The sequence below is a fragment of the Pseudomonas sp. E1MeOHC2 genome (assembly GCF_058745025.1).
In genome coordinates this window covers 2,102,977-2,158,615 of the sequence record NZ_CP196675.1, presented here as the reverse complement: position 1 = coordinate 2,158,615, position 55,639 = coordinate 2,102,977, and the positions used below count along the sequence as shown (strand labels likewise).

54 protein-coding genes (2 of these 54 running past the window's edge) are annotated in these 55,639 nt (G+C 63.1%); 41 read left to right on the top strand and 13 right to left on the bottom strand.

The genetic code is table 11. The features are described 5' to 3' along the window. Positions 1-782, top strand: the 3' portion of a protein-coding gene (locus ACSSU5_RS09605) for an ABC transporter permease subunit (protein WP_264311104.1). The gene continues 139 nt to the left of window position 1, outside the view; only the last 782 of its 921 coding nucleotides appear in the window; its start codon lies off the left edge, out of view; the stop codon is at positions 780-782. Further along, complete coding sequence (locus ACSSU5_RS09600; RefSeq protein WP_264311105.1) at positions 779-1,672, top strand: ABC transporter permease subunit; 894 nt, start codon at positions 779-781, stop codon at positions 1,670-1,672. Before ACSSU5_RS09605 ends, ACSSU5_RS09600 begins: the two co-directional genes overlap by 4 nt. Positions 1,673-1,796: 124 nt before the next feature. Here the strand turns inward: ACSSU5_RS09600 and ACSSU5_RS09595 are convergent, their stop codons facing one another. Then, positions 1,797-2,252, bottom strand: a complete 456-nt coding sequence (locus ACSSU5_RS09595; RefSeq protein ID WP_492561073.1) for an REP-associated tyrosine transposase — start codon at positions 2,250-2,252, stop codon at positions 1,797-1,799. Between the two features lie 215 nt (positions 2,253-2,467). Continuing rightward, complete coding sequence (locus ACSSU5_RS09590; RefSeq protein ID WP_492561072.1) at positions 2,468-3,628, bottom strand: AAA family ATPase; 1,161 nt, start codon at positions 3,626-3,628, stop codon at positions 2,468-2,470. Between the two features lie 109 nt (positions 3,629-3,737). Between ACSSU5_RS09590 and ACSSU5_RS09585 the strand changes: the two genes are divergently transcribed. The 18 genes from ACSSU5_RS09585 (at position 3,738) to ACSSU5_RS09500 (ending at position 21,415) form a co-directional block, all read left to right on the top strand. Then, positions 3,738-4,826 carry an efflux RND transporter periplasmic adaptor subunit gene (locus ACSSU5_RS09585; RefSeq protein WP_264311107.1) on the top strand — a complete coding sequence of 363 codons (1,089 nt, stop codon included), beginning with the start codon at positions 3,738-3,740 and terminating at the stop codon, positions 4,824-4,826. Next, positions 4,823-5,890 carry an efflux RND transporter periplasmic adaptor subunit gene (locus tag ACSSU5_RS09580; protein ID WP_492561071.1) on the top strand — a complete coding sequence of 356 codons (1,068 nt, stop codon included), beginning with the start codon at positions 4,823-4,825 and terminating at the stop codon, positions 5,888-5,890. Before ACSSU5_RS09585 ends, ACSSU5_RS09580 begins: the two co-directional genes overlap by 4 nt. Continuing rightward, positions 5,887-8,949 (top strand): efflux RND transporter permease subunit, encoded by a 3,063-nt coding sequence (locus tag ACSSU5_RS09575; protein ID WP_492561070.1) that lies wholly within the window; start codon positions 5,887-5,889, stop codon positions 8,947-8,949. Before ACSSU5_RS09580 ends, ACSSU5_RS09575 begins: the two co-directional genes overlap by 4 nt. Before the next feature lie 194 nt (positions 8,950-9,143). Next, positions 9,144-9,326 (top strand): sulfur starvation response protein OscA, encoded by a 183-nt coding sequence (oscA, locus tag ACSSU5_RS09570; protein WP_264311110.1) that lies wholly within the window; start codon positions 9,144-9,146, stop codon positions 9,324-9,326. Positions 9,327-9,374: 48 nt separating this feature from the next. Then, a complete protein-coding gene (locus tag ACSSU5_RS09565) occupies positions 9,375-10,382 on the top strand; it encodes a sulfate ABC transporter substrate-binding protein (RefSeq protein WP_264311111.1) in 1,008 nt (335 codons plus the stop codon). 186 nt (positions 10,383-10,568) lie between these two features. Next, complete coding sequence (gene cysT / locus ACSSU5_RS09560; protein ID WP_186665492.1) at positions 10,569-11,387, top strand: sulfate ABC transporter permease subunit CysT; 819 nt, start codon at positions 10,569-10,571, stop codon at positions 11,385-11,387. 12 nt (positions 11,388-11,399) lie between these two features. Beyond that, the gene (gene cysW / locus ACSSU5_RS09555) at positions 11,400-12,272 is read left to right on the top strand and encodes a sulfate ABC transporter permease subunit CysW (RefSeq protein WP_264311112.1); all 873 of its coding nucleotides are present in this window, start codon (positions 11,400-11,402) and stop codon (positions 12,270-12,272) included. A gap of 3 nt (positions 12,273-12,275) precedes the next feature. Then, on the top strand, positions 12,276-13,265 hold the full coding sequence (locus ACSSU5_RS09550; protein WP_264311113.1) for a sulfate/molybdate ABC transporter ATP-binding protein: 990 nt from the start codon (positions 12,276-12,278) through the stop codon (positions 13,263-13,265). Between the two features lie 345 nt (positions 13,266-13,610). Then, complete coding sequence (locus ACSSU5_RS09545; RefSeq protein ID WP_264311114.1) at positions 13,611-14,411, top strand: energy transducer TonB; 801 nt, start codon at positions 13,611-13,613, stop codon at positions 14,409-14,411. Positions 14,412-14,451: 40 nt separating this feature from the next. Next, the gene (locus tag ACSSU5_RS09540) at positions 14,452-15,174 is read left to right on the top strand and encodes a MotA/TolQ/ExbB proton channel family protein (protein ID WP_099430730.1); all 723 of its coding nucleotides are present in this window, start codon (positions 14,452-14,454) and stop codon (positions 15,172-15,174) included. Between the two features lies 1 nt (position 15,175). Then, entirely contained in the window at positions 15,176-15,577 is a 402-nt protein-coding gene (locus ACSSU5_RS09535) for an ExbD/TolR family protein (protein ID WP_027592267.1), read from the top strand. Positions 15,578-15,801: 224 nt separating this feature from the next. Then, positions 15,802-16,383, top strand: coding sequence for an alpha/beta hydrolase (locus tag ACSSU5_RS09530; RefSeq protein WP_264311115.1), 582 nt, complete (start codon positions 15,802-15,804; stop codon positions 16,381-16,383). A gap of 64 nt (positions 16,384-16,447) precedes the next feature. Next, on the top strand, positions 16,448-17,278 hold the full coding sequence (locus tag ACSSU5_RS09525) for a sigma 54-interacting transcriptional regulator (protein WP_264311116.1): 831 nt from the start codon (positions 16,448-16,450) through the stop codon (positions 17,276-17,278). Positions 17,279-17,454: 176 nt separating this feature from the next. Continuing rightward, on the top strand, positions 17,455-18,240 hold the full coding sequence (locus ACSSU5_RS09520) for a MetQ/NlpA family ABC transporter substrate-binding protein (RefSeq protein WP_264311117.1): 786 nt from the start codon (positions 17,455-17,457) through the stop codon (positions 18,238-18,240). Positions 18,241-18,470: 230 nt separating this feature from the next. Continuing rightward, positions 18,471-19,136, top strand: a complete 666-nt coding sequence (locus tag ACSSU5_RS09515) for an amino acid ABC transporter permease (RefSeq protein WP_264314001.1) — start codon at positions 18,471-18,473, stop codon at positions 19,134-19,136. After that, entirely contained in the window at positions 19,117-19,776 is a 660-nt protein-coding gene (locus ACSSU5_RS09510) for an amino acid ABC transporter permease (RefSeq protein WP_492561069.1), read from the top strand. The genes ACSSU5_RS09515 and ACSSU5_RS09510 overlap by 20 nt, the downstream gene beginning before the upstream one ends. Then, the gene (locus tag ACSSU5_RS09505) at positions 19,773-20,546 is read left to right on the top strand and encodes an amino acid ABC transporter ATP-binding protein (protein WP_264311119.1); all 774 of its coding nucleotides are present in this window, start codon (positions 19,773-19,775) and stop codon (positions 20,544-20,546) included. Before ACSSU5_RS09510 ends, ACSSU5_RS09505 begins: the two co-directional genes overlap by 4 nt. Beyond that, complete coding sequence (locus tag ACSSU5_RS09500; protein WP_264311120.1) at positions 20,543-21,415, top strand: transporter substrate-binding domain-containing protein; 873 nt, start codon at positions 20,543-20,545, stop codon at positions 21,413-21,415. Before ACSSU5_RS09505 ends, ACSSU5_RS09500 begins: the two co-directional genes overlap by 4 nt. A 102-nt stretch (positions 21,416-21,517) precedes the next feature. Here the strand turns inward: ACSSU5_RS09500 and ACSSU5_RS09495 are convergent, their stop codons facing one another. Beyond that, positions 21,518-23,881 carry a penicillin acylase family protein gene (locus ACSSU5_RS09495; RefSeq protein WP_492561068.1) on the bottom strand — a complete coding sequence of 788 codons (2,364 nt, stop codon included), beginning with the start codon at positions 23,879-23,881 and terminating at the stop codon, positions 21,518-21,520. A gap of 86 nt (positions 23,882-23,967) precedes the next feature. Between ACSSU5_RS09495 and ACSSU5_RS09490 the strand changes: the two genes are divergently transcribed. Beyond that, positions 23,968-24,534, top strand: a complete 567-nt coding sequence (locus ACSSU5_RS09490) for a sugar O-acetyltransferase (RefSeq protein WP_492561067.1) — start codon at positions 23,968-23,970, stop codon at positions 24,532-24,534. Here ACSSU5_RS09490 and ACSSU5_RS09485 read toward each other — a convergent pair. Further along, the gene (locus tag ACSSU5_RS09485; RefSeq protein WP_492561066.1) at positions 24,513-25,082 is read right to left on the bottom strand and encodes a DUF6436 domain-containing protein; all 570 of its coding nucleotides are present in this window, start codon (positions 25,080-25,082) and stop codon (positions 24,513-24,515) included. The genes ACSSU5_RS09490 and ACSSU5_RS09485 overlap by 22 nt on opposite strands. A gap of 235 nt (positions 25,083-25,317) precedes the next feature. Between ACSSU5_RS09485 and bipL the strand changes: the two genes are divergently transcribed. Then, complete coding sequence (bipL, locus tag ACSSU5_RS09480) at positions 25,318-26,244, top strand: phospholipase BipL (RefSeq protein ID WP_264311124.1); 927 nt, start codon at positions 25,318-25,320, stop codon at positions 26,242-26,244. On the opposite strand, the gene ACSSU5_RS09475 is transcribed toward bipL, so the two are convergent. Then, a complete protein-coding gene (locus ACSSU5_RS09475) occupies positions 26,245-26,997 on the bottom strand; it encodes a DUF2059 domain-containing protein (protein WP_492561065.1) in 753 nt (250 codons plus the stop codon). 113 nt (positions 26,998-27,110) lie between these two features. Between ACSSU5_RS09475 and ACSSU5_RS09470 the strand changes: the two genes are divergently transcribed. Together ACSSU5_RS09470 and ACSSU5_RS09465 are read left to right on the top strand one after the other, a co-directional pair. After that, complete coding sequence (locus ACSSU5_RS09470; RefSeq protein WP_264314002.1) at positions 27,111-27,743, top strand: 2OG-Fe(II) oxygenase; 633 nt, start codon at positions 27,111-27,113, stop codon at positions 27,741-27,743. Next, positions 27,730-28,233 carry a 2-thiouracil desulfurase family protein gene (locus tag ACSSU5_RS09465; RefSeq protein ID WP_264311126.1) on the top strand — a complete coding sequence of 168 codons (504 nt, stop codon included), beginning with the start codon at positions 27,730-27,732 and terminating at the stop codon, positions 28,231-28,233. The genes ACSSU5_RS09470 and ACSSU5_RS09465 overlap by 14 nt, the downstream gene beginning before the upstream one ends. A gap of 65 nt (positions 28,234-28,298) precedes the next feature. Here ACSSU5_RS09465 and ACSSU5_RS09460 read toward each other — a convergent pair whose 3' ends face one another. Next, positions 28,299-28,787 (bottom strand): substrate-binding periplasmic protein, encoded by a 489-nt coding sequence (locus ACSSU5_RS09460; RefSeq protein WP_264311127.1) that lies wholly within the window; start codon positions 28,785-28,787, stop codon positions 28,299-28,301. 198 nt (positions 28,788-28,985) lie between these two features. On the opposite strand from ACSSU5_RS09460, the gene ACSSU5_RS09455 reads away from it, so the two are divergent. Next, positions 28,986-29,462, top strand: a complete 477-nt coding sequence (locus ACSSU5_RS09455) for a DUF4399 domain-containing protein (RefSeq protein WP_264311128.1) — start codon at positions 28,986-28,988, stop codon at positions 29,460-29,462. A gap of 53 nt (positions 29,463-29,515) precedes the next feature. Here ACSSU5_RS09455 and serA read toward each other — a convergent pair whose 3' ends face one another. After that, positions 29,516-30,745 carry a phosphoglycerate dehydrogenase gene (gene serA / locus ACSSU5_RS09450; RefSeq protein WP_027592284.1) on the bottom strand — a complete coding sequence of 410 codons (1,230 nt, stop codon included), beginning with the start codon at positions 30,743-30,745 and terminating at the stop codon, positions 29,516-29,518. 171 nt (positions 30,746-30,916) lie between these two features. On the opposite strand from serA, the gene ACSSU5_RS09445 reads away from it, so the two are divergent. From ACSSU5_RS09445 to ACSSU5_RS09430, 4 genes are all read left to right on the top strand, one after another. After that, the gene (locus tag ACSSU5_RS09445) at positions 30,917-32,314 is read left to right on the top strand and encodes an FAD-binding oxidoreductase (protein WP_264311129.1); all 1,398 of its coding nucleotides are present in this window, start codon (positions 30,917-30,919) and stop codon (positions 32,312-32,314) included. A 25-nt stretch (positions 32,315-32,339) separates the two neighbouring features. Further along, positions 32,340-33,005 (top strand): fumarylacetoacetate hydrolase family protein, encoded by a 666-nt coding sequence (locus ACSSU5_RS09440; protein ID WP_492561064.1) that lies wholly within the window; start codon positions 32,340-32,342, stop codon positions 33,003-33,005. A gap of 182 nt (positions 33,006-33,187) precedes the next feature. After that, positions 33,188-34,108 carry an SdiA-regulated domain-containing protein gene (locus tag ACSSU5_RS09435; protein WP_264311131.1) on the top strand — a complete coding sequence of 307 codons (921 nt, stop codon included), beginning with the start codon at positions 33,188-33,190 and terminating at the stop codon, positions 34,106-34,108. Between the two features lie 91 nt (positions 34,109-34,199). Next, on the top strand, positions 34,200-35,102 hold the full coding sequence (locus tag ACSSU5_RS09430) for an SdiA-regulated domain-containing protein (RefSeq protein WP_492561063.1): 903 nt from the start codon (positions 34,200-34,202) through the stop codon (positions 35,100-35,102). A 105-nt stretch (positions 35,103-35,207) separates the two neighbouring features. On the opposite strand, the gene rpiA is transcribed toward ACSSU5_RS09430, so the two are convergent. Next, entirely contained in the window at positions 35,208-35,882 is a 675-nt protein-coding gene (gene rpiA / locus ACSSU5_RS09425; RefSeq protein WP_492561062.1) for a ribose-5-phosphate isomerase RpiA, read from the bottom strand. A gap of 133 nt (positions 35,883-36,015) precedes the next feature. On the opposite strand from rpiA, the gene ilvA reads away from it, so the two are divergent. Both ilvA and ACSSU5_RS09415 read left to right on the top strand, forming a co-directional pair. Continuing rightward, positions 36,016-37,530, top strand: coding sequence for a threonine ammonia-lyase, biosynthetic (ilvA, locus tag ACSSU5_RS09420; RefSeq protein ID WP_264311134.1), 1,515 nt, complete (start codon positions 36,016-36,018; stop codon positions 37,528-37,530). 38 nt (positions 37,531-37,568) lie between these two features. Next, complete coding sequence (locus ACSSU5_RS09415; protein ID WP_264311135.1) at positions 37,569-37,994, top strand: DUF2269 domain-containing protein; 426 nt, start codon at positions 37,569-37,571, stop codon at positions 37,992-37,994. Between the two features lie 129 nt (positions 37,995-38,123). Here ACSSU5_RS09415 and ACSSU5_RS09410 read toward each other — a convergent pair whose 3' ends face one another. Then, positions 38,124-38,780, bottom strand: a complete 657-nt coding sequence (locus tag ACSSU5_RS09410; protein ID WP_264311136.1) for a histidinol-phosphatase — start codon at positions 38,778-38,780, stop codon at positions 38,124-38,126. 141 nt (positions 38,781-38,921) lie between these two features. On the opposite strand from ACSSU5_RS09410, the gene ACSSU5_RS09405 reads away from it, so the two are divergent. Next, positions 38,922-39,401, top strand: a complete 480-nt coding sequence (locus ACSSU5_RS09405; RefSeq protein ID WP_003249017.1) for an RNA pyrophosphohydrolase — start codon at positions 38,922-38,924, stop codon at positions 39,399-39,401. Between the two features lie 22 nt (positions 39,402-39,423). Next, positions 39,424-41,703, top strand: coding sequence for a phosphoenolpyruvate--protein phosphotransferase (ptsP, locus tag ACSSU5_RS09400; protein ID WP_492561061.1), 2,280 nt, complete (start codon positions 39,424-39,426; stop codon positions 41,701-41,703). A gap of 110 nt (positions 41,704-41,813) precedes the next feature. Here the strand turns inward: ptsP and ACSSU5_RS09395 are convergent, their stop codons facing one another. Continuing rightward, positions 41,814-42,560 carry an NRDE family protein gene (locus ACSSU5_RS09395; protein ID WP_492561060.1) on the bottom strand — a complete coding sequence of 249 codons (747 nt, stop codon included), beginning with the start codon at positions 42,558-42,560 and terminating at the stop codon, positions 41,814-41,816. A 130-nt stretch (positions 42,561-42,690) separates the two neighbouring features. On the opposite strand from ACSSU5_RS09395, the gene ACSSU5_RS09390 reads away from it, so the two are divergent. Genes ACSSU5_RS09390 through ACSSU5_RS09380 form a run of 3 tightly spaced genes read left to right on the top strand, consistent with a single transcriptional unit; the run spans position 42,691 to position 45,333 of the window. Next, the gene (locus tag ACSSU5_RS09390; RefSeq protein WP_264311139.1) at positions 42,691-43,473 is read left to right on the top strand and encodes a sulfite exporter TauE/SafE family protein; all 783 of its coding nucleotides are present in this window, start codon (positions 42,691-42,693) and stop codon (positions 43,471-43,473) included. Between the two features lie 29 nt (positions 43,474-43,502). Next, positions 43,503-44,312 carry a prolipoprotein diacylglyceryl transferase gene (gene lgt / locus ACSSU5_RS09385; protein ID WP_264311140.1) on the top strand — a complete coding sequence of 270 codons (810 nt, stop codon included), beginning with the start codon at positions 43,503-43,505 and terminating at the stop codon, positions 44,310-44,312. A gap of 49 nt (positions 44,313-44,361) precedes the next feature. Further along, positions 44,362-45,333: a thymidylate synthase gene (locus ACSSU5_RS09380; RefSeq protein ID WP_264311141.1), complete on the top strand. Its 972-nt coding sequence runs from the start codon at positions 44,362-44,364 to the stop codon at positions 45,331-45,333. A 108-nt stretch (positions 45,334-45,441) separates the two neighbouring features. On the opposite strand, the gene cadR is transcribed toward ACSSU5_RS09380, so the two are convergent. Beyond that, on the bottom strand, positions 45,442-45,885 hold the full coding sequence (cadR, locus tag ACSSU5_RS09375; RefSeq protein ID WP_264311142.1) for a cadmium resistance transcriptional regulator CadR: 444 nt from the start codon (positions 45,883-45,885) through the stop codon (positions 45,442-45,444). An 83-nt stretch (positions 45,886-45,968) separates the two neighbouring features. On the opposite strand from cadR, the gene ACSSU5_RS09370 reads away from it, so the two are divergent. The 5 genes from ACSSU5_RS09370 (at position 45,969) to ACSSU5_RS09350 (ending at position 53,109) form a co-directional block, all read left to right on the top strand. Beyond that, positions 45,969-48,182, top strand: a complete 2,214-nt coding sequence (locus tag ACSSU5_RS09370; protein WP_492561059.1) for a heavy metal translocating P-type ATPase — start codon at positions 45,969-45,971, stop codon at positions 48,180-48,182. 9 nt (positions 48,183-48,191) lie between these two features. Then, positions 48,192-49,061, top strand: a complete 870-nt coding sequence (locus ACSSU5_RS09365) for a LysR family transcriptional regulator (RefSeq protein WP_264311144.1) — start codon at positions 48,192-48,194, stop codon at positions 49,059-49,061. Between the two features lie 219 nt (positions 49,062-49,280). Continuing rightward, complete coding sequence (locus ACSSU5_RS09360) at positions 49,281-50,339, top strand: putative 2-aminoethylphosphonate ABC transporter ATP-binding protein (RefSeq protein WP_492561058.1); 1,059 nt, start codon at positions 49,281-49,283, stop codon at positions 50,337-50,339. Position 50,340: 1 nt separating this feature from the next. Then, the gene (locus tag ACSSU5_RS09355) at positions 50,341-52,065 is read left to right on the top strand and encodes a putative 2-aminoethylphosphonate ABC transporter permease subunit (RefSeq protein WP_492561057.1); all 1,725 of its coding nucleotides are present in this window, start codon (positions 50,341-50,343) and stop codon (positions 52,063-52,065) included. A gap of 18 nt (positions 52,066-52,083) precedes the next feature. Continuing rightward, entirely contained in the window at positions 52,084-53,109 is a 1,026-nt protein-coding gene (locus ACSSU5_RS09350; RefSeq protein ID WP_264311147.1) for a putative 2-aminoethylphosphonate ABC transporter substrate-binding protein, read from the top strand. A 72-nt stretch (positions 53,110-53,181) separates the two neighbouring features. On the opposite strand, the gene ACSSU5_RS09345 is transcribed toward ACSSU5_RS09350, so the two are convergent. Together ACSSU5_RS09345 and ACSSU5_RS09340 are read right to left on the bottom strand one after the other, a co-directional pair. After that, complete coding sequence (locus ACSSU5_RS09345) at positions 53,182-54,546, bottom strand: GTPase/DUF3482 domain-containing protein (protein WP_492561056.1); 1,365 nt, start codon at positions 54,544-54,546, stop codon at positions 53,182-53,184. After that, positions 54,539-55,639 carry the 3' portion of a DUF2868 domain-containing protein gene (locus ACSSU5_RS09340; RefSeq protein ID WP_492561055.1) on the bottom strand. It continues 291 nt past the right edge of the window, so 1,101 of the gene's 1,392 nt are visible here — the last part of the coding sequence; the start codon falls outside the window, past its right edge — the gene reads right to left on this strand; it ends in the stop codon at positions 54,539-54,541. Before ACSSU5_RS09340 ends, ACSSU5_RS09345 begins: the two co-directional genes overlap by 8 nt.

Genomic DNA, 55,639 nt, shown 5'->3' with positions numbered 1-55,639 from the left:
AAGCCGACGTGGCGATCCCGCCGTATACCGAGATCTACAGCTACGTCGAAGACAAGATCCAGCTGGTGCTCAACCTGGCCAACTACGGCCTGTTGACCGAAGACGAGCTGTACATCTCGGCCTACCTGGGTTCGTTGAAGATGGCCTTCTTCAGCACCCTGTTGTGCCTGTTGATCGGCTACCCGATGGCCTATTCCATCGCCAACGCCCGCAAAGAGTCGCAGACCGTTCTGCTGCTGCTGATCATGATGCCGACCTGGACGGCGATCCTGATCCGCGTCTACGCCTGGATGGGCATCCTCAGCAACAACGGGCTGCTTAACAGCTTCCTGATGTGGCTGGGGCTGATCGACCAGCCATTGCAGATCCTCAATACCAACCTGGCGGTGTACATCGGCGTGGTCTATTCGTACCTGCCGTTCATGATCCTGCCGCTCTATGCCAACCTGGTGAAGCACGACCCGAGCCTGTTGGAAGCCGCATCGGACCTGGGTTCGAGCACCTTCAACAGCTTCTGGAAGATCACCGTGCCGCTGTCGAAAAACGGCATAATCGCCGGCTGCATGCTGGTGTTTATCCCGGTGGTGGGTGAGTTCGTGATCCCAGAACTGCTGGGCGGCCCGGAAACGCTAATGATCGGTAAGGTGCTGTGGCAAGAGTTCTTCAACAACCGTGACTGGCCGGTGGCGTCCGCGCTGGCGGTGGTGATGCTGGCGATCCTGATCGTGCCGATCCTGCTGTTCAACCGCAGCCAGGCCAAAGAAATGGAGGGCAGGGCATGAAGCGCTTCAGTTTTTCCAAGCTGATGCTGGTGCTCGGCTTGCTGTTCATCTACCTGCCGATGCTGATCCTGGTGATCTACTCGTTCAACGCCTCCAAGCTGGTGACGGTGTGGGGTGGCTGGTCGGTCAAGTGGTACGTCGGCCTGCTCGATAACACCCAGTTGATGGGGTCGGTGATGCGCTCGCTGGAAATCGCCTGCTACACGGCGGTGGCCGCGGTGGCGCTGGGTACCCTGGCGGCCTTCGTGCTGACCCGGGTCACCCGCTTCAAGGGCCGCACGCTGTTCGGTGGCCTGGTCACCGCCCCGCTGGTGATGCCCGAAGTGATCACCGGTCTGTCGCTGTTGCTGCTGTTCGTGGCCATGGCACAGATGATCGGCTGGCCGCAGGAGCGTGGCATCGTCACCATCTGGATCGCCCACACCACGTTCTGTGCGGCGTACGTGGCGGTGGTGGTGTCGGCGCGCTTGCGTGAGCTGGACCTGTCGATCGAGGAAGCGGCGATGGACCTGGGTGCCAAGCCGTGGAAGGTGTTCTTCCTGATCACCATCCCGATGATCGCGCCATCGCTGGCGGCGGGCGGCATGATGTCGTTTGCCCTGTCGCTGGATGACCTGGTACTGGCCAGCTTCGTGTCCGGGCCAGGCTCGACCACCTTGCCGATGGAAGTGTTCTCGGCGGTGCGCCTGGGTGTGAAGCCTGAGATCAACGCGGTAGCCAGCCTGATCCTACTGTCGGTGTCGTTGGTGACCTTCATGGTCTGGTACTTCAGCCGCCGCGCTGAAGAGCACCGTCGCAAGGCGATCCAGCAGGCCATCGAAGAAGGGGCCGCGGCGAATGTGTCGCAGCCGCAGGTCAAGCGCCCGACGGCAGCTGCTGCGTCGGCCTGACCCAGCCTGGGGCCGCTTCGCGGCCCTTCGCGGGGCAAGCCCGCTCCCACAGGGATATCCACAAGCCTGAGGCCTGTGGTGTACCTGTGGGAGCGGGCTTGCCCGCGAATGTTTCAACGCGAATTCAAAGCCATACAGCATCCCAGTGGGGATACTCCCTGACACTATTGACCAGCCCCGCTCGCAGGGGATTGGCAACAATGTACCGGGCGACATGCACCACACTCTCTTCTCGCCGCAGTGCATGGTCCTGATAGCCCGCCTGCCATATCGGCTTATGCCTTACGCCTGCTCTGCGCAGCGCTATCCCTGTACGGGATTTGAACCTGCGCATCAGCGTACTCAGGGTCACTTCTTTCAACTCGATCAACCAATGAAGGTGGTCTGGCATCACCACCCAGGCTAGAGACCGGCAGTCCTGATCATGATCTGAGAGGCGTAGTTGCCTCACCACCAGGCGTGCAAGATGGAAGTCGCGAAACAGCGGTATGCGCTGGTGCGTAATGGTCGTCAGCAGGTAGGGCCTGCCGGGTTCTGAAAAGCGGCCCCGGCGGAGCAGGTTGGACTGAGCTGGGCACATTGGGATCTTCCTTGATGACTGAATCCCTTTGAAACATAGCGGTTGAAGCGCAATTGCCGGGTGGCTGATGGTTTCTGGATATGGCAGGAGTGGTTCTGTCTCTTTACTGGCCTCTTCGCGGGCAAGCCCGCTCCCACAGGGATATCCTCAAGCTTGAGGTCTGTGGTGTACCTGTGGGAGCGGGCTTGCCCGCGAAGAGGCCAGTAAATCCTCCCTCAATCCGGCCAATGCCAAGCCGGTTCATCCAGCATCCCCTGCCCAACGATCATCGTCTGGCCCAGCACTTTCTCCAGCCGAATCGCATTGCACCCCTCATCCTCTTCCAACGCTGCCACCAACCGTGGCGCATGCGATACCACCCACACCTGGCACTGCTGCGAAGCCCGCCGAATCAGCCGCGCCAGCGCTGGCAGCAAATCTGGATGCAAACTGGTCTCCGGTTCGTTGAGCACCATCATGCTCGGCGGCCTGGGCGTCAGCAGTGCCGCCACCAGCAGCAGGTAGCGCAAGGTGCCATCGGACAGTTCTGCGGCAGTCAACGGCCGCAACAGCCCCGCTTGCTGAAAACGCAGGCTGAACAGGCCACCGGGTGTCGCATCGATGCCCACTTGCGAGCCGGGAAAGGCGTCGCTGATCGCTGCCTGCAGCGCTTCGAAATCGCCGATCTCCTGGATGGTCTGCAACGCCGCCGCCAGGTCACGGCCGTCGTGGTGCAGCACCGGCGTGCGGGTGCCGAGGCGCGAATGGCGTGCCGGCGCTTCGGGGTCGGTACGGAAATGATCATAGAAGCGCCAGCTGCGGATCTGCTCGCGCAGGTGCAGCACTTCAGGTGAGCCTTGCACGCTACCAACCTGGTCAAACAGGCTGTCGAACTCGGTCAAGTGCTGGCTCATGACCTGCCACTGGCGCCCCTCCCGGGCGCGCACCATGGCCGCGCTGCGCTCCACCAGCAGGCTGGCAGGGCGGCATACGGGGCCGGCCCAGATTGCTTCATGCTTGATCTGTGGGTCCAGGGAAAACATCGACCGGCTCGGCTCAGGTAGCCCCAGGCCGATGGCATAACCAAAGTCTTCGTCGGTAAAGCCCATTTTCAGGCGCCTCACCTGCTGGCGCGGCCCGCCTTGCACCGGTACCTCGCCCTTGAGCATGCGCCGGCTGATTTTTTCAGGCCCGGCATGGAACGTCGACTCCAACCCACCCTCGGCGGCCAAGGCATTGACCACCCCACCGCGCGCCGTCTCGGCGAGCAAGCGCAGGGCCTTGTACAGGTTGGACTTGCCGCTGCCATTGGCACCGGTAATCACGTTGAGCCGGCCCAGCGGCATGACCAGCTGGTTGATCGAACGGTAGTTGGCGATGGCCAGGGTCGTGAGCATGGGGCGCTTCCGTGTGCGGGCGAACAGGCAGTATCGCCGTTTGCTAAACCCTGAACTACGCTAACAGTCGCATTCCTCGAACCATTTTGCGCGCAAGCAAGGAGCCCGCATGACGTTGAGGCGTCTTCAGTCGGCCGTTTGCCTAGGGTTGCTGTTTATGTTGTCGGGGTGCGAGAAGGAAGTCTCGAGCCCGGAACTGCCCAGGGTTGGCGTGTTGCAAGTACAACCCACCGATTTCGCGGCCAGGGTCACTCTGACCGGCGACGTGCAGGCGCGGGTGCAAACCGATTTGTCGTTCCGTGTGGGCGGCAAGATCATCTCGCGCAGCGTCGATGTGGGCGATCACGTCAAGGCCAACCAGGTGCTGGCACGGCTGGACCCGAAAGACCTGCAGAACAACGTCGATTCGGCCAAGGCAGAAGTGTTCGCCGCCCAGGCGCGCGTGACGCAGACGGCTGCGGCCTTCGTGCGTCAGCAAAAACTCTTACCCAAGGGCTACACCAGCCAGAGCGAGTACGACTCCGCCGAAGCCGCGCTGCGCAGCAACCAGAGCGCGCTCAAAGCCGCGCAGGCGCAGTTGGCCAACGCCAATGAACAGTTGAGCTACACCGCGCTGGTGTCCGAGGCCGCCGGCGTGATCACCGAGCGCCAGGCCGAAGTCGGGCAAGTGGTGCAGGCGACCATGCCGATCTTCGGCTTGGCCGCCGATGGCGACCGCGATGCGGTGTTCAACGTCTATGAATCGTTGCTGGTGGCGCCGCCAAGCGATGCCGGGGTGATCGTGAAGCTGCTCGATGACCCCAAGGTGCAGGCGCAAGGGTTTGTTCGCGAAGTGACGCCGACTGTTTCGGCCCAAAGTGGCACGGTGCAGGTCAAGGTCGGCCTGCGTGACGTGCCGCCCGGCATGCAGTTGGGCTCGCCAGTAACGGCCACTGCCAATACCCAAGGGCGCTCCAGCATCGAGCTGCCCTGGTCGGCCTTGACCAAGGCCCTGCATGAGCCCGCCGTATGGGTCGTGGGTGAGGGTGACAAGGTCGAACTGCGCAAGGTTGACGTCGCGCGCTACCTCACCGGCAAGGTCGTGGTCGCCAGCGGCATCAAAGGCGGCGAAATCGTCGTCGTCAATGGCGGGCAGTTGCTGCACCCGGGCATGCAGGTGGAAAAAATCGATCAGAAGGCCGGGGGGGATGCGCCATGAAGCGTTTGCTGCTGATGCTCCCGGTCGGGCTGCTGCTCGTTGCCTGCAGCAGTGAAGAGAAGGTCGTAGAGCCTGTACGGCCGGTGCTTTCGATGAAGGTCGAGCCGCAGGTGCAAGCGCAACTCGGGCGCTTTGCAGGCAGCATTCAGGCGCGCTTCGAGAGCACCTTGGGCTTTCGCGTGTCCGGGCGTATCGCGCGGCGCTGGCTCGATGTGGGCGCCCAGGTAAAGCCAGGCGACACGTTGGCCACCCTCGACCCCACCGACCAGCAGAACCAGTTGCGCGCCGCTGAAGGCGATCTGGCCAAGGTTCAGGCGCAATGGATAAACGCCCAGGCCGACGCGCGCCGCCAGCAGCAGCTGTACGACCGCGGTGTCGGCGCCCAGGCCCAGTTGGACATTGCCCAGACCAACCTGAAAACCACCGGTGCGGCGCTGGAGCAGGCACGCTCGGCGCTTAGCCAAGCGCGTGACCAACTCGACTACAGCACCCTGCGCACCGACCACGCGGCAGTGATCACTGCCTGGCAGGCCGAAGCCGGGCAAACGGTAACGGCGGGCCAGGCGGTCGTCACCCTGGCCCGGCCAGACGTTAAGGAAGCTGTTATCGACCTGCCGATCGGCCTGGCCGAGCAACTCGACAAGGGCCTCACCTTCACCGTGGCCTCGCAGCTCGACCCAAGCATCAACACCACGGCCTCGTTGCGCGAGCTGGAGCCGCAAGCTGACGCCACCACGCGCACCCGGCGCGCACGCCTGACCCTGGCCAGCACGCCAGCGGCCTTCCACCTTGGCACCGCGATCAGCGTGAGCCTGAGCTCGGCGGTCACGCCGCGCAGTGAACTGCCACTGAGCGCCTTGCTCGAACGCGACGGCAAGACCCAGGTGTGGGTGATCGACACGCAGCAGAAAACCGTGGCGACCCGGGATGTGGCCTTGATCGACCGCACCAGCGAGCACATCGTCCTCGCCTCCGGGGTACAGCCAGGCGAGCGCGTGGTGACTGCCGGCGTTAACAGCCTCAAGCCTGGCCAGAAGGTCACCTTCGACGAGGATGCGCAATGAAAGGAAGCTTCAACCTGTCCGAATGGGCACTCAAGCATCAATCGTTCGTCTGGTACCTGATGTTCGTCGGCTTGCTGATGGGGATCTTCTCGTACTTCAACCTTGGCCGTGAAGAAGACCCGTCGTTCACCATCAAGACCATGGTCATCCAGACCCGCTGGCCCGGTGCAACCCAGGACGAGACGCTGTACCAGGTCACCGACCGCATCGAGAAGAAGCTCGAAGAGCTGGACTCGCTCGACTACACCAAAAGCTACACCCGCCCTGGCGAGTCCACTGTCTACGTCTATTTGCGCGACACCACCAAGGCCAAGGACATCCCGGACATCTGGTACCAGGTGCGCAAGAAGATCCAGGACATCCGCGGCCAGTTCCCCGAGGGCATCCAAGGCCCGGCGTTCAACGACGAATTCGGTGATGTATTCGGTTCGATCTACGCCTTTACCTCCGATGGCCTGACCTTGCGGCAACTGCGTGACTACGTGGAACAGGCCCGTGCTGAAGTGCGCGAAGTGCCCAACATCGGCAAGATCGAGTTGGTCGGCACCCAAGATGAAGTGCTGTACCTGAACTTCTCCACCCGCAAACTGGCGGCCCTGGGCATTGACCAGCGTCAGGTCATGCAGGCGTTGCAATCGCAGAACGCGGTAACGCCGGCAGGGGTGATCGAAGCGGGGCCTGAGCGTATTTCGGTACGCACCACCGGGCAGTTCGCGTCGGAAAAGGACCTGGAAACCGTCAACCTGAGGATCAACGACCGCTTCTTCCGCCTTGCCGACATTGCCGATATCGAGCGCGGCTACGTCGACCCGCCATCACCGATGTTCCGCTACAACGGCCAGACCGCCATTGGCCTTGCCATCGGTATGAAGGCGGGCGGTAACATCCAGGTGTTCGGCGCTGCGCTGAAGAAGAAAATGGACAGCGTGATCACCGACCTGCCGGTGGGGGTGGGGGTGCACACCGTGTCCGACCAGGCGGTGGTGGTCAAACAAGCCGTGGGCGGCTTTACCAGTGCGCTGTTCGAGGCGGTGGTGATCGTGCTGGCGGTGAGCTTCGTCAGCCTCGGCGTGCGTGCCGGGCTGGTGGTGGCCTGCTCGATCCCGCTGGTACTGGCCATGGTCTTCGTGTTCATGGAGTACAGCGGCATCACCATGCAACGGATCTCGCTGGGCGCCTTGATCATCGCCCTGGGCCTGTTGGTGGACGATGCGATGATCACCGTGGAGGTGATGGTCACGCGCCTGGAAATGGGCGAGAGCAAGGAGCACGCCGCGACCTTCGCCTACACCTCGACGGCGTTCCCGATGCTGACCGGTACCCTGGTGACCGTGGCCGGCTTCGTGCCGATCGGGCTCAACGCCAGCTCGGCAGGCGAGTATACCTACACCCTGTTTGCGGTGATCGCCGTGGCGCTGATCGTGTCGTGGGTGGTGGCGGTGTTCTTCGCCCCGGTGCTGGGCGTGCATATTCTCAGCAGCAAGGTCAAACCGCACGAGGCCGAGCCTGGGCGAATCGGCAAGGCATTCGAGGGCGGCCTGCTGTGGTGCATGCGCAATCGCTGGCTGACCATCATCGGCACGGTGTTGCTGTTCGCGCTGGCGATTTTCTGCGAGCGGTTCGTGCAGAACCAGTTCTTCCCTTCATCCGACCGGCCAGAAATTCTCGTCGACCTCAACCTGCCGCAGAACGCCTCCATCGAGGAGACGCGCAAGGTGGTTGACCGGCTGGAGGCCAGGATCAAGGACGACCCCGACCTGGTGCGCTGGAGTACATACATCGGCCAGGGCGCGATCCGCTTCTACCTGCCCCTCGACCAGCAGTTGCAGAACCCGTACTACGCCCAGCTGGTGATCGTCAGCAAAGGCTTCGAAGAACGTCAGGGCATGATGGATCGCTTGCAGAAACTGCTGCGTGAAGAGTTCGTCGGTATCGGCACCAACGTGCAATCGCTGGAGATGGGCCCGCCCGTGGGGCGGCCGATCCAGTACCGGGTCAGCGGCCAGGACATCGACCAGGTGCGCAAGCACGCCATCGAGCTGGCCACGTTGCTCGACGCCAACGAGCACATCGGCGAGATGATCTACGACTGGAACGAGCCGGGTAAGGTGCTGCGTATCGAGATTGCCCAGGACAAGGCGCGCCAGCTGGGGTTGTCGTCCGAAGATGTGGCCAACGTGATGAACAGCATCGTCACCGGCGTACCCATTACCCAGGTCAACGACAACATCTACCTGGTCAACGTGGTCGCCCGCGCCGAGGACAGCGAGCGGGGTTCGCCCGACACTTTGCAGAACCTGCAGATCGTCAGCCCCAATGGCACCTCGATACCGCTGTTGGCGTTCGCCACGGTGCGTTACGAGCTGGAGCAGCCGCTGGTCTGGCGGCGTGATCGCAAGCCGACCATCACCATCAAGGCGTCGGTCAATGGCGACATCCAGCCCACCGACCTGGTGGCCCAGCTCAAGCCCAAGATCGACGAATTTGCCAGCAAACTGCCGGTCGGTTTCGAGGTGGCGACCGGCGGTACGGTGGAGGAGAGCGCCAAGGCCCAGGGGCCGATCCGCAAGGTTATCCCGCTGATGCTGTTCCTTATGGCGACTTTCCTGATGATCCAGCTGCACAGCGTGCAGAAGCTGTTCCTGGTGGTCAGCGTGGCGCCGTTGGGGTTGATCGGTGTGGTACTGGCACTGGTACCAACGGGCACGCCGATGGGCTTTGTGGCGATTCTCGGGATTCTGGCCCTGGCCGGTATCATCATTCGCAACTCGGTGATTCTGGTGACCCAGATCGACGAGTTCGAAGCCCAGGGGCTGTCGCCGTGGGATGCGGTGGTGGAGGCCACCAACCACCGGCGGCGGCCGATCTTGCTGACGGCGGCAGCAGCCAGCCTGGGCATGATCCCGATTGCCCGAGAGGTGTTCTGGGGGCCGATGGCCTACGCCATGATTGGCGGGATCATCGTGGCCACCTTGCTGACGCTGCTGTTCCTGCCGGCCTTGTATGTGGCCTGGTACAAAATCCGCGAGCCTGAACACAGTAGCAAAACCCAACACTGAACCCTGTGGGAGCGGGCAAGCCCGCTCCCACAGAGGCCTTTTGTCGCCTACAAAATCTCGGCTTGATTTTGGTTATATAAACATTCTTAAACAGTATTTTTAAGAATATCCGCGCCTCACTACTATTGCCCTCAAGCCAGGCGCAAATCCCCTTCAAACCTCTGCCCGGCACCCTCACTCCAAGGAGAACGAGCATGAGTGCATCTCTGCGTAGCATCGACGGTCAGGACGAAGCCACCATTCTGCGTGAGATCCAGAGCGCCCTGCGCGATCTGCGTTTCGGTGCGGTGGAGATTACCGTGCACAACGCTCAGGTCGTACAGATCGAGCGCAAGGAGAAGTTCCGCCTGCAACAGCCCGGCCACAAGCCCGGCTGATCGCGCCACACTTTTAAAACTAGAAAAATGCCAATCGGGAGCTTCACCATGTCCATCCGCCGTTATGCGCTTGCCGCTCTGGCCAGTGCTGTTTTTGCCGGTTCCGCAATCGCCAAGGACTACGAACTGCTGAACGTGTCCTACGACCCGACTCGTGAGTTGTATCAACAGTACAACGCCGAATTCATCAAGCACTGGCAGCAGTCCCACCCGGACGACAAGGTGAAGATCCAGCAATCCCACGGTGGCTCGGGCAAACAGGGCCGCGCGGTGATCGATGGCCTGCGCGCCGACGTGGTGACCCTGGCCCTGGCCGGCGACATCGACGAAATCGCCAAGCTCGGCAAGACCCTGCCGGACAACTGGCAGACCCGCCTGCCGGACGCTAGCACCCCGTACACCTCGACCATCGTGTTCCTGGTGCGCAAGGGCAACCCGAAAGGCATCAAGGACTGGGGCGACCTGATCAAGAAAGACGTCTCGGTCATTACCCCGAACCCGAAAACCTCAGGCGGTGCGCGCTGGAACTTCCTCGCCGCCTGGGCCTACGGCCTGAAGACCGGCGGTAGCGAAGACAAGGCCAAAGCCTACGTGCAGGAGCTGTTCAAGCACGTACCGGTGCTCGATACCGGCGCCCGTGGCTCGACCATCACCTTCGTCAACAACGGCCAGGGCGATGTCCTGCTGGCCTGGGAAAACGAAGCCTTCCTGGCGCTGAAGGAAGACGGTGGCGCAGACAAGTTCGACATCGTCGTGCCGTCGCTGTCGATCCTGGCCGAGCCACCGGTGGCCGTGGTCGACAAGAACGCCGAGAAGAAGGGCAATACCGCGATTGCCACCGAATACCTCAAGTACCTGTACAGCCCGGCTGGCCAGAAAATCGCCGCCGAGAACTTCTACCGGCCACGTGACGAGAAAGTGGCTGCCGAATTTGGCAAGCAATTCCCGAAACTGGACCTGGTAACCATCGACAAGGACTTCGGTGGCTGGAAGACTGCACAACCTAAGTTCTTCAATGATGGTGGTGTGTTCGACCAGATCTATCAGGCACAGTAAGCGGTTATGGAAAAGCGGGGCCGCTGTGCGGCCCATTCGCGGCACAAGGCCGCTCCCACAAGGAACCGGGCTCCCCTGTGGGAGCGGCCTTGTGCCGCGAATGGGCTGCAAAGCAGCCCCAAGATTCAGAAGCCTGCACCGGCCTGGGATTGATCCCGGGCTTCGTGCGTTCAACCAGGGATATTTATGTCACGTCGCATTTCCCCCGTCATACCCGGCTTCGGGCTGACGCTGGGCTACACCTTGGTGTACCTCAGCCTGATTGTGCTGATACCGCTGGCGGCCATGTTCATCCATGCCTCGCAGCTGACCTGGGAGCAGTTCTGGAACATCATCAGTGCGCCGCGGGTGATCGCCGCGCTCAAGCTGAGTTTCGGCACTGCCCTGTTCGCCGCCATCATCAATGGCGTGATCGGCACGCTGTTGGCCTGGGTGCTGGTGCGCTACACCTTCCCCGGCCGCAAGATCATCGACGCGATGATCGACCTGCCATTCGCCTTGCCTACCGCCGTTGCCGGTATCGCCCTGACCGCCCTGTACGCCCCGGCGGGTTGGGTTGGCCAGTTTGCTACCGACCTGGGCTTCAAGATCGCCTACACACCGCTGGGCATCACCTTGGCGCTGACCTTCGTCACGCTGCCGTTCGTGGTGCGCACGGTGCAGCCGGTATTGGCCGATATCCCGCGTGAAGTCGAAGAGGCCGCCGCCTGCCTGGGCGCGAAACCGCTGCAGGTGTTCCGCCACGTGCTGGCGCCCGCGCTGCTGCCCGCCTGGCTGACCGGCTTTGCCCTGGCCTTCGCCCGTGGGGTGGGTGAATATGGTTCGGTGATCTTCATTGCTGGCAACATGCCGATGAAGACCGAAATCCTGCCGCTGCTGATCATGGTCAAGCTCGACCAGTACGACTACACCGGCGCGACCGCCATCGGCGTGCTGATGCTGGTGGTTTCCTTCATCCTGCTGCTGCTGATCAACCTGCTGCAGCGCCGCATCGAAACCCCTTGAAGGAGGCCGGCTATGTCTAGTTCATCCCTGAGCGCTACCGCCGCCGCCAATGCAGCCCGCCGTGGCAGCGCCACGTCGCGGCGCATCCTGATCGGCCTTGGCTGGCTGGTGTTCGCGTTGTTCCTGCTGTTGCCGCTGGTGATCGTGGTATCGCAGGCCCTGAAAAACGGTTTTGGTACCTTCTTCGAGGCGATCTTCGAGCCCGACGCCTTGTCGGCGCTCAAGCTCACCCTGTTTGCCGTGGCCATTTCGGTGCCGCTGAACCTGGTATTTGGCGTCAGCGCGGCGTGGTGCGTGAGCAAGTACACCTTCCGTGGCAAGAGCATCCTGGTCACCCTGATCGACCTGCCGTTTTCGGTCTCGCCGGTGATCGCGGGCCTGGTCTACGTGCTGATGTTCGGCGCGCAAGGCCTGTTCGGCCCCTGGCTGCAGGACCATGACATCCAGATTGTGTTCGCGCTGCCCGGCATTGTCCTGGCGACCATCTTCGTCACCGTGCCGTTCGTGGCCCGTGAACTGATCCCGCTGATGCAGGAGCAGGGCACCCAGGAAGAAGAGGCCGCGCGCCTGCTGGGCGCCAATGGCTGGCAGATGTTTTGGCATGTGACCCTGCCCAACATCAAATGGGGCCTGATCTACGGCGTGGTGCTGTGTACGGCGCGGGCGATGGGTGAGTTCGGCGCGGTGTCGGTGGTGTCCGGGCATATTCGCGGCGTCACCAACACCTTGCCGCTGCACGTGGAGATCCTCTACAACGAGTACAACCACGTCGCGGCCTTCAGCGTGGCCAGCCTGTTGCTGATCCTGGCGCTCTTCATCCTGCTGCTCAAGCAGTGGAGCGAGAACCGTATTAACCGCCTGCGCCAAAGCGCTGCGGAGGAATAATTCATGTCGATCGAAGTTCGTAACGTCAGCAAGCGCTTCAACAGCTTCCAGGCCCTGGACAACATCAACCTGGATATCCACAGCGGTGAGCTGGTGGCGTTGCTCGGCCCATCCGGCTGCGGCAAGACCACCCTGCTGCGCATCATTGCCGGCCTGGAAACGCCGGATGACGGCACTATCGTGTTCCATGGCGAGGACGTGTCCGGCCACGACGTGCGTGATCGCAATGTCGGCTTCGTGTTCCAGCACTACGCGCTGTTCCGCCACATGAGCGTGTTCGACAACGTCGCCTTCGGCCTGCGCATGAAGCCCAAGGGCGAGCGCCCGAGCGAGAGCAAGATTGCCGAAAAAGTGCATGAGTTGCTGAACATGGTGCAGCTCGACTGGCTCTCCGACCGCTACCCCGAACAGCTCTCCGGTGGCCAGCGCCAGCGTATCGCCCTGGCTCGCGCCCTGGCGGTGGAGCCCAAGGTGCTGCTGCTCGACGAGCCGTTCGGTGCCCTGGATGCCAAGGTGCGTAAAGAGCTGCGTCGCTGGCTGGCGCGCCTGCACGAAGATATCAACCTGACCTCGGTGTTTGTGACCCATGACCAGGAAGAGGCCATGGAAGTCGCGGACCGTATCGTGGTGATGAACAAAGGCGTGATCGAGCAGATCGGCTCGCCGGGTGAGGTGTACGAGCAGCCGGCCAACGATTTTGTCTACCACTTCCTGGGCGACTCCAACCGCCTGGCTTTGAGCGAAGGGCACCACGTGCTGTTCCGCCCGCACGAAGTGTCGCTGTCGCGCCATGAGACCGAGGGCCACCATGCCGCCGAGGTGCGCGACATTCGCCCGCTGGGCGCGACGACCCGTGTGACCTTGAAGGTAGAAGGGCAGAGCGAGCTGATCGAGGCGGAGGTGGTCAAGGACCATGACAGCCTGACTGGCCTGGCGCGGGGCGAGACATTGTTCTTCCGGCCGAAGGTTTGGCAGAAGGTGGCGGATATCTAATCTGCCTTTGAAGATGAAGAGCCCGGGCCCTGTCCCGGGTTTTTTATTGCCTGGTGGATTGCCGGGGCTGCACCGAGATTCCCTGTAGGAGCAGCCTTGTGCTGCGCATCGAGGGCGCAGCCCTCGCAGCAATCTCATGCCTTGCGCGAATATTTTGCATGCCCATAAAGCATCGCTAATCGCCGTCCCGCCCACAGCCCGCGAAATCCGTGGCTTTCACACGACCGCTCGAAAACAATATTCAATTAAGTTCTAACCATAATTTTAAACATTACTTTAAGAGATAAGCCTCTGGCCCCGATGATTCAGCCACACACCTGAATCGAGACCCCAGGAGTTTGATCAATGGGTAATGTCCAGACGGCCGTCAGAGCTTACGACCAGCCATGGCGCCCGGCCCCCGGCGACCTGGTCGAGCTTGGACGCACGCTTCGTCTTCCGCTTGGCCAGCAGCGCCTGCAACGCACGCCTGCCAGCGGCCTGAAGCGCCGCGACAAGCTGGCGTTGGCGTTGCTGGTACTGGCGCTGCACGGCGCCGCCGCCTACTGGGTCAGCCAGGCGCCGACGCCCGAGCTGCCCGTGGTGCCGCCGCAAGTGCCACCCATGACCATCGAGTTCGCTGCCCCTGCGCCGCCCGTGGTCGAGCCGCCACCGCCCGCACCCGCGCCGCCGGTGGTCGAGCCACCGCCGCCGCCACCGGTCGTCGACGAACTGGCCGCCAAGCCCAAGCCCAAGCCAAAACCGGTCCCTAAACCTGTGGTCAAGCAGCCGCCCAAACCGCAGCCAAAACCGGTCGAGGCGCCACCACCGGCCCCGGTGGCAGCCCCGGCGCCACCAGCCCCTGCGCCACCCGCGCCGGCACCGGTGACGCCAGCTTCAGCCAACGCCGCGTATCTCAAGAACCCGGCGCCGGAGTATCCGCAGATGGCTCAGCGGCGCGGCTGGGAAGGCACTGTGCTGCTGCGCGTCGAGGTACTGCCCAGTGGTAAGCCGGGCCAGATCCAGATCCAGAAAAGCAGCGGCCGCGATGCCCTGGACGCCGCCGCGCTGGCCGCGGTCAAGCGCTGGAGCTTCGTCCCTGCCAAGCAAGGCGACGTGGCCCAGACCGGCTGGGTCAGCGTGCCGATCGACTTCAAGCTTCGCTAACGCATTTCACAGAATCAGCAGAACATAGGAAGACATCATCATGAGCCTGTTGGCATCCCCCCTCGAATCCGTTGAAAGCGCAGTCATCTGGCTGCTGGTCGGTTTCTCCGTTGTCACCTGGGGCCTGGCCCTGGTCAAGGTCGTGCAGTTCGTGCGGCTGAAGAACCAGGACAAGCGCTTCCACCAGCAGTTCTGGGCAGCCTCCAGCCTGGACTCGGCTGCCGAGATCAGCCATGAACTGCCTGGCCCAGCGGCCCGCGTCGCGCAGTCCGGCTATGCCGCCATTGCCGTCGGCGATACCACCCAGGCCAACGACCTGAGCCACGCCATCAATCACCAGGACCGCCTCGAACGTGCCCTGCGCCAGCAGATCGTGCGCGAGCGACGTTCGCTGGAAACCGGCCTGGCCGTGGTTGCCAGTATCGGCAGCACCTCGCCCTTCATCGGTTTGTTCGGCACCGTGTGGGGCATTATGGAAGCGCTCAAGGGCATCAGTGCGGCAGGGTCCGCCAGCCTCGAAACCGTGGCCGGGCCTATCGGCGCGGCGCTGGTGGCCACGGGTGTGGGTATTGCTGTCGCAGTGCCTGCGGTGCTGGTCTACAACTACTTCCTGCGTCGCCTCAAGCTGACCGCAGCTGACCTGGACGACTTCGCCCATGACTTCTACAGCCTGGCGCAGAAGAGTGCCTTCCGGGTACTGGTGCACCCCGCTGTGCACAAAGCCCAGGCCGGTTTCACCCAGCCAGTGAAGGAGGCGTCCTGATATGGCCTTTTCGACCCAGGACAGCGACGAAGTCCTCAGTGAAATCAACGTCACGCCGTTGGTGGACGTCATGCTGGTGCTGCTGGTGGTGTTCATCGTCACCGCGCCACTGCTGACCAATGCCATCCCCATCAACCTGCCCAAGACCGAGGCAGTGGCACCGGTGGAGCAGAAAGACCCGCTGGTGGTGAGCATCGACGGTGCCGGCAAGTTGTTCATCAACAAGGACGAGATCCAGCCGGACCTGCTGGAGACCAACCTCAAGGCGGCCAAGGCCAAGGACGCGGAAGTCCGTGTGCAGCTGCAGGCCGATGATGGCGTGAACTACGGCGAAGTGGCGCGGGCCATGGCGGCCATCGAACGCGCGGGTATCAGCAAGCTGGCGGTGATTACCGCGCGCTGACTCGGCAAGAGCTTTTCAAACCTCTTCAGGCAAGTGACTCTCTTTGAGAGCTTATGGGCCACATCTCTTGGCAGGGGTTGGCCCTTTTTTTTGCCTGCACGATGCCTACCGTCGGCAAGCGGTGAACGCTTTTGGTTATTAATAAATAGCTTCTTATTCCTTTACGAATATAACTCCCTCCTTATACTGGTCTCCAAGCACGCAAACTTACTGGAGGCGTCCCCATGCGCAATGAGTCGATTCGTTACCTGATTGTGCCGGGCTGGCAAGGATCGCCAGACAACCATTGGCAGAGTCACTGGCAGCGTACCTTGCCCAACAGCGCCCGGGTCGAGCAGCACGACTGGCTGACCCCGCAACGGCGCGATTGGGTGCAGGCCCTGGAGCAGGCGATTGCCGCCGAACCCTCGCCGGTGATTCTCATCGCTCACAGCCTGGGCTGCGTCACCGTCGCCCACTGGGCCGCCGAGGCCAGCCCGGCGATGCTGCGCCAGGTGCGTGGCGCGTTGCTGGTGGCGCCTGCGGATGTCGAGCGGCCAACCTGCGCGCCGGCGCTTCGCAACTTTGCGCCGATCCCGATGCAGGCGCTGCCGTTCCCAAGCCAGGTGGTCAGCTCTGACAACGACCCGGCTGTGAGCGTGCCGCGCGCATTGCACCTGGCCCAGGCCTGGGGTGCTGAAGCGGGCTTGCTGACCAACGCCGGGCACATCAACGTCAAGTCCGGGCACGAGCGCTGGGAGCAAGGCTTCGCCTATCTGTATCGCTTGCAGAGCCGGGTCGAACAGCGCGCACTGCGCCGCGCCTGATCGCCCCCTACTGATTCCGTTAGCCTGACGCCCGGCCTCCGAAGGCCTGGGGCGGGAGTTTGTCATGACTTTTCAAAACCCGTTTGGCCAGCCGCTGCTGACCTTTCCCGAGCTGGACAAGAGCCCGCTGAGCATTCGTGCCAAGGCCCTGGTGTTCATCGACCCGCGTTCGCAGCAGCTACGTGCAGACCTCGAACGCCTGGCGCCGCAGCCACTGCCGGTGCTGATCCGTGGCGAGACCGGCACCGGCAAGGAGTTGCTGGCGCGCCAGATTCACCGCGCCAGTGATCGCAGTGGGCTGTTTGTGTCGGTCAACTGCGCGGCCATCAGCCCTACCTACGCCGATGCCGAGTTGTTCGGCTACAGCGCTGGTACCCACGGCGGTACCGCCAGCAGCCGCGCCGGCTGGTTCGGTTCGGCCAACGGCGGCACGCTGTACCTGGACGAGATTGCCGACTTGCCGCTGGAGATCCAGGGCAAGCTGCTGGCCGCACTGGAAAACCGCGAAGTGACGCGCGTTGGCGCGCAGCAGCCTCAGCCTGTGGATGTGCGCCTGGTGGCTGCGACCAGCATCGATCTGGCGCGGGTGGTGAAGGCTGGCAGGTTCAATGAGCGCTTGTACCAGTACTTGCGCGAGGGCGCGCTGGAACTGCCCCCGTTGCGCGAGCGTCGGGGCGATATCCTGCCGTTGGCCGAGTACTTTGTGGGTATCTACACCGCCCGCCTGCAGCGCTCGGTGCCGCTGATCAGCGACGCGGCCCAGCAGGTGCTGGAAGCCCATGCCTGGCCCGGCAACACCCGCGAGCTGGAGAACGTCATCCACTTCGCCCTGCTGGTGAATGACAGCGAGGAGATCCAGCCGGAGGACCTCGATCTGGGCAACCCTACGCGCTAGACAGCACTCATAAGCAAAGGCGGTAATGGCAGTTTGTTTTTGGAATAAGCAGCGAATTAAAAGATATTGTTGCGGCATAAGAAATCTCGGTATTGTCCGTCTCACGCCCACCCGACATGGGGCAGGGCACCCGACTTCGCCATCGCCGATGGCCCAGATTCAGAATAAGGACCACCATGAAGAAGACCCTGCTGACCACCGCCCTGGCCGCTGCCCTGTCGCTCGCTGGCCTGGCCAATGCCGCTGAAAAACTGGTGGTTGCCGCCACGCCGGTTCCCCATGCCGAGATCCTTGAGCTGATCAAGCCGACCCTGGCCAAGGAAGGCGTGGACCTGCAGATCAAGGTCTTCACCGACTACGTGCAGCCGAACGTGCAGGTCGACCAGAAGCGCCTGGACGCCAACTACTTCCAGACCCTGCCGTACCTGCAGAACTTCAATGAAGGCAAAGGCACCCACCTGGAAACCGTGGTTGGCGTACACGTCGAACCGTTCGGTGGCTACTCGAAGAAGGTCAAGAGCCTGAGCGAGCTTAAAGAAGGCGCCACCGTTGCCATCCCTAACGAAGGCAGCAACAGCGGCCGCGCCTTGCTGCTGCTGCAGAAGGCTGGCCTGATCACCCTGAAAGACCCGAAAAACGCCCTGGCCACACCGAAAGACATCGCCGAGAACCCGAAAAAACTGAAGTTCCGCGAGCTTGAATCGGCCATGCTGCCGCGTGTGCTGGACCAGGTTGACCTGGACATGATCAACACCAACTACGCCCTGGAAGCTGGCCTGAACCCAGCCAAGGACGCGCTGGTGATCGAAGGCGCCGACTCGCCGTACGTGAACTTCCTGGTTGCCCGCCCGGACAACAAGGACAGCGATGCCATCCAGAAGCTGGCCAAGGCCCTGACCAGCCCGGAAGTGAAAGCATTTATCGCCAAGAAATACAGCGGTGCTGTGCTGCCGGCCTTCTGATCCGGTCGCAGCCCCGAGCCTGAAAACGCCGACGCCATTGCGTCGGCGTTTTTGTTTGTGCCCGTGATGCGATCCCCTGTAGGCGCGGCCTTGCGTCGCGAAAGGGGTGCGCCTACAAGGGCGGTGTTAGTCCGTAATATTGATATTCCATAAAGATATTTATTGAAAGTTTTTTATATCATTACAGTCTAGACATCGTGCTCCTCGCACACCGCATGACTGTTCTACCCATGACCTTCGACATCCCCTTCATCCTCAGCACCCTGCCGGCGTTTTTCAAGGCCGTGGGCGTGACCTTGCAGGTAGGCCTGATCGCCATCGCCACCTCGCTGCTGGTCGCCCTGCTCAACGCCACCATCCTGGTGCTGCGCACCCCTTACCTGTCGCGCCTGGTCAAAGGCTACGTCGAGCTGGCGCGTAATACCCCGCTGTTGATCCAGCTGTTCTTCGTGTACTTCGCCTTGCCCAGCCTGGGCCTGAAGATTTCCGGTTTCACTGCAGCCATCATCACCATGACGTTCATGGGGGGGGCTTACCTGACCGAGGTGTTGCGTGCTGGTGTCGAGGCAGTGCCGCGCGCTCAGCTGGAGTCCGGGCGCTCCATTGGCCTGTCCGAGGGCCAGTTGCTGCGCCATGTGATCCTGCCCCAGGCCAGCATCCTCAGCCTGCCCGCGTTGTTCGCCAACTTCATTTTCCTGCTCAAGGAAACCACCGTCGTTTCGGCTGTGGCCGTACCTGAGATCCTCTACACCACCAAGAATTACATCGCGCTGTATTACAAAACCTACGAAATGCTCGCCGTGCTGACCCTGCTCTGCGTGCTGTTGTTCCTGCCGTTGTCGTTGCTGCTGCGGTACCTGGAAAGGAGGCTGCAGCATGGCCAATTCGGCTCCTGAACTGTTGCTGGTGTCGCTGCCGCAACTGGCCGGCGGCGCGGCGCAGACCTTGGCAATCTCGGCGTTGGGCATTCTCTTTGCGACCTTGGGCGGTGTGCTGTATGGCGTGCTGGCTACCCTCGGCAACCGGGGCGTGAACATCGTGCTGCAGATCTACCAGGAGCTGTTCCGCGCCATCCCCGTGTTGGTCTGGCTGTACCTGGTGTTCTTTGGCCTGCCGATCTTCTTCGCCCTGAGCATTCCCAGTTTCTGGTGCGCGGTGCTGGTGCTTGGCTTGTGGGGCGCCAGCGAAGTTGGTGAAGTGGTACGCGGCGCGCTGCGTTCGCTGCCGCGTGGCCAGCGTGAAGCCGGGTTGTCGATTGGCCTGTCCGGTTGGCAGCTGTATGGCTACGTGCTGCTGCCCCAGGCACTCAAGCGCATGACCCCGCCGACCATCAACATCTACACGCGGATCATCAAGACCAGCTCGTTGGCCGTGCTCATCGGCGTGGTCGAGGTGATCAAAGCCGGCCAGCAGATCATCGAGCGCACCTACGAATCGGTGCTGATCTACGGCGCGCTGTTCTTGTTCTTCTTCATCATCTGTTATCCGCTGTCCGCCGCTTCGCGCGTGCTGGAACGCCGTTGGGCACACTCATGAGCGCATTGATCGAATTCCAGGGTTTCAACAAGTTCTTTGGTGAGCACCAGGTGCTCAAGGACGTCGACCTCAAGGTGCAAGCCGGCGAGGTGGTGGTGGTGCTGGGGCCGAGCGGTTGCGGCAAGAGTACTTTGCTGCGCTGCTTGAATGGCCTTGAAGAAGCCCACGGTGGCCATCTGCGCCTGGGCGGCCAGGAGCTGCTCGACCCCCGCACCGACTGGCGCCAGGTGCGCCAGCGGGTGGGCATGGTGTTTCAGAGTTATCACCTGTTCGGCCACATGAGCGTGATCGACAACCTGCTGCTCGGCCCGCTCAAGGTGCAAAAGCGCGAGCGTGCCGAAGCCCAGGCCCAGGCCGAAGCGCTGCTGGCGCGGGTGGGCCTGCTGGACAAGCGCGATGCCTACCCCCGGCAGTTGTCCGGCGGCCAGCAGCAACGCATCGCGATCGTCCGGTCGCTGTGCATGAACCCCGAAGTGATGCTGTTCGATGAAGTCACGGCGGCCCTCGACCCAGAAATGGTCAAGGAGGTGCTGCAGGTGATCCAGGGCCTGGCCCGCGACGGCATGACCCTGCTCATCGTCACCCACGAAATGGCCTTCGCCCGCGCGGTGGCCGACCGCATCGTGTTCATGGAGGCCGGCAGGGTCCTTGAACAGAGCGCCCCCGAGAGCTTCTTCACCCGACCGCAGACCGCACGCGCGCAGCAGTTCCTGGAGAAATTCTCCTTTGTAGAAAGCCTGCCGAAGACACTGCACAAGGAACTGTCATGAAAACTGCCAACCTCACCAAACTGCTGGCGCCGCTGTTCGGCCTGGCCTTGCTGGCCGGCTGCAACAAGGCCGAAGAACCCCCAAAACCCGCGGCGGCCTCGCCGGCAACCAGCTACCTGGAAACCATCAAGGCCCGCGACAAACTGATCGTCGGTGTGTTCACCGACAAACCGCCGTTCGGTTTCGTCGATGAAAAGGGGCGCTACGTTGGCTTCGATACCGACATCGGTCGTCGCCTGGCCAAGGACCTGCTGGGCGATGAAAACAAAGTCGAGTTCGTCGCCGTGGAGCCGGCCAGCCGTATTCCGTTCCTGCAGAGTGACAAGGTCGACCTTATCCTGGCCAACATGACCGTCACCCCGGAGCGCAAGGAAGCGGTGGACTTCACCAACCCCAACCTGCGCGTGGCCGTGCAGGCCATCGTCGCCGACGGCAGCGCGGTACAGACGCTCGACGACCTGGCCGACAAGACCATCATCGTTACCACCGGCACCACGGCCGATATCTGGCTGACCAAAAACCACCCGGACTGGAAGCTGCTCAAGTTCGAGAAAAACAGCGAGTCGCTGCAAGCCCTGGCCACTGGCCGTGGCGATGCCTATGCCCAGGACAACCTGATTCTGTTCAGCTGGGCCAAGCAGAACCCAGGCTACCGCGTGTTGCCTGAGCTGCTGGGCGACGAGGCACCGATTGCGCCAGCGGTGAAGAAGGGCAACACCGAGTTGCGCGACTGGGTGAATGCCGAGCTGGCCAAGCTGGGTGAAGAGAAGTTCCTGCTCAAGCTGTATGACCAGTATGTACGCAAGGAACTGAGCGACGACACCAAGCCTGAGAGCGTGATTGTCGAAGGCGGCAAGTGGCAGGGTTGATCGTGTAACGGGGGCCGCTTTGCGGCCCATTCGCGGGGCAAGCCCGCTCCCACAGGCGTGTCGCCAACTGTGGGATCATCCCTGTGGGAGGGGGCTTGCCCCTTACTCAGCCGGCACCAAGCGCAAGGTACTCTGCGCCGGAATCACCCCCAGCTGCGCCCGTTGGTACTGCCCCTCGATATACCCCGCAGCTTGATCCGAATAGTGCTTATCAAACGGCACCCCACTTTGCCCGACCGGATTGCTGGTCAAGGCCTGCCCGGCATCGGCAAAGTCGATCAGCCTGCGCGTCGAGGGCCCATACGTGACCGGCCACGGCGCCGGCCCGATCTTCGCCGACAGATTGTTGGGCACCTCATGCGTGCCCGGTGCGGCGAACGGGCCGACGTTGAACAGCAGGTTCAGCGGCTTTTTCACCCCGAGCGGGTGATTGTGGGTCAGGGTATGGGCCTTGCCCCATTGCCAGCTCGCCGGGTCGCTGCCCAGAGTGTCTCGCAGGTGCTTCACGCTTTTTTGCCAGGCGATGCGCACGACCGCGGTACGGTCGGTGCGTTCGTTCGCCCCACGGGTGCCCCACCACGGTGACTCGGCATCGGCAGCCAGGCGGGGTAGGGCGGCGTCGATGGCGCGGGTGCTGATCAGCACCGGGAACCAGGTGTCGCCCAATTCGTCATGCAGGGCCGCGAACGCCAGTTCATACAGAAACTGGTTGAACAGCGTGGCGCTAATCGAGTCCAGCGGGTAGTCGCCGCCCCAGGCTGCCAGTTGCTCGACCAGCTCTTTCTCCTCGTCACCCTCGGCCACCGAGCGCAGAGTCGCCAGCAGCGGTGCAAGGGTGCGCGGGCCATGGTCAGTGGCGGTGTCCAACTGCAAGGCCTGGCTGTTCTCGGTATCCCACTTCACGTCAGGGCTGGCCAGGTGGCGGTCGAGCTGACGGCCACGGTCCGGCAGGTTGTAGTAGCCCGGCACAGGCACGGCCGAAGGTGGCTGATAGTTGGCCGAAACGATGTAACCGCGTGCCGGGTTTTCTTGCTGCGGGTTGGCACTGAAGGGGTAGAAGCCGAGTTTGTCTGCCTGCGGGCTGGCGCCATCGAGGATGAACGTCGGGTTGACGCCCGCCGGGCGGATCGGCAGCTGTGCGGCGGCCCACCAGCCGATGTCGCCACGGGCGTTGGCCCAGACGAAGTTCAACCCAGGCGCCTGGACCTTGGCGGCAGCCTCGCGCATCTTGCCCAGGGTGTCGGCGCGGTTGAGCTGGTAGAAACCGTCGAGGATCGGGTTTTCGGTTTCCAGAAACGCCCACCACATGGCCACCGGCGTGGTCCCTGCGGTAGCACCCAATACCTCGTTGACGATCGGGCCGTGGGGCGAGCGGCGCAGGCTGACGGTGACGGGCGCCTCGCCTTTGACGGCGATGGTCTGCTCGGTCTGTTCCAAGGTTTGCCAGGTGCCATTGATCATCACCTGGTCGGTGTTTTCGGGGTTGCTCCGTTCGGCGATCAGGTCGACGTCATCGTTCTGGAACATCGTCAGGCTCCAGCCGAAGTCGCGGTTGTGCCCGAGCAGCGCGAAGGGGTTCAGCGCCTGAAAGTAGCCATACAGGTTGAACCCGGGCGCCGACAGCTCGGCCTCGTACCACACCGCCGGTACCGCAAAACTGATGTGCGGGTCACCGGCCAGCAGGGGCTTGCCGCTGCGGGTGCGGCTGCCGGCGACGGCCCAGGCATTGCTGCCTTCGAACTGCGGGATGCCCGCATCGCCCAAGGCGTCGTGGCTAAGCCGGGCAAGTGCCTCCAGGCTGCGCCAGTCGGCGGTTGCCAAGGGGATTGCCACGGCGCCGTTGGGTTGCCAATCGAGGTCGAAGATTTTCAGGTACTGCGGGCCGAGCTGGTCGCGGATGTAGGTGAGCGCGGGCTCGGTGCGAAACGCGGCGGCGAAGCTGTAGGCCAGATAGCCGGCGATGCTCAGGGTGTCCTCGGCGGTGAACGGGCGGGGGGCGATGCCCAGCAGGTCGAACTCGATCGGTTTTGGGTGGCTGGCCTGCCAGCTGTTGATGCCCTCCAGGTAGGCTTGCAGGGCCTGCCAGGCGGGTGATTGGCGGTCCAGCCGCTGCACCATCAGCGCCGCTTGATCGCGGATACGCAGGCTGCGGAAGAGGGTGTCGGTAGGCAAGAGTTTTTCGCCCAGCACCTCGGCCAGCTCACCGCGCGCCAGGCGGCGCATGATCTCCATCTGGAACAACCGGTCCTGGGCGTGCACGTAACCCAGGGCGCGGTACAGGTCCTGTTCGTTCTGTGCCTGCAGGTGCGGTACGCCGCGGCCGTCATAGCGCACGCTGACCGGCGCCTGCAGGCCGGCGATCGCCACGTCGCCCTCGCGTTGTGGCAGCTTGCCGTGCACGTACCAGTAACCGGCGCCAGCGGCCACGGCGGTTACCACGGCCAACAGGGTCAGGCTGCGCTTCATCGAGACTCCTTGTGCATTCGAGCGAAAACTGTGGTCCGATCATCGACGGATTCGCGAACAGAGCATAGCCCTCGAAAGGAGTTTCCATGTCCCTCAGCGAAAAACAGAAAATGCTCACAGGCCAGCTCTATCACGCCGGCTGCCCCGAGCTGCAAGCCGAGCAGGTTGCCAACAAGCACTGGATGCAACGCTACAACAGCAGTTTCGAGCTGCTCAACGACGCACGTCACGGCTTGCTGGCCGAGCACTTTGGCCAGGTTGGCGAAGGTGCGGTGATCCGCCCTCCGTTCTATTGCGACTATGGCTACAACATCAGCGTTGGCCGCAACACGTTCATGAACTTCAACTGTGTGATCCTCGATGTGCTGCCGGTGCACATCGGCGACGATTGCCAGATCGGCCCGGCGGTGCAGATCTACACCGCCGACCATCCACTGGACCCTGAGGTGCGCCGCACGGGGTTGGAGAGTGGCCGACCCGTGACCATCGGCAACAACGTGTGGATTGGTGGCGGGGCGATCATCCTGCCGGGCGTGACCCTTGGCGACAACGCTGTGGTCGGCGCGGGCAGCGTGGTCACCCGCGATGTGCCGGCGGGCGCGGTGGTGGTGGGTAACCCGGCGCGGGTGCGTCAGCCATCCCAGGGGCAGTAGCAACCCACCGCCAAGGTGTTGGAGGCGGTCACCTGACGGTTGTCGAGCAACGCCTTGAGGATCGGTTCGATGAAGCTGTTGCTTGCGTTGCACACCGCCCCTTCGCTGTAGGGCCCAAAGTACGCGAGGTTGCCGTGTCGGTCCCAGATGGCCACGGCTGGGGAGGCGGGCAGGTGTTCGCTACCGGGCAGGCTGGCAAGCGGCTTGAGAGCGGTGAGGTTTGCGGGCAACTGGCCGTGGCTGCCGGGTTTTTGCAGCACATGGAAGCTGACGCCGTCGCCTGCGAAGTGGCTGACCAGGTCCGCCAGGTGCTGCTGATTGCCGACATTGCACGGGCAGGCCGGGTCCCAGAAGTGCACCACACGGATCGGGCCGGGGCCGGCCAGCTCGAAGGGCAGGCGCAGTTGGCTGCCGTCGAACAGGGTGGCCTGGTTGTCGAACGGGCGCAGGTAGCGGGACTGGAAGGTGGTGTAGGCCTGCCAGAGAATGGCAACGCCAACCAGTAGGACGATTGCCGTGCACGATGATTTGATGATTCGGCTATTCATGAGGAGTCATTGGCCCTTTGTGGGGGCGGCCTTGTGTCGCGAAAGGACCGCGCAGCGGTCCCGGCAATTTCTGCGATAGCGCTGAAACCGGGGGCCGCTTTGCGGCCCTTTCGCGACACAAGGCCGCTCCCACAATCTGATAGGTGCTGGTTGTTCGGGGGTGAGCAAGCTTGCCACGACGCCAGCTAGAGCTGAATATCACAGATCAATACTCGCTTCGCTCTGGATGTACCCGATGCCCGCCGCTTTGCTCCCCGACCTTCTGCGTGCCAGTCTCGCGCCCTTGACCGATCGCCAGCCGTTGTCGGTGCAGGGGCGGGACTACCAGCATTTCTATGGCCTGGATCTGCCCGTGCACAGTTGGCTGGGTGGCTTCCAGGCGGCGGGGTTCGAATTGGTCGGGCAAGTCTGGCTACCGCCACAACCCGTGGCCACCGTGTTCCTGCTGCATGGCTATTACGACCACATGGGGCTTTACCGGCATGTGATCGAGTGGGCACTGGGCCAGGGCTATGCTGTGATCAGCTGTGACCTGCCAGGGCATGGCCTGTCCAGTGGTGAGCGGGCCAGCATCAGCGACTTTTCGCTGTATCAACAGGTGCTCGATGCACTCTTCGAGCAAGCGCGCAGGCTGGACCTGCCGCGGCCTTGGCACTTGTGCGGGCAGAGCACGGGGGGCGCCATCGTGGTCGACCACCTGTTGCACCGGGGCGAGCAAAGCCCGGCCGACGGGCAGGTGATTCTGCTCGCACCTCTGGTACGGCCCTGCTCCTGGCGTTGGTCGAAGCTCAGCTATTGTGTGCTGCGCCACTTCGTCAACGGCATCGAACGGCGTTTTAGCGAGAACACCAACGACCCGGCCTTCCTGACGTTTCTGCAAGCCGACCCCCTGCAACCGCGCCGCTTACCAACCGCCTGGGTCGGCGCGCTGATCGCCTGGGTCAAGCGCATAGAAGGGGCGCCACGCAGCACGCGGCGGCCCTTGATCGTGCAAGGTGAGGCGGACGGTACGGTGGACTGGCCCTACAACCTCGAAGTGCTCAAGGCCAAGTTTGCCGAACCGCAGATACTGATGCTGCCCGAGGCGCGGCACCACTTGGCCAATGAGCTGCCAGGCATCCGCCAGCGTTACTTTGCCTTCATCGACCAGCGCCTGGGCTGATCACTTGAGGTCGGCAGCGCTCTGGCCGACCGCAAGCCCGGCACGCACCGCAGCCAGTGCTGCCTGGTAATACGCCTTGCCTTCAGGTGATTCGGCGAAGGTGGCGAATTCTTCCAGCTCGGCGTCGGACAAGTCGCGGTAGACGTACAGCAGGGTGTTGTTGAGGTCCTCGCCGATCTGGTTCATCAGGCGCTGGCGCTGGCCATCGAGCAGGCCTTGGGCCTGGCCGCCACCGAACAGGCCGGGGATCATCGAGCTGAGGCTGTCTGCGGCGACGCCGGCAATTGCCAGGCTGACTTCGGCACCGGCCTCACGGGCGGGCAACGCCTGAGCCAGGTGGCCGATGACCAGCAGGCGGTCGTCGCTGGCCTGGATCTTCGGCAGGCCTTTGGCATGCTTGGCCAGTTGCTCCTTGCGCGTGGCCTGCAGTTCGGCCGCCACTACCTTGCGGCCCAGCGGCGACTTGAAGAAGGCCAGCGCTGGCGCCGGGTTGTTCAGGGTTGCGCGCAGTTGCGCCTGGGCACGACGGTCCACGGCCTGGGCCTGGAAGCGCTGATTGCTGTTATTGACCAGCGCTTGGTAGACGGCAGGCGGCAGACTGTTGCGATAGCGTTCCTGGGCGGCGCTCAGGGCATCGTTGAAGTGGGCGCGCTGGTCAGGCCAGCCGGCGGCCTTGTAAAGTTGATCCAGGTTGTCTGCCCAGACAGGCATGGTGCAGATCATCAGCAGAATCAGGGAAAACAGACGGCGCATTCAGGACTCCTGTCGGCAGGCGGCTATTGTCCGTGGCATGGCGTCGGTTTGTCGAGATATCCGCGCACTTCTCGGCCAAGTGGCGCTGTGCGAGTGCAGGGCTAATGGATATGATGCGCGCCATGCATACCTCCCCTGAACACCCGATGCTTGCGGCCGTCGTCGACGATCTGGCCACCCATGGCTGGTCCCAGCAGGCACTCTTTTTGCCGGCCGATCTGGTGCGCGCGCTAGCAGCCGAGTGCCGGCGCCGTGACGCCGAAGGCGAGCTCAACCCTGCAGGGGTTGGGCGCGGGGCTTCACAGGAGATCCGCGAGGCCATCCGCGGCGACCAGATTCAGTGGATCGACCCCGGCCAGGCCGCTGCCTGCGATCAGTACCTGGAAGCCATGGACCAGCTGCGCCTGGCCATCAACCAAGGGCTGTTCCTGGGCCTTGAAGATTTCGAATGCCATTTCGCGTTGTACCCGCCAGGGGCGTTCTATCGTCGCCACCTGGACCGCTTTCGCGACGATGACCGGCGCATGGTCTCGGCAGTGCTTTATCTGAACGAAGGCTGGCAGCCGCAGGATGGCGGCCAGTTGCGCATGTTCCTGGCCAACGACATCGAGCACGACGTGCAGCCTGTGGCCGGATGCCTGGTGGTGTTCCTGTCGGGTGATGTGCCCCATGAAGTGTTGCCGGCCGGGCGTGAGCGCCTGTCGTTGACTGGCTGGTTCCGGCGGCGTGGCAATGACCTGTTCTGAGTTGCCCAAGGTACTGGTCAGCGCGTGCCTGCTGGGGCAGCCGGTGCGCTATGACGGCCGGGCCAGTGGCCATCCGGACCTGTTGCAACGCTGGCAGGGCGAAGGGCGGGTAGTGCCTTTGTGCCCGGAAGTGGCTGGCGGCTTGCCCACACCGCGACCGCCTGCGGAGATCCCCGGCGGGCAGGGCGGGGAGGTGCTCGATGGCCAGGCACAAGTGCTGACGATGACGGGTGAGGACGTTAGCGACGCGTTTCTAGCCGGCGCTCAGCTGGCGTTGGTGCTGGTGCGCCGGCATGGGATTCGCGTCGCGGTACTCAAGTCCGGCAGCCCTTCGTGTGGTAATCGCCTGACTTACGATGGCACCTTCAGTGGGGTGAAGGTGCCAGGGGAGGGCGTGACCACCGCCTTGCTGCGGCGCGAGGGGGTGTTGGTGTTCAGCGAGCTTGAGCTGGATGAGGCGGAACAAGCGTTGGCTGGGCTTTCAGCTTAGTTCTGCCCTGGCCTCTTCGCGGTCCGACTTGCCCCGCGAAGAGGCCAGTACAGGCAATAAATCACCTACTGCCCTGCAGCAGTCTCCTGCACACCCTTGAACCACTTCTGCTCAAGCTCAGCCGTGCGCCCGCTGTCCTTAAGCCGCTGCAGGGCGTTGTTCACCGCGCTCTCGAACGCCGGGTTACCCTTCTGGAACGGGATCACCAGTTTCTTCTCGCCGAACGGTTGGCTGACATCGAAGGGGGTATCAGCCGTGGGCGCGCTGTCCGCCGGGGTCAGGGTGATGTCGTAGGTACCGCTTTGCACCCCAGGCAGTGCCTCAGCGGCAGGGGTCTCGATGAACGTGACACGCAGGTCCAGTTGCTTGGCCAGTTCCTGCCCGAACTCGATCTCGAAACCGGTCAGGTGGTCGTTTTCCTTGAAGGCATATGGCGAGTTGTCGGCCTGCACGGCAATGCGCAGTTCGCCCCGGTCGGCTATTTCGTCTATCAGCTCGGCTTGAGCTAACGGCGTGATCAGTACTGCCAGCAGTACGCCTATGGTCGAACGCATTAAGTGCCCCTTTTTCTTTGGCAAATGAATATCTTTCGCCACGGCTTTCTTCCTCGCCGTGGTCGAGCGCAGCCTATGACCTTGAAGCCTTGGCGAGGTTTAACCCTAACTGAAATATTTCTCTTTGTGGGCTATGGTGAACTACCGCCGCCATTCGTTTGCAGGTGGTGGTCTTTAAGTGAATCACAGGAGAAGTGAATGAATAGCCTATTTTCGCGTGCTGCCGTTGCCGGTCTGCTGATGGGGGCCTCGGTGTTCGCCAGTGCCGCGGATGCCCTGAAGAGCCAGGAGCCGCCCAAGGATGCCAAGGTCTTCATCGTTTCCCCCGCCGACGGCGCAACGGTCGACAAGACCTTTACCGTCAAGTTCGGCATCGAGGGTATGGGGCTCAAGCCTGCGGGTGACCAGACCCCGCACACCGGGCATCACCACCTGCTGGTGGACGTCGACAAAGAGCCGGTAGCCGACATGCCCCTGCCAACCAGCCTGATGCCCGAGAACAACGCACCGCTGCCGGCCGGCCCGCAAGTGTTGCATTTCGGCAAGGCGCAGACCGAGGCGACCATTACCCTGACGCCGGGCAAGCACACCTTGCAGTTGGTATTGGGCGACCAGTATCACGTGCCGTTCAAGCCGAGTGTCGAGTCGAAGAAGATCACCGTCGAGGTGAAGTAAGCAATGAAAAAGGGAGGCCACCTGGGCCTCCCTTTTTTATGCCGCAGTGAAACTTAGAACAGTACGCGGGAGCGGATAGTGCCCTTCACGTGCTGCAGTTTCTCTTGCGCCAGGTCCGAGTATTCGGCGTCGACGTCGATCACCACGTAACCCACTTTCTCGTTGGTCTGCAGGAACTGACCGGAGATGTTGATGCCGTTCTCGGCGAAGACTTTGTTGATCTCGCTGAGCACGCCCGGGATGTTTTCGTGGATGTGCAGCAGGCGGTGTTTGCCTGGGTGCGCCGGCAGGGCAACTTCCGGGAAGTTGACCGAGGAAACCGAAGTACCGTTGTCGCTGTACTTGACCAGCTTCTCGGCAACTTCCAGGCCGATGTTGGCCTGGGCCTCGGCGGTGGAACCACCGATGTGCGGGGTCAGGATCACGTTGTCCAGGCCGCGCAGCGGGCTTTCGAACTCTTCGTCGTTGGAGCGCGGCTCGACCGGGAACACGTCGATGGCGGCGCCGATCAGGTGCTTGTCCTTGATCGCGGCGGCCAGGTGATCCAGCTCGACCACAGTGCCGCGAGCGGCGTTGATCAGGATCGAACCCTTCTTCATCGCGCGGATTTCCTTCTCGCCGATCATCCACTGGGTGGATGGCAGCTCAGGCACATGCAGCGAGACGATGTCGGCCAGGCCCAGCAACTCATGCAGGCTGGCGACCTGTACAGCGTTGCCCAGCGGCAGCTTGGTCAGCGGGTCGAAGAAGTAGACCTGCATGCCCAAGTTCTCGGCCAGCACCGACAGTTGGGTGCCGATCGAGCCGTAGCCGACGATACCCAGCTTCTTGCCACGGATCTCGAAGGAGTTGGCCGCGCTCTTGATCCAGCCACCACGGTGGCACGAAGCGTTCTTCTCAGGGATGCCGCGCAGCAGCAGGATGGCTTCGGCCAGCACCAGCTCGGCCACCGAACGGGTGTTGGAGTACGGGGCGTTGAACACGGCGATACCGCGCTCGCGGGCCGCTTCCAGGTCGACCTGGTTGGTACCGATGCAGAAGCAGCCAACCGCGACCAGCTTCTTCGCACAGTCGAAGATCTCTTCGGTCAGTTGCGTGCGCGAACGAATGCCGATGAAGTGGGCATCGGCGATCTTTTCCTTCAGCTCGGCTTCCGGCAACGAACCAGTGAGGTATTCGATGTTGGTGTAGCCGGCAGCCTTGAGGGTATCGACCGCGTTCTGGTGCACACCTTCAAGAAGAAGGAACCGGATCTTGCTCTTGTCGAGAGAAGTCTTGCTCATCTGCGTAAACCTGTATCCCGGAGAAAAAATGGCGAGGGGTGATGCTAGGCGCGGCGTCGGCCTTAGCATGAACAGCGGGAGGGCTATGCTAGCATACGCGACACAATCTGAGCTTATCCCGACAGGTGAAGAGTGCTCAGGGTGACTATGAATAAGTCGAGAGTTCCAGCGATGACCCACCCCGCTGTTATTGAAGAACTGATGACCCTTGTCGACCCTGGCAAGGTCCTGACTGACCCGGCTTCCCTCGAAGCCTATGGCAAGGACTGGACCAAGCATTACCCGCCCGCGCCCACGGCCATCGTCTTCCCCAAGACGGTCGAGCAGGTGCAGGCGATTGTCCGCTGGGCCAATGGCCACAGAGTGGCACTGGTGCCTTCTGGCGGGCGCACTGGGCTTTCGGCCGGTGCCGTGGCAGCCAATGGCGAAGTTGTGGTCGCGTTCGACTACATGAACCAGATTCTCGATTTCAATGCGTTCGACCGCACCGTGGTCTGCCAGCCGGGGGTGATTACCCGGCAGTTGCAGGCCTATGCCGAGGAACAGGGCCTGTATTACCCGGTGGACTTCGCCTCAAGTGGTTCCAGCCAGATCGGCGGTAATATCGGTACCAATGCCGGTGGCATCAAGGTCATTCGCTACGGCATGACCCGCAATTGGGTTGCCGGGCTGAAAGTGGTCACCGGCAAGGGCGAACTGCTCGAACTGAACAAGGACCTGATCAAGAACGCCACCGGCTACGATCTGCGCCAGCTGTTCATCGGTGCCGAGGGCACGCTGGGCTTTGTGGTCGAGGCGACCATGCGCCTGGACCGCGCCCCGCGCAACCTCACCGCCATGGTACTGGGCACGCCGGACTTCGACTCGATCATGCCGGTGTTGCATGCCTTCCAGGGCAAGCTCGACCTGACAGCCTTCGAGTTCTTCTCCGACAAGGGCCTGGCCAAGATCATGGGCCGTGGCGATGTGCCGGCGCCTTTCGAGACCGATTGCCCGTTCTATGCGCTGCTGGAGTTCGAGGCCAGCACCGAGGAGGTCGCCAACGAAGCCTTGGCCACCTTCGAGCACTGCGTCGAGCAAGGCTGGGTGCTGGATGGGGTGATGAGCCAGAGCGAAACCCAGTTGAAGAACCTGTGGAAGCTGCGTGAGTACCTGTCCGAAACCATCTCGCACTGGACACCGTACAAGAACGATATTTCTGTCACCGTTTCCAAGGTGCCAGCGTTTTTGCGCGATATCGATGCCATTGTCGGCGAGCATTACCCGGACTACGAAGTGGTCTGGTACGGCCACATCGGTGACGGCAACCTGCACCTGAACATCCTCAAGCCCGACACCATGAGCAAGGACGACTTCTTTGCCTCGTGCGCCAAGGTCAACAAGTGGGTGTTCGAGATCGTCCAGCGCTACAACGGCTCGATCTCGGCCGAGCACGGGGTGGGTATGACCAAGCGCGACTACCTGGGCTACAGCCGTTCGCCCGAAGAAATCGCCTGCATGAAGGCAATAAAGGCCGTCTTCGACCCTAACGGCATCATGAATCCGGGTAAGATCTTCGCACCTGAATAAAAAGCAGTATCCAGAGGAGTCGGCCATGAGTTACCAGCACCAGTACGTAGACGGCACGCGCATCCATTTCCCGCTGGGCAAGGTGGTGTGCATCGGCCGTAACTATGCCGAGCATGCCAAGGAACTGGACAACCCGATCCCCAGCGAGCCGTTGCTGTTCATCAAGCCAGGTAGCTGCGTGGTGCCGCTGGAAGGTGGGTTCAAGATCCCGACCGACCGTGGCGTTGTGCATTACGAGGCCGAGATCGCCGTGCTGCTGGGCAAGCCGTTGTCCACCAAGCCAACCGAAGAAGAGGTGCTCGACGCCATCTCCGGTTACGCCCCGGCGCTGGACCTGACCCTGCGCGACGTGCAGGCCAGGCTCAAGGAAAAGGGCCTGCCGTGGGAACTGAGCAAGTGTTTTGACGGTGCCTGTGTGCTGCCGCCGTTCGTCTCGGCGGCCAGCTTCGAGGACGTGACCGACATCCCGATACGCCTGACCCTCAATGGCGACGTGGTGCAGGACGGCAACAGCGCGTTGATGCTCAACCCGATCGTGCCGATGATCCAGTACATGGCCGCGCATTTCTCGTTGCAGGCGGGGGATGTGATTCTGACCGGTACGCCGGCGGGCGTAGGGCCGTTCAATCTTGGTGATGAACTGGTGCTGGAGCTGCCGGGTGTGAGCCGCTTCGAAAGCCGGGTGCTCTGAACCGGAACCGCGTTGCCTTCTTCGCGGGCAAGCCCGCTCCCACAGGTGCCGCGCGCGGCCTGAACATTGTGAAATGTCTGTGGGAGCGGGCTTGCCCGCGAAGAGGCCGGCACTGTTTACCGATTTTTCACACGCTATCTGGATAATGCGCGGACCTACGCCCATTTTCCCAGGATCCACGTATGCCATCTCGCTCCAGCGCCCCGGCAATCCCCAAGCGTCGCTTTTACCTGCGCTGGCCTTTCGGCCTGGCGGTTGCAGCGGTGATCGGCTATGGCGTATCTGTGGCCATGCACTGGGATGACCGCGGGGCACTGTGGGTCAAGGAAAGCTTCGAAAGCACGGCCGAGCAGAGCGAAAGCGTCTGGTTGCCGGCCTATCAGGTCGATATCGACGCCAAACCCCTGCCGGGCATGGACGATGACGAAGCCTCCGACGTGGCCTTCAACCCGAAAACCCGCACCCTCTTCGCCGTAATGGGCAAAAACCCGTTCCTGGTCGAGCTCAGCCTGGACGGCAATGTGCTGCGCCAGATCCCGCTAGAGGGCTGGAACAACCCCGAAGGGGTGGCGGTGATGGAAGACGGGCACCTGGCGATCGTTGACGAACGGCTGCACGACCTGACGGTGGTCAAGGTGGATGCGCACACCACCTCGCTCAAGCACGACGACTTCCCGAGCTACGACCTGGGCAAGTCGGCGAAGAGTAACAAGGGCTTTGAGGCCGTGGCCTGGGACCCCCTGCGTCAGCGCCTGGTGATCGGCGAAGAGCGCCCGCCCACGCTTTACACCTGGGGCACCGATGGCCGTAGCCCACTCAAGGGCGACAAGCAGCTGCTACCCAATGATGAACTCGACCTGCGCAACCTGTCGGCCCTTGGCGTAGACCCGCGCACTGGGCACCTGCTGGTGCTGTCGGCGGACTCCAACATGCTGCTGGAGCTCGATGAGCAGGGCCAGCAGGTCAGCTTCATGACCTTGCTGGGCGGTTTCAACGGCCTTGAGCACACCATCCCGCGTGCCGAAGGCGTGGCCATGGATGACCAGGGCAACCTGTACATGGTCAGCGAGCCGGCCCTGTTCTATCGTTTCAAGAAGAACTGACACCAACATCCGATTTTTCGGATGCTGGCATTAAGCTTTGATTCAGTTGTTCATGGTTAGATTCGTCACCCTTACGTCGAGTCTGCCTCAAATGCGTCGTTACCTTCGCCTGTCACTGATCCCGCTCTTCATTGGCCTGCTCTTGCTTGGTTTGGCCGGGCAAGAGTTTCGCCTGTTCGAGCGCGGCTGGTTCAACCTCAAGACCTGGTGGCAGCCAGCCGAACAGGGTATCGGCCTGGACCGTTATCGGGTGGTGGTCGAGGCGCAGCCGGTCGAGGGGCTGGATGATGACATTTCGGCGCTGACCTACGACCCCGACCGCAAGACCCTGTTCACCGTTACCAATGCACGTTCGGAGCTGATCGAGCTGTCGCTGGAAGGCCGCATCCTGCGCCGAATTCCGCTGACCGGTTTTGGCGACCCAGAGGCGGTGGAGTACGTCGGGCCCAACAGCTACGTGATCACCGACGAGCGTCAGCAGCGGTTGATACGCGTGCGCCTTGACGACGACACGATGTTCCTCGATGCCGGCGATGCCGAGCAGTTGACCCTGAGCATCGGCCTGAACGGCAACAAGGGCTTCGAGGGGTTGGCTTACGATTCGGCCGGCAAGCGCCTGTTCGTGGCCAAGGAGCGTGACCCGATGCTGATTTACGAGGTGCATGGTTTTCCCCATGACAACCCCGAGCAGCCTTACGCCGTGAATGTGGTGCAGGACCGCAAGCGTGACTCGCGCTTGTTCGTACGGGATCTGTCGAGCTTGCAGTTCGATGAGCGCAGCGGGCATCTGCTGGCGCTTTCGGACGAATCGCGGCTGGTGCTGGAGCTGGATGAGAAGGGCAGGCCGTTGAGCACGCTGTCGCTGCGCAAGGGGTATCAGGGGCTCAAGCAGACGGTGCCGCAGGCGGAAGGGATTGCGATGGATGAGGCGGGGACCATTTACCTGGTCAGTGAGCCGAACCTGTTTTATGTGTTCAAGCAGCCGGTAGATTGACTGGGTGTGAGGGCCTCTTCGCGGGGCAAGCCCGCACCCACAGGGCGCCCACTGAATTTGAAACAGGTGGGCATCTGTGGGCGCGGGCTTGCCCCGCGAATAGCATCACTCGGCCTTGAGGGTTTTCACACCTTCCGAGGTACCGAGCAGCAGCAGGTCTGCCGGGCGTGCCGCGAACAGGCCGTTGGTCACTACGCCGACGATCGCATTGATCTGCGCTTCCAGCTCGACCGGGTTGGTGATCTGCAGGTTATACACATCCAGGATCACGTTGCCGTTGTCGGTCAGCACGCCTTCGCGGTACACCGGGTCACCCCCCAGCTTGACCAGCTGGCGCGCCACGTGGCTGCGGGCCATTGGGATCACCTCGACCGGCAGCGGGAAGGCGCCCAGCACCGGTACCAGCTTGCTGGCATCGGCGATGCAGATGAAGGTCTTGGCCACGGCCGCGACGATTTTTTCGCGGGTCAGGGCCGCGCCACCGCCCTTGATCAGGTTCAGGTGCGCGTCGCTCTCGTCGGCACCGTCCACATAGAACTCCAGCTCGCTCACGCTGTTCAGCTCGTAAACCGGGATGCCGTGACCCTTCAGACGCTGGGCGGTGGCCTCGGAGCTGGCGACCGCGCCATCAAAGGCGGTCTTGTGTTGAGCCAGGGCGTCGATGAAGAAGTTGGCGGTCGAACCGGTACCGACGCCGACAACGCTCTTTTCATCCAGCTTGGGCAGAATGAAGTCGACAGCGGCCTGGGCGACGGCCTGTTTGAGTTGGTCCTGGGTCATGCGGGCTCCGAGAGGGGCGGGGAGGTTTTCAAAGGGGCTTAGTATAACGGCTTGCGCGGCTTTGCTGTGGTCGCCCGACGTAGCGCTGGGGTAGACTCGCAGCCCTTGTCCCGCGGCCAGTGATGCTTTCCCGATGCTCGAACAGTACGTCAAGAAGATCCTCACCTCGCGCGTCTACGACGTCGCCGTCGAAACGCCGTTGCAGAGCGCTGGGCAACTGAGCAAGCGCCTGGGCAACCACGTCCTGCTCAAGCGCGAAGACCTGCAGCCGGTGTTCTCGTTCAAGATTCGCGGGGCCTACAACAAGCTGGCACAGCTGAGCCCTGAAGAGCTGGCCCGTGGCGTGGTCACCGCCTCGGCCGGCAACCACGCCCAGGGCCTGGCCCTGGCGGCGCGTGAGCTGGGGATCAAGGCGACCATCGTGATGCCCAAGACCACCCCGGAGATCAAAATCGAAGGCGTGCGTTCGCGGGGCGGCAAGGTAGTGTTGCATGGCGACTCCTTCCCCGAGGCGCTGGCCTATTCGCTCAAACTGGTCGATGAGAAGGGTTACGTCTACGTCCACCCCTACGACGACCCGCACACCATCGCCGGGCAAGGCACGGTGGCCATGGAAATTTTGCGTCAGCGCCCTGGCCAGCTGGACGCGATCTTCGTGCCGGTCGGCGGCGGTGGCCTGATCGCCGGTATCGCCGCCTACGTGAAATACCTGCGCCCGGAAATCAAGGTGATCGGCGTCGAGCCGGACGACTCCAACTGCTTGCAGGCTGCCATGGCCGCAGGCGAGCGCGTGGTGCTGCCGCAGGTCGGTTTGTTTGCCGACGGCGTGGCGGTGGCGCAGATCGGCCAGCACACCTTCGATATCTGCCGCCTGCACGTGGACGAGGTGATCACTGTCAGCACTGACGAGATCTGTGCAGCTATCAAGGATATCTACGACGATACCCGCTCGATCACCGAGCCTGCTGGTGCGCTGGGTGTTGCCGGCATCAAGAAGTACGTCGAGTTGTATGGCGTCACCGGGCAAACCCTGGTTGCCATCGATTCGGGTGCCAACGTCAACTTCGACCGCCTGCGCCACGTGGCCGAGCGCGCCGAACTGGGCGAGAAGCGCGAAGCGATCATCGCTGTCACCATCCCCGAGCGCCCAGGCAGCTTCAAGGCCTTCTGCGAAGCCATCGGCAAACGCCAGATCACCGAATTCAACTACCGCAAGCACACCTCAGACGAGGCGCATATCTTCGTGGGCGTGCAGACCCACCCAGATAACGACCCGCGCGCGGCACTGGTACAGCAGTTGAGCGAGCAGGGCTTCCCGGTCACCGACCTGACCGATAACGAACTGGCCAAGCTGCACATCCGCCACATGGTGGGTGGCCACTCTGCCGGGGCCAGTGATGAGATCGTGCTGCGCTTCGAGTTCCCCGAGCGGCCGGGTGCATTGTTCAACTTCCTCAACAAACTGGGCGGGCGCTGGAATATCTCGATGTTCCACTATCGCAACCATGGCGCTGCCGACGGACGCGTGGTAGCGGGCTTGCAGGTACCGGAAGACGAACGCCACCTGGTGCCGGCGGCACTGGCCAAGATCGGCTATCCGTATTGGGACGAGACCGACAACCCGGCTTACCGGCTGTTTTTGGGTTGAGCGACTAAGCTTGGCTCATCACGCAAGGATATGAAGACATGGAACACCTGACGACGCTCAAAGCCTTGCACATCACCGCCACTGCGCTGCTGCTTCTGGGGGCGCTGGGCTTGGTGATCTGGACAGTTCGCGCCCGCCGGCTGGGCGATGCCGAGGCCTACGGCAAACTGCTGCGCCGGCCGCTGGTGTTCGTCTGGCTGGTCATGGGCGTGTGCCTGGTGAGCATGCCGGTCACCGGCTGGTGGCTGGTGCACCTGGTCGGCTGGCCGCTGGGGCAGACCTGGGTGCTGGCGTCCAGCGTCATCTATACGCTGGGTGCGTTTGCCGTGTGGTGGCTGCTGGTGCGGTTGAATCGGCTGCGCAAGGCTGAGGTGGTGGGGTTGCGGTTTACTTTGGCCTTGGCGGTGTTCAGCGGGGTTTGCTTCCTGTCCATTGCCGGCCTGATGGGTGCCAAGCCAGTCTGACGGCCTTGTGCTGTCCATGCCGGCCTCTTCGCGGGGCAAGCCCGCTCCCACAGGACCACCACAAGCCTGAGGGATGTGATGATTCTGTGAGAACGGGCTTGCCCCGCGAAGAGGCCGGAATAGGAATACTCAATCCCTCAGCGAAATCACCGGCCACCCACGCTGCTCGGCTTCCGCCCGCAGGTTGGGGTCCGGGTCCACCGCCACCGCATGCGTCACCTGCTGCAGCAAGGGCAGGTCATTCATCGAATCGCTGTAGAAATAGCTGTCCTCAAGGTCATGGCCGTTTTCCAGCATCCAGCGCTGCAACCTCGTCACCTTCCCTTCACGGAAACACGGTATATCGGTACTACGCCCGGTATAGCGGCCATCGTCGGTTTCGCATTCGGTAGCCAGCAACACCCGCACGCCCAGGCGGCGGGCGATGGGCGCGGTTACGAACCGGTTGGTGGCGGTGATGATCACCAGTTTGTCGCCCGCCTCGCGGTGCTGCTGCAGCAACGCCAGGGCCTTGGGCAGGATGATCGGCTCGATGCAGTCACGCATGAAATCGCGGTGCCATTCGTCGAGCTGGGCCGCAGGCGTTGCCGCCAGAACCTCCATGGAAAAGGCCAGGTAGGCCTGCAAGTCCAGGGTGCCGTTCAGGTAATCCTGGTAGAAGGCATCGTTGCGTTGTTTGTAGGCGACCGGGTCGAGAATGCCGCGCTCGCACAGATAGTCACCCCAGGCATGGTCGCTGTCGCCACCGAGGAGGGTATTGTCCAGGTCGAATAAAGCCAGGCGCATCGCGTTCACTCGCATCAGCCACAAGGTAGGCCCGCAGAATACGGAGTTTTCACCTCGCTGCACATAAGCTTGGCGGGCGCGTTGCTGCGCTCGCAGGCTTTGTGGAACAATGCGGTGACATGCGTTTGCGAGGTTGCTGCCGTGATCGACCCGGATGGTTTTCGCCCCAATGTCGGGATCATTCTTACGAATGATGCCGGGCAGGTGCTATGGGCTCGACGGATCAACCAGGATGCCTGGCAATTTCCCCAGGGTGGCATCAACCCTGACGAGACGCCGGAAGATGCCCTGTACCGCGAGCTGAACGAAGAAGTTGGCCTTGAACGCGATGATGTGGAAATTCTTGCCTGCACCCGCGGCTGGTTGCGTTATCGTTTACCCCAGCGTCTGGTGCGTACGCACAGCCAGCCGCTGTGCATCGGCCAGAAACAGAAGTGGTTTTTGCTGCGTCTGGTAAGCAATGAACAAAGGGTGCGGATGGACCTGACGGGCAAGCCGGAATTCGACGGCTGGCGCTGGGTCAGCTATTGGTACCCGCTGGGCCAGGTTGTGACATTCAAGCGCGAGGTCTACCGACGCGCCCTGAAAGAGCTAGCACCGCGTCTACTGACGCGCGACTGACGACGGAGTTCGACCCCGAGCCATGCTCAATACGCTGCGCAAGATCGTCCAGGAAGTGAACTCCGCCAAAGATCTCAAGACGGCGTTGGGGATCATTGTCTTGCGCGTCAAGGAGGCCATGGGTAGCCAGGTCTGCTCGGTCTACCTGCTCGACCCGGAAACCAACCGCTTTGTGCTGATGGCTTCCGAAGGCCTGAACAAGCGTTCGATCGGCAAGGTCAGCATGGCCCCCAACGAGGGCCTGGTCGGCCTGGTCGGTACCCGGGAAGAGCCGCTGAACCTGGAAAACGCCGCCGATCACCCGCGTTATCGCTACTTTGCCGAAACCGGTGAAGAAAAATTCGCCTCCTTCCTGGGTGCGCCGATCATTCACCACCGTCGGGTGGTCGGGGTACTGGTCATCCAGCAGAAGGAGCGCCGCCAGTTCGACGAAGGTGAAGAAGCCTTCCTGGTCACCATGAGTGCCCAGCTCGCCGGGGTTATCGCCCACGCCGAGGCCACTGGCTCCATCCGTGGCCTTGGTCGCCAGGGCAAGGGTATCCAGGAGGCACGCTTTGTCGGTGTGCCGGGCTCGCCAGGCGCCGCCGTGGGGCGTGCGGTGGTGATGCTGCCACCGGCAGACCTCGAAGTGGTGCCGGACAAGGCCGTCGAAGACATCGACGCTGAACTCAACCTGTTCCAAAACGCCCTTGAAGGCGTGCGCGACGACATGCGCAAGCTGTCGGCCAAGCTGGCCACCCAGCTGCGTCCCGAAGAGCGCGCGTTGTTCGACGTGTACCTGATGATGCTCGAAGACGCCGCCCTGGGTGGCGAGGTGACCGAGGTCATCAAGACCGGCCAGTGGGCCCAGGGCGCTTTGCGCCAAGTGGTCGGCGAACACGTCAACCGCTTCGAACTGATGGACGATGACTACCTGCGTGAGCGTGCCTCGGACGTCAAGGACCTTGGCCGCCGGCTGCTGGCTTACCTGCAGGAGGCCCGTTCGCAATCGCTGGTGTACGCCGACAATACCATCCTGGTCAGCGAAGAACTGACACCGGCGATGCTCGGCGAGGTGCCTGAGGGCAAGCTGGTCGGCCTGGTGTCGGTACTCGGCTCGGGCAACTCCCACGTCGCCATCCTGGCCCGTGCCATGGGTATTCCGACGGTGATGGGCCTGGTCGATCTGCCGTATTCCAAGGTCGATGGTATCGAGTTGATCGTCGACGGCTACAAGGGCGAGGTATTCACCAACCCCAGCGACGTGCTGCGCAAGCAGTACAGCGAAGTGGTCGAGGAGGAGCGTCAGCTGGCGCAGGGCCTGGATGCGCTACGTGAGCTGCCTTGCATCACCCCTGATGGCCACCGCATGCCGCTGTGGGTCAACACCGGCCTGCTGGCCGACGTCGCCCGTGCTCAGCAGCGCGGCGCCGAAGGGGTAGGGCTGTACCGCACCGAAGTGCCGTTCATGATCAACCAGCGCTTCCCCAGCGAGAAAGAGCAGCTAGCGATCTACCGCGAGCAGTTGGCGGCCTTCCATCCGCTGCCGGTGACCATGCGTACCCTGGATATTGGCGGGGACAAGGCGCTGTCGTACTTCCCGATCAAGGAAGAAAACCCGTTTTTGGGTTGGCGCGGCATCCGCGTCACCCTCGACCACCCGGAAATCTTCCTGGTCCAGACCCGCGCCATGCTCAAGGCCAGTGAAGGCCTGAACAACCTGCGCATCCTGCTGCCGATGATTTCTGGCATTCATGAGCTGGAAGAGGCGCTGCACCTGATCCACCGCGCCTGGGGCGAGGTACGTGACGAAGGCACCGATGTGCCGATGCCACCGGTTGGCGTGATGGTCGAGATCCCGGCAGCGGTGTACCAGACCAAGGAGCTGGCGCGGCAGGTGGACTTCCTGTCGGTCGGTTCCAACGACCTGACCCAGTACCTGCTGGCGGTCGACCGCAACAACCCACGGGTCGCTGACCTGTATGACTATCTGCACCCTGCGGTGCTGCAGGCACTGAACACCGTGGTGCGCGATGCCCATGGCGAAGGCAAGCCGGTGAGCATCTGCGGCGAAATGGCCGGTGACCCAGCGGCGGCGGTGCTGTTGATGGCCATGGGCTTCGATAGCCTGTCGATGAACGCCACCAACCTGCCCAAGGTGAAGTGGATGCTGCGCCAGATCAACATGAGCAAGGCCAAGGAGCTGCTCACCGAGGCCATGGGCCATGACAACCCGCAGGTTATCCACAGCTCGCTGCAGTTGGCGCTGAAGAACCTTGGGTTGGCGCGGATGATCGGGCCAGGGGCGAACAAGAGCCTCTGAGACCCGTACCGGCCTCTTCGCGGGGCAAGCCCGCTCCCACAGAAAGGGCGCAGCTCAGAACCCTGTGGGAGTGGGCTTGCCACGAGGCCGGTACAGCAAACGCTGTTGTATCAGGCTTCCAGCTCAACTTCCCCCAAATGCCCACCAAACGGCCCGAAACTACGCTCAATCAGCCGCCTTCTACCCTTATCATCCACAATCAGCACCGTGCTTGCCCGCGTCCCATAGTTCTGGCTGGCAATAAACACACTCGACAGCAGCTTCTCGGTCGCCAACCCCACTCCCGTTTCCGGCAATTCGCTCTCGGGGGCCGGATCACCATCGGCCAGCAACGCCAGCAAACGCTGTGGGTCTGCTGACTCAAGCAACCCCTCCAGCCCGCTGCGCGCCTTCACCAGCTTCGGCCACGGCGTATTCAACCCGGCATTGGACAGCCCATAGACCCCAGGCCCCAGTAAGCGCGGCGTGGCGTCTCGGGCGTGCAAAAACCCTAACTGCGCCCCATCGCCCACCAGCAGGTTGAACCCCGAATACTGGCGACTGCGGCTGGCCACCTGGTCCAGATAAGCTTCCACATCAAGCTCACCCTGCAGAAACGCCGCCACCAACTCCCCTCGGGAACGTGCGCCCAGGGCCTGCCCTGGGTCGCGGATGTTGGTCAGCGCCGCGAAGCGCCCCTGCGGCCCCACGCCCAGCCAGGTGCCGCCAGCCTCCAGGTCACGCCCGGCATACACCCCAGGCGCATCCTCCCAGGCCGCCAGGGCCTGCGTGGGCCGGGCATAGAACTCGTCGCGGTTGGCCGCCACGATCAGCGGCAGGGCATGCCCCGGCCGCCAGGCGAATACGATCAGGCACATCGGTTGGGCCTCTGTGTTTTTTGCCACTCTACCCACTGCAGCGGTACTGATCCATCCTGTCACGAAGTTCACTAGAGCCTCGGGGCCGGCTTCCGTTACCATGCCGGATTGATTTGCTCAGGGGCAACGAATGGAGTTCGTACTCTATCTGCTGTTAGGCGCATGCGCTGGCGTGCTGGCCGGGCTGTTCGGCGTGGGCGGTGGCATCATCATCGTGCCGGTGCTGGTGTTCAGCTTCACCTTGCAGGGCTTCGATCCTTCGGTATTGACCCACCTGGCGGTCGGCACTTCGCTGGCAACCATCATTTTCACCTCGATCAACGCGGTGCTCGAACACCATCGCCGGGGTGCGGTGCAGTGGCCGATCTTCGCCTGGATGACCCTGGGCATCCTGATCGGCGCCGGTATCGGCGCCAAGACCGCGTCCTTGATCCAGGGCCCGCTGCTGCAGAAGATCATCGGTGTGTTCGCCCTGATCATCGCCGCGCAAATGGCCCTGGACCTCAAGCCCAAGGCCAGCCGCGGCATCCCCGGCAAACCCGCGCTGACCGCAGCGGGCGGGGTGATCGGCTGGGCCTCGGCGATCTTCGGTATCGGTGGTGGCTCGTTGACCGTGCCATTCCTGACCTGGCGCAGCCTGCCCATGCAGCAGGCAGTGGCAACGTCCTCGGCCTGTGGCCTGCCGATTGCGGTGGCCAGTGCCCTGAGCTTTATGTGGCTGGGCTGGCACGAAGAACACCTGCCGGCCCACAGCCTGGGCTACGTGTACCTGCCCGCGCTGGTCGGCATTGCCCTGACCAGCATGTTTTTCGCCCGCTTCGGCGCGCGCCTGGCGCACAAGCTGTCGCCACGCCTGCTCAAGCGTCTGTTCGCCGCGCTGCTGTTCTGCGTCGGCCTCAGCTTTTTGATTTAGCTCGCTGATTTGAAACTAGAGGAATATCCATGCTGCCTTACCCGCAGATAGACCCCGTGGCCGTGGCCCTCGGGCCGCTGAAAATCCACTGGTACGGCCTGATGTACCTGGTCGGTATCGGCGGCGCCTGGCTGCTCGCCTCGCGTCGGCTGAACCGCTTCGACCCCACCTGGTCCCGTGAGAAGCTGTCCGACCTGGTGTTCTGGTTGTCGATGGGGGTGATCGTCGGTGGTCGCCTGGGCTACGTGCTGTTCTATGACTTGCACGCCTACCTGGCCAACCCGACGCTGATCTTCGAGGTGTGGAAGGGGGGCATGTCGTTCCATGGCGGCTTCATTGGTGTGATGTTGGCAGCGCTGTGGTTCGGCAAGCGCAACAACAAATCGTTCTTCGAGCTGATGGACTTTGTCGCACCGATGGTGCCGATTGGCCTGGGCGCTGGGCGTATCGGCAACTTCATCAATGCCGAGCTCTGGGGCAAGGCGACCGACGTGCCGTGGGCGATGGTGTTCCCGCCATTCAGCGACCCCGCCCAGCTGCCGCGCCATCCTTCGCAGCTGTATCAGTTCGCCCTGGAAGGCGTGGCACTGTTCCTGATCCTCTGGCTGTATTCGCGCAAGCCGCGGCCGACCATGGCGGTATCGGGCATGTTCGCGCTGTTCTACGGGATCTTCCGCTTCATCGTCGAATTCGTCCGGGTGCCGGATGCCCAGCTGGGCTACATTGCCTGGGGCTGGCTGACCATGGGTCAGATACTCTGCATCCCGATGATTCTGGCCGGCCTCGGATTGATCTGGTGGGCTTATAATCGCAAACCCACGGCGAAACCCGCCATCTGATTTCCAACGGCAGGGGTGATCCCCCTGCCGTTCTTGCTACAGGTAAGCCATGAAACAGTATCTGGACCTGGTCCGTGACGTCATCGAAAACGGCACCCTTCAGGAGAACCGCACCGGCATCCGCACCATCAGCCTGCCGGGCGCCATGCTGCGTTTCGACCTGCAGAAGGGCTTCCCGGCCATCACCACGCGCAAGCTGGCGTTCAAGTCGGCCATCGGCGAGATGGTCGGTTTTTTGCGTGGCGTGAAGAACGCCGGTGAATTCCGTGAGCTGGGCTGCAAGGTCTGGGACCAGAACGCCAACGAAAATGCCCAGTGGCTGGCCAACCCGTTTCGCCAGGGGCATGACGACCTGGGCGAGATCTACGGTGTTCAGTGGCGCCAATGGCCGGGCTACAAGCGTGTGCCGCTGAGCAACCCGGCGGCCATCGAGATGGCTGAAAAACAGGGCTTCCGCAAAATTGCCCAGGACGAGGAAGACGGCCAGGCCTTTGTCATCCTGTACAAGGCCATCGACCAGGTGCGCCAGTGCCTGGACACCATCGCCAACGACCCGGGCAGCCGCCGCATCCTGTTCCACGGCTGGAACTGCGCCCAGCTGGATGAAATGGCCCTGCCGCCTTGCCACCTGCTGTACCAGTTCCACCCGAATGCCGAGACCCGGGAAATTTCCCTGACCCTCTACATTCGCTCCAACGACCTGGGCTTGGGCACGCCGTTCAACCTCACCGAAGGCGCGGCCTTGTTGTCGCTGTTCGGCCGGCTGACCGGTTATACCCCGCGCTGGTTCACCTACTTCATCGGCGATGCCCATGTGTACGAAAACCACTTGGACATGCTCAACGAGCAGCTCAAGCGCGAGCCGCTGGAAGCGCCGAAGTTGGTGATCAGTGATCGCGTGCCGGCGTTTGCCGAAACCGGCAAGTATGAGCCGGAGTGGCTGGAGAAGATCGAGCCGAGTGATTTCAGCCTGGAAGGGTATGAGCATCACGCGCCAATGACGGCGCCGATGGCGGTGTGACCCTAAATCGCTGGGGCTGCTTTGCAGCCCTTTCGCGACGCAAGGCCGCTCCCACAGGTGCCGCGCAAACCCTCGAGACTGCGCCGTAACTGACTGCCCCCGGCAATCTCAATGCCCGTGGCTTCGGCCTACATGCGAATGCTCACCTTCCGGTACCGATACCGCCCCGTTCACCTCCAGTTGCTGCAAGATCGCGCATTCTGCGCCTTGCGCGCTGCACCGCTGGCGCAGCTCCACCAGTTGCTCCTGCAGTGCCACCAAGCCATCGATACGCGCCTGCACATGGGCGATATGCTCATCAATCAACGCATTGACGCTGCCGCACGAGCCTTCTGGGCTGTCGCGCAGGCGCAACAGGCTGCGGATTTCGTCCAGGGTCATGTCCAGGGTCCGGCAATTGCGGATGAAGGTCAGCCGCTCGACGTGGGCCTGGGTGTAGAGCCGGTAATTGCCGTCGGTGCGCGCTGGCTCCGGCAACAACTGTTCACGCTCGTAATAGCGGATGGTCTCTACGGCGCAATCGGTGGCTTTTGCCAGTTCTCCAATCTTCATCGCGAAATCTCCAGCAGATGGCTTGACCCTATAGTGGCTACAGGGTGTTCACTTGGCAACAGGCTCACTTTAAGGATGACCCAATGAACCAGCCTGTCAGGCCCCACCACAAGCACGACCACCACGCCCACAGCTGCTGCGCCAGCGCTGGCGCCCCGGCGTTGGTGCAGTTGAGCGAAAAAGCCAGCGGCGACGCGCAGCTTAGCCGCTTCCGCATCGAGGCCATGGACTGCCCCACCGAGCAAACGCTTATCCAGGACAAGCTGGGCAAGCTGGCGGGTATCGAGCAGTTGGAGTTCAACCTGATCAACCGTGTGCTTGGCGTGCGGCACACGCTGGGCGGTACTGCCGAGATCGAGCGGGCCATCGACAGCCTGGGCATGAAGGCCGAGCCTCTCACCGAAGGGGACGCCGCCACCGCGACTGCACCCTCGCCAAGCAAAACCCGCTGGTGGCCGCTGGCGTTGTCCGGTGTCGCGGCTATCGCCGCAGAAATCGTGCATTTCACCGGGTTTGCACCTGAATGGCTGGTGGCCGCCCTGGCCTTGGCGGCGATCCTGGGTTGCGGCCTGGGCACTTACAAGAAGGGCTGGATCGCCCTGAAAAACCGCAACCTCAACATCAACGCGTTGATGAGCATTGCCGTGACCGGTGCTGTGCTGATCGGCCAGTGGCCGGAGGCGGCCATGGTGATGGTGCTGTTCACGGTCGCCGAGCTGATCGAGGCACGCTCCCTGGACCGGGCACGCAATGCCATCAGCGGCCTGATGCAGCTCACCCCCGACATGGCGACCGTGCGGCAAGCCGATGGCCAGTGGCGTGAGGTGGACGTGCGCGAGGTGGCTATCGGCGCTTTGGTGCGGGTACGGCCAGGCGAGCGCATCGGCTTGGATGGCGAAGTGACCAGTGGCCAATCCAGCGTCGATCAGGCGCCCATCACCGGTGAAAGCCTGCCGGTGGAAAAAGCCGTGGGCGACAAACTGTTCGCTGGCACCATCAACCAGGCGGGTGCGCTGGAGTTCCGTGTCACTGCTGGTGCCGGGCAATCGACCTTGGCGCGCATCATCAAGGCCGTCGAGGAGGCCCAGGGCGCCCGGGCGCCGACCCAGCGCTTCGTCGACCGCTTCTCGCGCATCTACACCCCCGTGGTGTTCGCCGTGGCCCTGGCGGTGGCGGTGATCCCGCCGCTGTTCCTGGCAGGCGCCTGGTTCGACTGGATTTACCGTGCGTTGGTGCTGCTGGTGGTGGCGTGCCCGTGCGCCTTGGTCATTTCTACCCCGGTGACCATCGTCAGTGGCCTGGCTGCGGCAGCGCGCAAGGGCATCTTGATCAAGGGCGGCGTTTATCTGGAAGGCGGGCGCAAGCTGGACTTCCTGGCCCTCGACAAGACCGGCACCATTACCCACGGCAAGCCGGTGCAGACCGACGCCAAGGTGCTGGACCCGCTGTTCGAAGGCCGCGCGCAAGCTTTGGCTGCCAGCCTGGGCGAGCGCTCGGACCACCCGGTGTCACATGCCATCGCCCAATTCGGCAAGGCACAAGGCCTGGCCCTGAAAGAGGTCGACGACTTCGCAGCCCTGGCCGGTCGCGGTGTGCGTGGGGTGATCGAGGGTGAGCTTTACCACCTGGGTAACCACCGCCTGGTGGAGGAACTGGGCCTGTGCTCGCCGGCGCTGGAGGCGCAGCTGGATACGCTGGAGCGTCAGGGCAAGACCGTGGTGTTGCTGCTCGACCGCAGTGGCCCCCTGGCGTTGTTCGCAGTGGCCGACACGGTCAAGCAGAGCAGCCGCCAGGCGATTGCCGAGCTGCATGAGCTCGGTATCAAGACGGTCATGCTCACCGGCGACAATCCCCATACCGCCGAAGCCATCGCCGCCCAGGTCGGCATCGACCGCGCCGAAGGCAACCTGCTGCCGGCCGACAAGCTCAAGACCATCGAAGACCTGTATGCCCAAGGCCATCGGGTGGGGATGGTCGGCGACGGTATCAACGATGCGCCGGCCCTTGCCCGTGCCGAAATCGGCTTTGCCATGGCGGCGGCGGGCACCGACACTGCCATCGAGACGGCCGATGTGGCGTTGATGGACGACGACTTGCGCAAAATCCCGGCCTTCGTCAGGCTGTCGCGCCAAAGTGCGGCGATTCTCAGGCAGAACATCGTTCTGGCCCTGGGCATCAAGGCGATATTCCTGGCGATCACCTTTGCCGGCATGGCGACCATGTGGATGGCGGTGTTCGCCGACATGGGCGTGAGCCTGCTGGTGGTGTTCAACGGCTTGCGCCTGTTGCGCAAATAGAGGACGTGCATGCTGAGTTCGGAGCTCAAAGCCTTCTACATGGTGGCCCGCCTAGGCAGCATCACCCTGGCGGCGAAGAAGCTCGGGCTCAGCCAGCCCACCGTGACCACGCAGATCCGCAACCTGGAAAGCCAGTATGCGGTGGAGCTGTTCTACCGTGGCGGCCGGCGCCTGGTGTTGAGCGAGGAGGGTGTGCGCCTGCTGCCGATGGTCAAGGCATTGCTGCAGCAGGAGGCCGACATTGAGTTCGAACTGCGCAACAGTGGCCAGGCCCAGGGCAGCCTGCGCATCGCGGCCACTGCGCCTTACTACATTCTCGATCTGGTGAAGATCTTCCGTGAGCGCCTGCCCCAAGTAGACGTGGCGGTGGAGATCGGCAACTCGCAGCAAGTGCTGGAAATGCTCGAAGATTACCGGGTCGATATCGCCGCCTCGTCGCAACTGCTGGAGGATGCTCGCCTGGTGCGCCGGGTTTTGGGCACCGACCCGTTGGTGGTGGCGGTACACCGTAACCATCCGTTGGCGCATCGCCAGGTGGTGTCCATCGACGTGGTGAGCGGGCATTGCCTGTTGATGCGCGAGCCGGGCTCGACCACGCGCAAGCTGACCGAACAGATGATGCAGGAGGCCGGTGTGAAAGCCGGGACGTTGCTGGAAATCGGTAGCCGCGAATCGATCCGTGAGGCCGTGCTGCGCAACATCGGCATCAGTGTGATTGCCCGGCATGAGGTGCCGCACAACCCCGAATTACGGGTGCTGGCGTTGGAGGATGCACCGGTGATGCATGAGTACCTGTATTGCCTGAAGGAGCGGCGCCAGGCGCGTTTGCCTGCGGCGTTCCTAGGGGTTGCGCAGGAAGTGGCCGGTTCACAGTTCTAGGTCTGTGGTGGCTTCTTCGCGGGGCAAGCCCGCTCCCACAGGTATCCCGCTGCCTTCAGGCACTGTGCGGTCGCTGTGGGAGCGGGCTTGCCCGCGAAGAGGCCCGCACAGGCCAGTACAAAATCTGCCTATACCACTATCGCCAGCTTTTGCCTGAACGCCACAGAACCGTCGCACAGCCTTCCTAGCATGGCCCCATCTCTTTGATGAGGCCTTGCCATGAACAACGCCACGCCTGGCGCACAGATGAAAGTGCGCAACATTCACAAGCGCTTCGGCGCCTTCACCGCGCTCAACGATGTCTCCCTGGACATCGCCGCCGGCGAGCTGGTGTGCCTGCTCGGCCCATCCGGTTGCGGCAAGACCACGCTATTGCGCTGCATCGCCGGCCTCGAACGCCAGGACCGCGGTGAGCTGTACATCGGCGAGCGCGACATCTCCGAGTTGCCACCCCAGGCCCGCGACTACGGCATTCTGTTCCAGTCTTACGCGCTGTTCCCCAACCTTACCGTCGAAGCCAACATTGCCTATGGCCTGATGGGCAGTGGCCGTGAGCAGGCGCGGCAGCGGGTGGTTGAAATGCTCCAGCTGGTCGGCCTGTCTGGTAGCGAAAAGAAGTACCCAGGGCAGCTTTCTGGCGGCCAGCAGCAGCGTGTGGCTCTGGCCCGTGCCCTGGCGCCGGCGCCTTCGCTGCTGTTGCTCGACGAGCCGATGTCGGCACTGGACGCGCGGGTTCGCGAGCACCTGTGCACCGAACTGCGCCAACTGCAACGCCAACTGGGTATCACCACCTTGATGGTCACCCACAACCAGGACGAGGCCATGCTGATGGCCGACCGCATCGCCGTGATGAACAACGGCCAGGTCGAGCAGTACGCCACGCCGCAGGCCATCTACGACCAGCCGGCCACGCCTTTCGTTGCCGAGTTCGTTGGCCAGGGTAACTGGCTGCCGTTCCAGCGCAGCGGTGACAGCCAGGCCCAGGTCGGTGGCATGCGCATGCGCCTGTCGCCGGGGTCGGCGCGGGCCAGCAGCGGCCGCCTGTTCTGCCGCCCTGAGGCGATCACGGTCAACCCGCCAGTGCACGAAGAAAACCTGTTTCCGGCCATGGTCCGCGAGATCACCTTCCTCGGTAATCGCTGCCGCATGAGCTTTGAACTCAAAGCCCTGCCAGGCCATGCATTGCTGGCCGAACTGGCCCCCGAGGCCATGCCGCGCCTGGGCTCGCAGGACATCTGGGTGGCGCTGCCACCGCAGAGCCTGCAGGTGTTCGCCTGAGATGGCCGCGCCAATGTCTCTGCCGCTGAACCCGGCCAATGCCACGTCTCGCCAGGGTGTTGCCCTGGGGGACCGGCTGTTTGTCGTCGGCGGCAAGTGGTTGCTGTTGATGCTGCTGGTGCTGGCTGTGCTGATGCCGCTGCTGGCGATTTTCTGGCGCGGCTTCAGCGCAGAGGCCGGCCAGGGTGGCGGCCTGGTGGCCGCCCGTGAGCTGTTCGCCAGCGAGAGCTTCCACTGGCTGCTCGGTAACAGCCTGTCGGTGGCGTTCACCGTCGCGGCCATCGTCATCCCACTGGCTTACCTGTTCGCCTATGCCTTGCAACGCACCCTGATCCCGGCCAAGGGCCTGTGGCGGGGTGTCTCGTTGCTGCCGTTGCTGGCGCCCTCGATGCTGCCGGCTATTGCGCTGGTCTACCTGTTCGGCAATCAGGGCCTGCTGCGCGGGCTGCTGAGCGACAACATCTATGGCTTTTGGGGCATCGTGCTGGGCGAGGCCATCTACACCTTCCCGCATGCATTGATGATTCTGCTGTCGGCCCTGTCGCTGGCCGATGCACGCCTGTTCGACGCCGCCGCCAGCATGGGCGCCGGGCCTTGGCGTGCGTTCTCCAGCATTACCTGGCCAGCCACGCGCCAGGCCGTGTTCGCCGCCTTCTGCCTGGTGTTCACCCTGACTATCACCGACTTCGGTGTCCCGGTCGTGGTCGGGGGTGATTATCAGGTGCTGGCCCTGGAGGCTTACAAGGCTGTCGTTGGCCAACAGCAATTCGGCCGTGGTGCACTGATTGGCATGGTCTTGCTGCTGCCGGCACTGCTGAGTTTCGCCGTCGATGCTTGGTTGCGCCGCCGCCAGGGCGAGGCCATGAGCGGGCGTGCGCAGGTGTTCGAGCCCAAACCCTCGCGCCGCCGTGATGCCTGCTTCCTGGCCATCGTGCTGGTGGTCTGCGCGGTGCTGCTGTTGGTGATCGGCATGGCCGTGTATTCATCGCTGGTCACGTTCTGGCCCTACAACCTGTCGCTGTCGCTCAAGCACTACATGTTCGAGGACACCGCCGGTGGTGGCTGGCTGGCCTACCGCAACAGCGTGACCATGGCGATCGGCACCGCGCTGATCGGCAGCATGGTGATTTTCTGCGGTGCCTACCTGATGGAGAAGACCCAGGGTCAACGCCTGCTCAACCAGTCGCTGCGCCTGCTCAGCTTCATCCCCATGGCGGTGCCGGGCCTGGTCCTGGGCCTGGGCTACGTGTTCTTCTTCAACCTCAGCGGCAACCCGCTGCATGTGCTGTACGGCAGCATGGGCTTGCTGGTCATTTGTACCATCGCCCATTACCTGACCACCGCGCAGATGACCGCGACCACCGCCCTGCGCCAGCTCGACGGTGAGTTCGAGGCTGCCGCCTTGTCGCTCAAGGCGCCCTTGTACCGGCACTTCCTGCGGGTGACCTTGCCGATTTGCCTGCCGGCGCTGCTGGACATCATCCGCTACCTGTTCGTCTCGGCGATGACCACCGTGTCGGCGGCAATCTTCCTGTACAGCCCCGACACCATCCTCGCTGCCGTTGCCGTGCTGAACATGGACGACGCGGGCAACGTCGGCGGTGCCGCCGCCATGTCCACCCTGATTTTGCTGACCAGCGCCAGCGCCTCACTGCTGCTGGCCGCAGCCTCACGCGGCCTGTTGCGCCGCTCCCAAGCCTGGCGCCAACGCGCCGCGACTGCCTGACCTGTAAGGAACCCCACCATGTTCAAGCACCTTGCACTTGCCGCTGCCGTTTCTGCCGTGTTCAGCCTGCAGGCTTCGGCCGCCGGGACCCAGCTGACGGTCTACACCGCGCTGGAAGCCGAGCAGCTCAAGACCTACAAGCAGGCCTTCGAAAAGGCCAACCCGGACATCGAGATCAAGTGGGTACGCGACTCCACGGGCATCATCACCGCCAAGCTGCTGGCCGAGAAAGAGCGCCCGCAGGCCGATGCGGTATGGGGGTTGGCAGCGTCCAGCCTGGCCATTCTCGACCAGAACGGCATGCTTGAAGCGTATGCGCCCAAGGACCTGGGCAAGATTTCGGCGAACTACCGCGACGCGGCCAACCCACCGGCGTGGGTGGGCATGGATGTCTGGGCCGCGACCATTTGCTTCAACACCATCGAGGCCGAGAAGCAGGGCCTGAGCAAGCCGGTAAGCTGGCAGGATTTGGCCAAGCCCGAGTACAAGGGCAAGATCGTCATGCCCAACCCGGCCTCGTCCGGCACGGGTTTCCTGGATGTCAGCGCCTGGCTGCAGACCTTTGGCGAGCCTCAGGGCTGGGCCTACATGGACGCCCTGCACCAGAACATCGGCCAGTACGTTCATTCCGGCTCCAAGCCGTGCAAGCTGGCGGCGGCGGGTGAGTTCCCGATCGGCATCTCGTTCGAGTACCCCGCCGTGCAGCTCAAGCGCCAGGGGGCACCGCTGGACATCGTGCTGCCTAAAGAGGGGTTGGGTTGGGAAATCGAGGCAACGGCGGTGATCAAGGGCACGCCAAAGGCCGATGCGGCCAAGCGCCTGGCAGATTTTTCGGCCAGCCCTGCGGCGATGGAGCTGTACAAGGAGAACTTCGCGGTGCTTGCCGCGCCGGGTATCGCCAAGCCGCAGACCGAATTGCCGGCTGATTATGAGCAGCGGTTGATCAAGAACGACTTTGCCTGGGCTTCGAAGCACCGTGATGAGATTTTGGCCGAGTGGCGCAAGCGGTATGACGGCAAGTCGGAGAAGGTGGCGCAGCAGTAACCTGTAGGCGCGGCCCTTTCCGACCGGTCCGGCGCCCCGGCAAGGCCGCGCCTACAAACACGCAACAGCCTCCTAGATCTGCAACACCAACGCTTCCAACTGCTCTTGCCGCTCCGCCTGGTTCACCCGCGCCCCCGGGTTTAGCGTCGACCACTGCGGATGCGCCCGGGCCTTGACCAGCGCGTCTGGCAACTTGCCCTCGCGCCAGGCTTTTTCGTCCAACTCGCCCAGGCGAATGCTGTCTTGCGCGGCATGCCCGCGGTTATCCAGGGCCACCATCAGCTGCTGCTGACGCAGCGCCAACAGCCGCAACACCGTATCGTCCACAGTCAGCTCACGCTGACCTTTGAGCCTGCCCATCAACCTCGACCCGTAATTGCGTGCCGTCTGCAGCGCGCCGCCCGCGATTGCGCCAGCCAAGGCCGCCGCGCCAAGGGTCAGGCCACCGACCAGCAGATCGACCCCTGCCCCCGCTGCTGCACCCGCCGCCACGCCGCTGCCCAGGCGCACGCCCAGCAGCTTCAAGGTCTCGGGGTTGAACAGGTCATCGCCCCAGCGACCATCCAGCAACGGCAGGTCACTGGCATGGGCGTCTTCGCGGCGGAAGGCATACAGCTTGAGCAACGCCTCCACACAGCGCTGTTCGCGTTGCCGCACATCCTGGCGCAACGCTTCGATGGCTTTGGCTTCTGCGGCGGGTTCGGCCACGACGCTGCGCCGGCAGGCGGCGCAATCGAGCAGCAGTTCGGCGATCAGGCGTTTACCGCTTTGATGGCGAGCCTGGCGTTGCGCCTGCTGGTCGTCGATCAGCCGTTGCAGGGCAGGGCGGGCGTCTTCCAGCAGCAGGGCCAGGCTTTCGTACAGGCGGCGTTCGCCGTCTTCAGGCGGGGCCACGCTGTCAAACCGCACCAAAGCGTGAAGGCCAAGGCGGGCAAGGGCTTCACGCCATTCAGGCTCGCGGTGCTGGCTGCTGGCGACGAAATTGAGCACCGGCAGCAGAGGCTTGCCACAGCTGGCCAGCACTTCGAGCTCGTCGCGGTATTTGGCCAGCACCGGCTCGCGGGCGTCGATGACGTAAAGGCCGGCATTGCTGGCCAGCAACTGGCGCAGCACTTTGGCTTCCTGCTCGAAGCGCTGGCGTGCCTCGCTGCCCTGGAGGAAGCGCGCCAACCGGGCAGGGCCATCCAGGCGCTCGCCTGGGCGTTCGAGCCGTTCGAGATAGTCGAGCAGGGCAATGGCATCTTCCAGGCCGGGGGTGTCGTACAGCTCCAGCAGCGGCTCGCCGTCCACCGACAGGCGTGCGCCTTCCACATGGCGCGTGGTGCTGGGGCGATGGGACACCTCGCCAAAGCTCACGTCGCGGGTCAAGGTGCGCAGCAGCGAGGTCTTGCCGACATTGGTATGGCCGACCACGGCCAGCTTCAGTGGCTCAGTCATGGCCATGCTCCAGCCAGGTCAGGGGCGAGGTGTCGGCGTGGGGCAGGCCGAGGCGGTCCAACGCTTCGTGCCAGTCGCCCAGGCGTTCGGCATCCAGGGCCTCGCCTGGCGCCGCCTGCAGCAGCCAGATACGGGTGGCGCCCGCATTGCGTGCCAGCTCGGCCAGCAGCGCCAGGCTGCCGCGGTCGGGCGAGCGGCGTGGGTCGCAGGCGATGGCCAGACGCGCCGGGGGGAAGCGGCTCAGTTGTTCGAGCAGCCGGTTGCGCGATTCACGGCTATCGAGCACACCGGCATCGGTCACGCTGTTGGGCAGGGCAGGCGGCCAGGGGCGCTGGTCGTCCAGCTCCAGGCCGACCAGCAGCGCACCGCTGCTGCCGCTCTCCAACTGGCCGGCTGCGAAGTGGGGCAAGGTCTCGGGCGCGGCGTCCTGCACACCGATGCGCTCGCTGCGTGGCATAAGGCTTTCGCGCAAGGCCGCGTAGCCCGGCAGGCTGAGGTCCAGCGCCAGGCGTGCGCGGCCCTGGCGCCAGCGCCACAGGCACAAAGCGGCCAATAGCAGGCGGGGCAGCAGGCCATAGACCAGCACCACGCCGAGCAACCAGCTGGCCCAGGCCTGGCGGGCCAGGTCCAGGGCTGGCAGCGTGTCGCCGCTGGCGCGGATCATGTGTTCGTCTGGCACGGCAAAGCCCAGCAGTGAAGGCAGGGCGCCGATCGCCTGGGTCATGTGGATGAACGGCTCGGCGGCGAGCAGGGTGGTTTCCCAGACAAAGCCATAACGCCGGGTGGCCAGCAACGCCAGGAGCATCGCCAACGCGGTCATCATCGCCAGCAGCCACAGCCCGTGCACCAGCACGCCGAGCAAGCAGCGATTCAGGCGCTGGCGCTGCAGCAGCACCAGCAGCGCGGGCGCAAGGTGCGCGGCCTTGGCATCGCGGGCAAAGCGTTCGCTCAGCCACAGCCACAGCCGGCCAAGGCCCGCACTCTGCTCGCCGCTGAGGCCGAAGCCTATCGCCCAACCCAGCAGCATCAACAGGTTCAACCCCAACAGGCTGCCCAGCGCCCAGAACACGTTCACCGGGCGTTGGCCGTCCCC

Coding starts and splice junctions, on each gene's coding strand:
- ACSSU5_RS09470 (WP_264314002.1), top strand. CDS start 27,111: ATGCGCGCCATGCATACCTCCCCTGAACACCCGATGCTTGCGGCCGTC.
- lgt (WP_264311140.1), top strand. CDS start 43,503: ATGCTGCCTTACCCGCAGATAGACCCCGTGGCCGTGGCCCTCGGGCCG.
- ACSSU5_RS09515 (WP_264314001.1), top strand. CDS start 18,471: ATGACCTTCGACATCCCCTTCATCCTCAGCACCCTGCCGGCGTTTTTC.
- ACSSU5_RS09440 (WP_492561064.1), top strand. CDS start 32,340: ATGAGTTACCAGCACCAGTACGTAGACGGCACGCGCATCCATTTCCCG.
- ACSSU5_RS09495 (WP_492561068.1), bottom strand. CDS start 23,881: ATGAAGCGCAGCCTGACCCTGTTGGCCGTGGTAACCGCCGTGGCCGCT.
- ACSSU5_RS09535 (WP_027592267.1), top strand. CDS start 15,176: ATGGCCTTTTCGACCCAGGACAGCGACGAAGTCCTCAGTGAAATCAAC.
- ACSSU5_RS09500 (WP_264311120.1), top strand. CDS start 20,543: ATGAAAACTGCCAACCTCACCAAACTGCTGGCGCCGCTGTTCGGCCTG.
- ACSSU5_RS09520 (WP_264311117.1), top strand. CDS start 17,455: ATGAAGAAGACCCTGCTGACCACCGCCCTGGCCGCTGCCCTGTCGCTC.
- oscA (WP_264311110.1), top strand. CDS start 9,144: ATGAGTGCATCTCTGCGTAGCATCGACGGTCAGGACGAAGCCACCATT.
- cysW (WP_264311112.1), top strand. CDS start 11,400: ATGTCTAGTTCATCCCTGAGCGCTACCGCCGCCGCCAATGCAGCCCGC.
- ACSSU5_RS09365 (WP_264311144.1), top strand. CDS start 48,192: ATGCTGAGTTCGGAGCTCAAAGCCTTCTACATGGTGGCCCGCCTAGGC.
- ACSSU5_RS09600 (WP_264311105.1), top strand. CDS start 779: ATGAAGCGCTTCAGTTTTTCCAAGCTGATGCTGGTGCTCGGCTTGCTG.
- ACSSU5_RS09550 (WP_264311113.1), top strand. CDS start 12,276: ATGTCGATCGAAGTTCGTAACGTCAGCAAGCGCTTCAACAGCTTCCAG.
- ACSSU5_RS09370 (WP_492561059.1), top strand. CDS start 45,969: ATGAACCAGCCTGTCAGGCCCCACCACAAGCACGACCACCACGCCCAC.
- bipL (WP_264311124.1), top strand. CDS start 25,318: ATGCCCGCCGCTTTGCTCCCCGACCTTCTGCGTGCCAGTCTCGCGCCC.
- ACSSU5_RS09415 (WP_264311135.1), top strand. CDS start 37,569: ATGGAACACCTGACGACGCTCAAAGCCTTGCACATCACCGCCACTGCG.
- ACSSU5_RS09475 (WP_492561065.1), bottom strand. CDS start 26,997: ATGCGCCGTCTGTTTTCCCTGATTCTGCTGATGATCTGCACCATGCCT.
- ACSSU5_RS09465 (WP_264311126.1), top strand. CDS start 27,730: ATGACCTGTTCTGAGTTGCCCAAGGTACTGGTCAGCGCGTGCCTGCTG.
- ACSSU5_RS09430 (WP_492561063.1), top strand. CDS start 34,200: ATGCGTCGTTACCTTCGCCTGTCACTGATCCCGCTCTTCATTGGCCTG.
- ptsP (WP_492561061.1), top strand. CDS start 39,424: ATGCTCAATACGCTGCGCAAGATCGTCCAGGAAGTGAACTCCGCCAAA.
- ACSSU5_RS09355 (WP_492561057.1), top strand. CDS start 50,341: ATGGCCGCGCCAATGTCTCTGCCGCTGAACCCGGCCAATGCCACGTCT.
- ACSSU5_RS09345 (WP_492561056.1), bottom strand. CDS start 54,546: ATGACTGAGCCACTGAAGCTGGCCGTGGTCGGCCATACCAATGTCGGC.
- ACSSU5_RS09435 (WP_264311131.1), top strand. CDS start 33,188: ATGCCATCTCGCTCCAGCGCCCCGGCAATCCCCAAGCGTCGCTTTTAC.
- ACSSU5_RS09395 (WP_492561060.1), bottom strand. CDS start 42,560: ATGTGCCTGATCGTATTCGCCTGGCGGCCGGGGCATGCCCTGCCGCTG.
- ACSSU5_RS09565 (WP_264311111.1), top strand. CDS start 9,375: ATGTCCATCCGCCGTTATGCGCTTGCCGCTCTGGCCAGTGCTGTTTTT.
- ACSSU5_RS09525 (WP_264311116.1), top strand. CDS start 16,448: ATGACTTTTCAAAACCCGTTTGGCCAGCCGCTGCTGACCTTTCCCGAG.
- ACSSU5_RS09380 (WP_264311141.1), top strand. CDS start 44,362: ATGAAACAGTATCTGGACCTGGTCCGTGACGTCATCGAAAACGGCACC.
- ACSSU5_RS09350 (WP_264311147.1), top strand. CDS start 52,084: ATGTTCAAGCACCTTGCACTTGCCGCTGCCGTTTCTGCCGTGTTCAGC.
- ACSSU5_RS09445 (WP_264311129.1), top strand. CDS start 30,917: ATGACCCACCCCGCTGTTATTGAAGAACTGATGACCCTTGTCGACCCT.
- cadR (WP_264311142.1), bottom strand. CDS start 45,885: ATGAAGATTGGAGAACTGGCAAAAGCCACCGATTGCGCCGTAGAGACC.
- ACSSU5_RS09390 (WP_264311139.1), top strand. CDS start 42,691: ATGGAGTTCGTACTCTATCTGCTGTTAGGCGCATGCGCTGGCGTGCTG.
- ACSSU5_RS09590 (WP_492561072.1), bottom strand. CDS start 3,628: ATGCTCACGACCCTGGCCATCGCCAACTACCGTTCGATCAACCAGCTG.
- ACSSU5_RS09505 (WP_264311119.1), top strand. CDS start 19,773: ATGAGCGCATTGATCGAATTCCAGGGTTTCAACAAGTTCTTTGGTGAG.
- ACSSU5_RS09490 (WP_492561067.1), top strand. CDS start 23,968: ATGTCCCTCAGCGAAAAACAGAAAATGCTCACAGGCCAGCTCTATCAC.
- ACSSU5_RS09460 (WP_264311127.1), bottom strand. CDS start 28,787: ATGCGTTCGACCATAGGCGTACTGCTGGCAGTACTGATCACGCCGTTA.
- ACSSU5_RS09485 (WP_492561066.1), bottom strand. CDS start 25,082: ATGAATAGCCGAATCATCAAATCATCGTGCACGGCAATCGTCCTACTG.
- ACSSU5_RS09455 (WP_264311128.1), top strand. CDS start 28,986: ATGAATAGCCTATTTTCGCGTGCTGCCGTTGCCGGTCTGCTGATGGGG.
- ACSSU5_RS09575 (WP_492561070.1), top strand. CDS start 5,887: ATGAAAGGAAGCTTCAACCTGTCCGAATGGGCACTCAAGCATCAATCG.
- ACSSU5_RS09530 (WP_264311115.1), top strand. CDS start 15,802: ATGCGCAATGAGTCGATTCGTTACCTGATTGTGCCGGGCTGGCAAGGA.
- ACSSU5_RS09545 (WP_264311114.1), top strand. CDS start 13,611: ATGGGTAATGTCCAGACGGCCGTCAGAGCTTACGACCAGCCATGGCGC.
- ACSSU5_RS09510 (WP_492561069.1), top strand. CDS start 19,117: ATGGCCAATTCGGCTCCTGAACTGTTGCTGGTGTCGCTGCCGCAACTG.
- rpiA (WP_492561062.1), bottom strand. CDS start 35,882: ATGACCCAGGACCAACTCAAACAGGCCGTCGCCCAGGCCGCTGTCGAC.
- ACSSU5_RS09580 (WP_492561071.1), top strand. CDS start 4,823: ATGAAGCGTTTGCTGCTGATGCTCCCGGTCGGGCTGCTGCTCGTTGCC.
- serA (WP_027592284.1), bottom strand. CDS start 30,745: ATGAGCAAGACTTCTCTCGACAAGAGCAAGATCCGGTTCCTTCTTCTT.
- ACSSU5_RS09540 (WP_099430730.1), top strand. CDS start 14,452: ATGAGCCTGTTGGCATCCCCCCTCGAATCCGTTGAAAGCGCAGTCATC.
- ACSSU5_RS09410 (WP_264311136.1), bottom strand. CDS start 38,780: ATGCGCCTGGCTTTATTCGACCTGGACAATACCCTCCTCGGTGGCGAC.
- ACSSU5_RS09595 (WP_492561073.1), bottom strand. CDS start 2,252: ATGTGCCCAGCTCAGTCCAACCTGCTCCGCCGGGGCCGCTTTTCAGAA.
- ilvA (WP_264311134.1), top strand. CDS start 36,016: ATGCTCGAACAGTACGTCAAGAAGATCCTCACCTCGCGCGTCTACGAC.
- ACSSU5_RS09585 (WP_264311107.1), top strand. CDS start 3,738: ATGACGTTGAGGCGTCTTCAGTCGGCCGTTTGCCTAGGGTTGCTGTTT.
- cysT (WP_186665492.1), top strand. CDS start 10,569: ATGTCACGTCGCATTTCCCCCGTCATACCCGGCTTCGGGCTGACGCTG.
- ACSSU5_RS09360 (WP_492561058.1), top strand. CDS start 49,281: ATGAACAACGCCACGCCTGGCGCACAGATGAAAGTGCGCAACATTCAC.